The 56,168-nt window shown below is 70.7% G+C and carries 54 protein-coding genes and 1 pseudogene (2 of these 55 running past the window's edge); 15 read left to right on the top strand and 40 right to left on the bottom strand.

Annotated features, from left to right (window positions below; genetic code table 11):
- Positions 1-2,148, top strand: the 3' portion of a protein-coding gene (gcvP, locus tag AB0M76_RS18935) for an aminomethyl-transferring glycine dehydrogenase (RefSeq protein WP_365953906.1). 738 nt of this gene lie to the left of the window's left edge; 2,148 of the gene's 2,886 nt are visible here — the last part of the coding sequence; its start codon lies beyond the left edge, outside the window; the stop codon is at positions 2,146-2,148.
- Between the two features lie 151 nt (positions 2,149-2,299).
- Here gcvP and AB0M76_RS18930 read toward each other — a convergent pair whose 3' ends face one another.
- Together AB0M76_RS18930 and AB0M76_RS18925 are read right to left on the bottom strand one after the other, a co-directional pair.
- Positions 2,300-2,506: a DUF5999 family protein gene (locus AB0M76_RS18930; RefSeq protein WP_030303831.1), complete on the bottom strand. Its 207-nt coding sequence runs from the start codon at positions 2,504-2,506 to the stop codon at positions 2,300-2,302.
- 380 nt (positions 2,507-2,886) lie between these two features.
- Positions 2,887-3,507: a hypothetical protein gene (locus tag AB0M76_RS18925; protein ID WP_365953905.1), complete on the bottom strand. Its 621-nt coding sequence runs from the start codon at positions 3,505-3,507 to the stop codon at positions 2,887-2,889.
- A gap of 494 nt (positions 3,508-4,001) precedes the next feature.
- On the opposite strand from AB0M76_RS18925, the gene AB0M76_RS18920 reads away from it, so the two are divergent.
- The gene (locus tag AB0M76_RS18920) at positions 4,002-5,537 is read left to right on the top strand and encodes a glutamate-cysteine ligase family protein (protein WP_365953904.1); all 1,536 of its coding nucleotides are present in this window, start codon (positions 4,002-4,004) and stop codon (positions 5,535-5,537) included.
- Positions 5,538-5,638: 101 nt separating this feature from the next.
- Positions 5,639-6,439 carry a type II CAAX endopeptidase family protein gene (locus tag AB0M76_RS18915; RefSeq protein ID WP_267000690.1) on the top strand — a complete coding sequence of 267 codons (801 nt, stop codon included), beginning with the start codon at positions 5,639-5,641 and terminating at the stop codon, positions 6,437-6,439.
- 16 nt (positions 6,440-6,455) lie between these two features.
- On the opposite strand, the gene AB0M76_RS18910 is transcribed toward AB0M76_RS18915, so the two are convergent.
- Positions 6,456-7,274, bottom strand: a complete 819-nt coding sequence (locus AB0M76_RS18910; RefSeq protein WP_365953903.1) for a PhzF family phenazine biosynthesis isomerase — start codon at positions 7,272-7,274, stop codon at positions 6,456-6,458.
- 329 nt (positions 7,275-7,603) lie between these two features.
- Between AB0M76_RS18910 and AB0M76_RS18905 the strand changes: the two genes are divergently transcribed.
- Positions 7,604-8,212, top strand: a complete 609-nt coding sequence (locus AB0M76_RS18905; RefSeq protein WP_078987822.1) for a PadR family transcriptional regulator — start codon at positions 7,604-7,606, stop codon at positions 8,210-8,212.
- A gap of 86 nt (positions 8,213-8,298) precedes the next feature.
- On the opposite strand, the gene AB0M76_RS18900 is transcribed toward AB0M76_RS18905, so the two are convergent.
- Positions 8,299-8,727 (bottom strand): SRPBCC family protein, encoded by a 429-nt coding sequence (locus AB0M76_RS18900; protein WP_266669141.1) that lies wholly within the window; start codon positions 8,725-8,727, stop codon positions 8,299-8,301.
- Between the two features lie 171 nt (positions 8,728-8,898).
- Between AB0M76_RS18900 and AB0M76_RS18895 the strand changes: the two genes are divergently transcribed.
- Positions 8,899-9,867 (top strand): DMT family transporter, encoded by a 969-nt coding sequence (locus tag AB0M76_RS18895; protein ID WP_365953902.1) that lies wholly within the window; start codon positions 8,899-8,901, stop codon positions 9,865-9,867.
- Positions 9,868-10,031: 164 nt separating this feature from the next.
- Positions 10,032-11,039 carry an EamA family transporter gene (locus AB0M76_RS18890; RefSeq protein WP_365953901.1) on the top strand — a complete coding sequence of 336 codons (1,008 nt, stop codon included), beginning with the start codon at positions 10,032-10,034 and terminating at the stop codon, positions 11,037-11,039.
- On the opposite strand, the gene AB0M76_RS18885 is transcribed toward AB0M76_RS18890, so the two are convergent.
- Positions 11,021-11,695 carry a pyridoxamine 5'-phosphate oxidase family protein gene (locus tag AB0M76_RS18885; protein ID WP_365953933.1) on the bottom strand — a complete coding sequence of 225 codons (675 nt, stop codon included), beginning with the start codon at positions 11,693-11,695 and terminating at the stop codon, positions 11,021-11,023. The two genes, AB0M76_RS18890 and AB0M76_RS18885, sit on opposite strands and share 19 nt — an antisense overlap.
- A 64-nt stretch (positions 11,696-11,759) precedes the next feature.
- Between AB0M76_RS18885 and AB0M76_RS18880 the strand changes: the two genes are divergently transcribed.
- Positions 11,760-13,091 (top strand): aminotransferase class I/II-fold pyridoxal phosphate-dependent enzyme, encoded by a 1,332-nt coding sequence (locus AB0M76_RS18880; RefSeq protein ID WP_365953900.1) that lies wholly within the window; start codon positions 11,760-11,762, stop codon positions 13,089-13,091.
- A gap of 198 nt (positions 13,092-13,289) precedes the next feature.
- Here AB0M76_RS18880 and AB0M76_RS18875 read toward each other — a convergent pair whose 3' ends face one another.
- Complete coding sequence (locus AB0M76_RS18875; RefSeq protein WP_365953899.1) at positions 13,290-14,222, bottom strand: DMT family transporter; 933 nt, start codon at positions 14,220-14,222, stop codon at positions 13,290-13,292.
- A 74-nt stretch (positions 14,223-14,296) separates the two neighbouring features.
- On the opposite strand from AB0M76_RS18875, the gene AB0M76_RS18870 reads away from it, so the two are divergent.
- On the top strand, positions 14,297-15,199 hold the full coding sequence (locus tag AB0M76_RS18870; RefSeq protein ID WP_365953898.1) for a LysR substrate-binding domain-containing protein: 903 nt from the start codon (positions 14,297-14,299) through the stop codon (positions 15,197-15,199).
- 22 nt (positions 15,200-15,221) lie between these two features.
- On the opposite strand, the gene AB0M76_RS18865 is transcribed toward AB0M76_RS18870, so the two are convergent.
- A complete protein-coding gene (locus AB0M76_RS18865) occupies positions 15,222-15,680 on the bottom strand; it encodes a pyridoxamine 5'-phosphate oxidase family protein (protein WP_328622050.1) in 459 nt (152 codons plus the stop codon).
- Between the two features lie 76 nt (positions 15,681-15,756).
- On the opposite strand from AB0M76_RS18865, the gene AB0M76_RS18860 reads away from it, so the two are divergent.
- The 3 genes from AB0M76_RS18860 to AB0M76_RS18850 all read left to right on the top strand — a co-directional run bounded on the left by AB0M76_RS18860 (position 15,757) and on the right by AB0M76_RS18850 (position 17,929).
- Positions 15,757-16,371: a cysteine hydrolase gene (locus AB0M76_RS18860; RefSeq protein ID WP_365953897.1), complete on the top strand. Its 615-nt coding sequence runs from the start codon at positions 15,757-15,759 to the stop codon at positions 16,369-16,371.
- An 18-nt stretch (positions 16,372-16,389) separates the two neighbouring features.
- Positions 16,390-16,515 carry a hypothetical protein gene (locus AB0M76_RS18855; RefSeq protein ID WP_365953936.1) on the top strand — a complete coding sequence of 42 codons (126 nt, stop codon included), beginning with the start codon at positions 16,390-16,392 and terminating at the stop codon, positions 16,513-16,515.
- Between the two features lie 520 nt (positions 16,516-17,035).
- Positions 17,036-17,929, top strand: a complete 894-nt coding sequence (locus AB0M76_RS18850; protein WP_365953896.1) for a DUF5655 domain-containing protein — start codon at positions 17,036-17,038, stop codon at positions 17,927-17,929.
- Positions 17,930-18,161: 232 nt separating this feature from the next.
- Here AB0M76_RS18850 and AB0M76_RS18845 read toward each other — a convergent pair whose 3' ends face one another.
- The 9 genes and pseudogenes from AB0M76_RS18845 to AB0M76_RS18805 form a co-directional block, all read right to left on the bottom strand.
- Positions 18,162-18,875, bottom strand: a complete 714-nt coding sequence (locus AB0M76_RS18845) for a hypothetical protein (RefSeq protein WP_365953895.1) — start codon at positions 18,873-18,875, stop codon at positions 18,162-18,164.
- Positions 18,876-19,138: 263 nt separating this feature from the next.
- Positions 19,139-19,756, bottom strand: a pseudogene (locus tag AB0M76_RS18840) (class I SAM-dependent methyltransferase); the annotation flags it as partial.
- Positions 19,757-21,659: 1,903 nt separating this feature from the next.
- A complete protein-coding gene (cas6e, locus tag AB0M76_RS18835) occupies positions 21,660-22,457 on the bottom strand; it encodes a type I-E CRISPR-associated protein Cas6/Cse3/CasE (RefSeq protein WP_365953894.1) in 798 nt (265 codons plus the stop codon).
- A 5-nt stretch (positions 22,458-22,462) separates the two neighbouring features.
- On the bottom strand, positions 22,463-23,257 hold the full coding sequence (gene cas5e / locus AB0M76_RS18830; RefSeq protein WP_365953893.1) for a type I-E CRISPR-associated protein Cas5/CasD: 795 nt from the start codon (positions 23,255-23,257) through the stop codon (positions 22,463-22,465).
- On the bottom strand, positions 23,254-24,393 hold the full coding sequence (gene cas7e, locus AB0M76_RS18825; RefSeq protein WP_365953892.1) for a type I-E CRISPR-associated protein Cas7/Cse4/CasC: 1,140 nt from the start codon (positions 24,391-24,393) through the stop codon (positions 23,254-23,256). Before cas7e ends, cas5e begins: the two co-directional genes overlap by 4 nt.
- A gap of 55 nt (positions 24,394-24,448) precedes the next feature.
- Positions 24,449-25,045, bottom strand: a complete 597-nt coding sequence (casB, locus tag AB0M76_RS18820) for a type I-E CRISPR-associated protein Cse2/CasB (protein WP_365953891.1) — start codon at positions 25,043-25,045, stop codon at positions 24,449-24,451.
- A complete protein-coding gene (gene casA / locus AB0M76_RS18815; protein ID WP_365953890.1) occupies positions 25,042-26,679 on the bottom strand; it encodes a type I-E CRISPR-associated protein Cse1/CasA in 1,638 nt (545 codons plus the stop codon). Before casA ends, casB begins: the two co-directional genes overlap by 4 nt.
- 763 nt (positions 26,680-27,442) lie before the next feature.
- Positions 27,443-30,259, bottom strand: a complete 2,817-nt coding sequence (gene cas3, locus AB0M76_RS18810; protein ID WP_365953889.1) for a CRISPR-associated helicase Cas3' — start codon at positions 30,257-30,259, stop codon at positions 27,443-27,445.
- A gap of 916 nt (positions 30,260-31,175) precedes the next feature.
- Positions 31,176-32,192, bottom strand: a complete 1,017-nt coding sequence (locus tag AB0M76_RS18805) for a DUF317 domain-containing protein (RefSeq protein WP_365953888.1) — start codon at positions 32,190-32,192, stop codon at positions 31,176-31,178.
- Positions 32,193-32,510: 318 nt separating this feature from the next.
- Between AB0M76_RS18805 and AB0M76_RS18800 the strand changes: the two genes are divergently transcribed.
- A complete protein-coding gene (locus tag AB0M76_RS18800) occupies positions 32,511-34,427 on the top strand; it encodes a pentapeptide repeat-containing protein (protein WP_365953887.1) in 1,917 nt (638 codons plus the stop codon).
- 127 nt (positions 34,428-34,554) lie between these two features.
- On the opposite strand, the gene AB0M76_RS18795 is transcribed toward AB0M76_RS18800, so the two are convergent.
- The 24 genes from AB0M76_RS18795 to AB0M76_RS18680 form a co-directional block, all read right to left on the bottom strand.
- Positions 34,555-34,983, bottom strand: coding sequence for a hypothetical protein (locus AB0M76_RS18795; protein WP_365953886.1), 429 nt, complete (start codon positions 34,981-34,983; stop codon positions 34,555-34,557).
- Between the two features lie 58 nt (positions 34,984-35,041).
- Positions 35,042-36,175, bottom strand: coding sequence for a DnaB-like helicase N-terminal domain-containing protein (locus tag AB0M76_RS18790; protein WP_365953884.1), 1,134 nt, complete (start codon positions 36,173-36,175; stop codon positions 35,042-35,044).
- Positions 36,175-37,422 (bottom strand): DNA cytosine methyltransferase, encoded by a 1,248-nt coding sequence (locus AB0M76_RS18785; protein ID WP_365953932.1) that lies wholly within the window; start codon positions 37,420-37,422, stop codon positions 36,175-36,177. Before AB0M76_RS18785 ends, AB0M76_RS18790 begins: the two co-directional genes overlap by 1 nt.
- Positions 37,422-38,267, bottom strand: coding sequence for a hypothetical protein (locus tag AB0M76_RS18780; protein ID WP_365953931.1), 846 nt, complete (start codon positions 38,265-38,267; stop codon positions 37,422-37,424). The genes AB0M76_RS18785 and AB0M76_RS18780 overlap by 1 nt, the downstream gene beginning before the upstream one ends.
- 239 nt (positions 38,268-38,506) lie before the next feature.
- Positions 38,507-39,439 (bottom strand): hypothetical protein, encoded by a 933-nt coding sequence (locus AB0M76_RS18775; RefSeq protein WP_365953883.1) that lies wholly within the window; start codon positions 39,437-39,439, stop codon positions 38,507-38,509.
- Positions 39,440-39,502: 63 nt separating this feature from the next.
- A complete protein-coding gene (locus tag AB0M76_RS18770) occupies positions 39,503-40,336 on the bottom strand; it encodes a hypothetical protein (RefSeq protein WP_365953882.1) in 834 nt (277 codons plus the stop codon).
- Between the two features lie 74 nt (positions 40,337-40,410).
- Complete coding sequence (locus AB0M76_RS18765; RefSeq protein ID WP_365953881.1) at positions 40,411-40,995, bottom strand: hypothetical protein; 585 nt, start codon at positions 40,993-40,995, stop codon at positions 40,411-40,413.
- Positions 40,992-41,576, bottom strand: coding sequence for a hypothetical protein (locus AB0M76_RS18760; protein ID WP_365953880.1), 585 nt, complete (start codon positions 41,574-41,576; stop codon positions 40,992-40,994). The genes AB0M76_RS18765 and AB0M76_RS18760 overlap by 4 nt, the downstream gene beginning before the upstream one ends.
- Positions 41,577-41,603: 27 nt before the next feature.
- The gene (locus AB0M76_RS18755; protein WP_365953879.1) at positions 41,604-42,242 is read right to left on the bottom strand and encodes a hypothetical protein; all 639 of its coding nucleotides are present in this window, start codon (positions 42,240-42,242) and stop codon (positions 41,604-41,606) included.
- A gap of 52 nt (positions 42,243-42,294) precedes the next feature.
- Entirely contained in the window at positions 42,295-44,088 is a 1,794-nt protein-coding gene (locus AB0M76_RS18750; protein WP_365953877.1) for a TraM recognition domain-containing protein, read from the bottom strand.
- Between the two features lie 46 nt (positions 44,089-44,134).
- Positions 44,135-44,719 carry a hypothetical protein gene (locus tag AB0M76_RS18745; protein ID WP_365953876.1) on the bottom strand — a complete coding sequence of 195 codons (585 nt, stop codon included), beginning with the start codon at positions 44,717-44,719 and terminating at the stop codon, positions 44,135-44,137.
- 33 nt (positions 44,720-44,752) lie between these two features.
- Positions 44,753-45,718, bottom strand: coding sequence for a DUF317 domain-containing protein (locus AB0M76_RS18740; RefSeq protein ID WP_365953875.1), 966 nt, complete (start codon positions 45,716-45,718; stop codon positions 44,753-44,755).
- Entirely contained in the window at positions 45,621-46,280 is a 660-nt protein-coding gene (locus AB0M76_RS18735; RefSeq protein ID WP_365953874.1) for a DUF317 domain-containing protein, read from the bottom strand. The genes AB0M76_RS18740 and AB0M76_RS18735 overlap by 98 nt, the downstream gene beginning before the upstream one ends.
- A gap of 161 nt (positions 46,281-46,441) precedes the next feature.
- A complete protein-coding gene (locus tag AB0M76_RS18730; protein WP_365953873.1) occupies positions 46,442-46,789 on the bottom strand; it encodes a hypothetical protein in 348 nt (115 codons plus the stop codon).
- A 35-nt stretch (positions 46,790-46,824) separates the two neighbouring features.
- Positions 46,825-47,637, bottom strand: coding sequence for a DUF317 domain-containing protein (locus AB0M76_RS18725; RefSeq protein WP_365953872.1), 813 nt, complete (start codon positions 47,635-47,637; stop codon positions 46,825-46,827).
- On the bottom strand, positions 47,634-48,008 hold the full coding sequence (locus AB0M76_RS18720) for a hypothetical protein (RefSeq protein ID WP_365953871.1): 375 nt from the start codon (positions 48,006-48,008) through the stop codon (positions 47,634-47,636). The genes AB0M76_RS18725 and AB0M76_RS18720 overlap by 4 nt, the downstream gene beginning before the upstream one ends.
- A gap of 263 nt (positions 48,009-48,271) precedes the next feature.
- Positions 48,272-48,682 carry a hypothetical protein gene (locus AB0M76_RS18715; RefSeq protein WP_365953870.1) on the bottom strand — a complete coding sequence of 137 codons (411 nt, stop codon included), beginning with the start codon at positions 48,680-48,682 and terminating at the stop codon, positions 48,272-48,274.
- A gap of 28 nt (positions 48,683-48,710) precedes the next feature.
- Positions 48,711-49,469 (bottom strand): hypothetical protein, encoded by a 759-nt coding sequence (locus AB0M76_RS18710; protein ID WP_365953869.1) that lies wholly within the window; start codon positions 49,467-49,469, stop codon positions 48,711-48,713.
- Positions 49,470-49,498: 29 nt separating this feature from the next.
- Positions 49,499-50,140 (bottom strand): hypothetical protein, encoded by a 642-nt coding sequence (locus tag AB0M76_RS18705; protein WP_365953868.1) that lies wholly within the window; start codon positions 50,138-50,140, stop codon positions 49,499-49,501.
- Complete coding sequence (locus tag AB0M76_RS18700; RefSeq protein WP_365953867.1) at positions 50,137-50,886, bottom strand: hypothetical protein; 750 nt, start codon at positions 50,884-50,886, stop codon at positions 50,137-50,139. The genes AB0M76_RS18705 and AB0M76_RS18700 overlap by 4 nt, the downstream gene beginning before the upstream one ends.
- A 26-nt stretch (positions 50,887-50,912) precedes the next feature.
- Positions 50,913-51,623: a hypothetical protein gene (locus AB0M76_RS18695; RefSeq protein WP_365953866.1), complete on the bottom strand. Its 711-nt coding sequence runs from the start codon at positions 51,621-51,623 to the stop codon at positions 50,913-50,915.
- A 32-nt stretch (positions 51,624-51,655) separates the two neighbouring features.
- Positions 51,656-52,402 carry a hypothetical protein gene (locus AB0M76_RS18690; RefSeq protein WP_365953865.1) on the bottom strand — a complete coding sequence of 249 codons (747 nt, stop codon included), beginning with the start codon at positions 52,400-52,402 and terminating at the stop codon, positions 51,656-51,658.
- An 8-nt stretch (positions 52,403-52,410) separates the two neighbouring features.
- Complete coding sequence (locus AB0M76_RS18685; RefSeq protein WP_365953863.1) at positions 52,411-52,830, bottom strand: hypothetical protein; 420 nt, start codon at positions 52,828-52,830, stop codon at positions 52,411-52,413.
- Positions 52,831-52,948: 118 nt separating this feature from the next.
- A complete protein-coding gene (locus tag AB0M76_RS18680; protein ID WP_365953930.1) occupies positions 52,949-53,398 on the bottom strand; it encodes a hypothetical protein in 450 nt (149 codons plus the stop codon).
- 205 nt (positions 53,399-53,603) lie between these two features.
- Between AB0M76_RS18680 and AB0M76_RS18675 the strand changes: the two genes are divergently transcribed.
- The 3 genes in view from AB0M76_RS18675 to AB0M76_RS18665 are tightly spaced (at most 26 nt apart) and all read left to right on the top strand, a layout consistent with a single transcriptional unit that may run on beyond the window.
- On the top strand, positions 53,604-54,710 hold the full coding sequence (locus AB0M76_RS18675) for a tyrosine-type recombinase/integrase (protein ID WP_365953862.1): 1,107 nt from the start codon (positions 53,604-53,606) through the stop codon (positions 54,708-54,710).
- Between the two features lie 26 nt (positions 54,711-54,736).
- Positions 54,737-55,099, top strand: a complete 363-nt coding sequence (locus tag AB0M76_RS18670; RefSeq protein ID WP_365953861.1) for a helix-turn-helix transcriptional regulator — start codon at positions 54,737-54,739, stop codon at positions 55,097-55,099.
- Positions 55,100-56,168: the beginning of a hypothetical protein gene (locus AB0M76_RS18665; RefSeq protein WP_365953860.1), read on the top strand. Its footprint extends 1,460 nt past the window's final position; 1,069 of the gene's 2,529 nt are visible here — the first part of the coding sequence; the start codon lies at positions 55,100-55,102; the stop codon falls past the right edge of the window. It abuts the gene before it with no gap.

The raw sequence follows: 56,168 nt of genomic DNA, 5'->3' as shown, positions 1-56,168 counted from the left end.
GCGATCGTCGCCGTCGCCGCCGACCTGCTCGCCCTGACCCTGCTGACCTCCCCGGGCGCGCTCGGCGCGGACATCGCCGTCGGCACCACCCAGCGTTTCGGCGTCCCGATGGGCTTCGGCGGCCCGCACGCCGGCTACATGGCCGTCCAGGACAAGCACGCCCGCTCGCTGCCGGGCCGCCTCGTCGGCGTCTCTGTGGACGCGGACGGCAACAAGGCGTACCGCCTGGCGCTGCAGACCCGTGAGCAGCACATCCGCCGCGAGAAGGCGACCAGCAACATCTGCACCGCGCAGGTGCTGCTCGCCGTCATGGCCGGCATGTACGCCGTCTACCACGGTCCGGACGGCCTGCGGACGATCGCCCGCCGTACGCACCGCTACGCGGCCCTGCTCGCGGCCGGTCTGACGGCCGGCGGGGTCGAGCTCGTACACGGCTCGTACTTCGACACCCTCACCGCCCGGGTGCCCGGCAAGGCCGCCGAGGTCGCCGCCGCCGCCCGTGAGGGCGGGGTCAACCTGTTCCAGGTCGACGCCGACCACGTCTCCGTCTCCTGCGACGAGACCACCCTGCGCGCCGGCGTCGAGGCCGTCTGGGCCGCCTTCGGCGTGAGCGCCGACATCGAGGCCCTCGACGAGACCACCGCCGACGCCCTGCCCGAGGGCCTGCTGCGCTCGGACGACTACCTGGCGCACCCGGTCTTCCACCAGCACCGCAGCGAGACCGCGATGCTGCGCTACCTGCGCAAGCTGGCGGACAAGGACTACGCGCTGGACCGCGGCATGATCCCGCTGGGCTCCTGCACCATGAAGCTCAACGCGACCACCGAGATGGAGTCGGTCACCTGGCCGGAATTCGGCCAGCTGCACCCGTTCGCCCCGGTCGAGCAGGCCGAGGGGTACCTCACGCTCATCTCCGAGCTGGAGGAACGTCTCTGCGAGGTCACCGGCTACGACAAGGTCTCCATCCAGCCGAACGCCGGCTCCCAGGGTGAGTTCGCCGGCCTGCTGGCCGTCCGGGCCTACCACCGGGCGAACGGCGACGAGCAGCGCACCGTCTGCCTCATCCCGTCCTCCGCGCACGGCACCAACGCCGCCAGCGCCGTGATGGCCGGCATGAAGGTCGTCGTCGTCAAGACCGCCGACGACGGCGAGGTGGACGCGGCCGACCTGCGCGCCAAGATCGAGCAGTACCGCGACGAGCTCGCCGTGCTGATGATCACGTACCCCTCCACGCACGGTGTGTTCGAGGAGCACGTCGCCGACATCTGCGCCCAGGTGCACGAGGCCGGCGGCCAGGTCTATGTGGACGGCGCCAACCTGAACGCCCTGGTGGGCCTCGCCAAGCCGGGTCACTTCGGCGGCGACGTCTCGCACCTGAACCTGCACAAGACCTTCTGCATCCCGCACGGCGGCGGCGGTCCGGGCGTCGGCCCGGTCGGTGTCCGGGCGCACCTGGCCCCGTACCTGCCGAACCACCCGCTCCAGCCGACCGCGGGCCCGGAGACGGGCGTCGGCCCGATCTCGGCGGCGCCGTGGGGCTCGGCTGGCATCCTGCCGATCTCGTGGTCGTACGTGCGCCTCATGGGCGGCGAGGGCCTCAAGCGCGCCACCCAGGTGGCGGTGCTCGGCGCGAACTACATCGCGAAGCGCCTGGAGCCGCACTACCCGGTGCTCTACACCGGCCCGGGCAACCTGGTCGCGCACGAGTGCATCATCGACCTGCGCCCGCTGTCGAAGGCGACGGGCGTCAGCGTGGACGACATCGCCAAGCGCCTGATCGACTACGGCTTCCACGCGCCGACCATGTCCTTCCCGGTCGCCGGCACGCTGATGATCGAGCCGACGGAGTCCGAGGACCTCGCCGAGATCGACCGCTTCTGCGACGCGATGATCGCCATCCGCGCCGAGATCGAGCGGGTCGCGGGCGGCGAGTGGCCGGTGGAGGACAACCCGCTGGCCAACTCCCCGCACACGGCGGCGGCGCTGGGCGGCGAGTGGAACCACCCGTACAGCCGCGACGAGGCCGTCTTCCCCGGCGGGGTCACGGCGGCCGAGAAGTACTGGCCGCCGGTACGCCGTATCGACGGTGCCTTCGGCGACCGCAACCTGGTGTGCTCCTGCCCGCCGCTGGACGAGTACGACAACTGAGCCGTACGGCACTACGACACCGTGTCCGTTCGGTGACATGACATATTCGTATGACATGACGGCATGACGAAGGGGCCGGTCCGGGAGAATGATTCCCGGGCCGGCCCCTCTGCGCTCTGTTCCGTTGCGTTCACTCCGTGCTGTCGTCGGACTAGGCCGCTTTCATCACCTGCGCCGCCGCGAGCGGGCGGTGCGGGGCGATGATCTGGCCGTCCGGCAGCAGCTCACCGGTGTCCTCGAAGAGCAGGACGCCGTTGCACAGCAGGCTCCAGCCCTGTTCCGGGTGGTTGGCCACGGGCTTGGCGGCCTCCCGGTCGGCGGAGTCGGCTGACGGGCACGCTGGCTGGTGCTGGCACATGGATGCGTTCTTTCGCTGCGATGTGGTCTGTGTGCTGCGGCTCGATGCGTTGTTCATGGCCGCCCCCCGTATCAACGTCTTGGTTTGGTCAGGGTCCCAGTGTTGCCCCCCGGACTAGAGTCCGCAGGGATTTCCCGGCAGCTGTCCTCATAGATTGATGACGCATCACTCGTGCGGGCGGTTCAGCTCAACTCCCCTGTCATTTCGGGTGGTTCGCAGGTGACCCGAGTGGGCTAGACCGAATGGGTCGTACGGGTCACCGGCCCCGCATCGGGCCAGCTCAGGCCATGTCCGGACGCCGCTCGGATCATGCCCGGAACCGGCTCGGGCTCCGCTCGGGCTCCGCTCGGGGCCTGCTCGGGGCCTGCTCGGGCCCCGGGTCAGGCGGCCGGCGCGGCCAGCGACGGCGGGAGCGGCGGACTCGGCGGAGCGAGCCGGTGGGTCATCACGGGCAGCAGCTCGGACACCGGATGCGGCCGGTACGCGGCGATGCCGGGCGGGGCCGGCGCCAGCGGCACCAGCAGATCCGCCGCGGCCGGCAGCCCGGAGGAGGCGTCGGCGCCGACCGCCCCGTGCAGCCACAGCGTCAGCATGTACAGCTCCGGTACGGAGAGCAGCCGCGGCTGGTAGCTCTTGCCGAGGGATTCCGCCTGGCGCAGGGCGCGTTCGGTGGCCGCGACGTAGGGGCCCTCGAAGAAGTGGGAGAAGGCCCAGCCGTCCGGCGTCAGCCGGGTGTCCGCGGCGGCGACGTAGCGGTCGCCGCTGCGGATCAGGAACCGCCAGGCGGTCAGCCGGGTACGGGGCGGACGGCCACCCGCAGCCAGCTCCGAGATGTTCAACCGGTCGAGGACGTGGACCGGAAGCGGCAGTTCGGCGGTCATCGGACCCTGCAGCGCGCGCAGGGCCGGAGTGTGCGCCTCGTGGACGGCGGTGGGGGAACCGAGTGCCGCGAGGACGCTGCGCAGGGCGGGCGCGGGAGCCGGAGGGACATGCAGCGGCATGGTGGGTCGCCTCTCACTTGGGAGACCTGTGGATCGGGGCAGGTGCGGACGGCGCTGTCGCATTCTGGGGCCAGAGGGGGGCTGAGGGGCAATGGCCGCGCGCCAACTCTCTGCCTCGTTTGCGGAGTTTATACGACATGTGTTCACGCAGTGTTTCGGCTAGCTGTCCCGCCTATTGCCGACAAGGCGCTTACCGGTCCCGCTGACATGGCATTCATGCCGGTTGCGCGCGAACATGTCGCGCTGACCTCGGAGGTTACCGGACGGGGGCTCGGCTGGAAAGCGCCCATTATGCGGAACCGGCAAAACGCATGCGGAATTTGCATACGGTGTCTTGCCAAGTGAATGTGCCATAGCGCCCTTCGGCCAAACCGGCGCGCGCTCCCCGCCACGCACGCCCCCTCGGCGTTATCGATCACGCCGCCGGGGCATCATCGACCGTACACACGCGCCTGGGTGGCACATGCCAGGCACACTCGAGGAGGGACGCTTCGATGGGGGAGAAGGTCGTGGCGGGCGGATTCGACCTGTCCGATCGGCAGAAGTATCGGAGGAAGCTTCACGAGTGTCTGGAGGGGCTGGAGCGGCTTCTGGCGGAGAAGAGGTTCGATCGGCCCAAGAACATGATGGGGCTGGAGATCGAGCTGAATCTCGCAGGTTCCGACGGGTTGCCGAGAATGGTGAATGCCCAGGTTCTGGAGCGGATTGCGAGCCCTGATTTCCAGACCGAACTCGGAATGTTCAACCTGGAGGTGAACGTCCTTCCGCACCGGCTCGGCGGCCGGGTATTCGACCAGCTCGCCGAGGAACTGAGTGCGGGGCTCGGCTATGCCCACCGGCAGGCCGCGGAGATCGACGCCGGGGTGGTGATGATCGGCATCCTGCCGACGATCACCCGCTCCGACCTGGTCACCGCGAACCTCTCGGCGGTGGACCGCTACTCGCTGCTGAACGAGCAGATCCTGATGATGCGCGGCGAGGACTTCATGCTCGACATCGACGGGGTCGAGCGGCTCACGTGGAGCACCGGCTCGATCGTCCCGGAGGCCGCCTGCACTTCCGTACAGCTGCACCTGCAGGTGACGCCGGCCCGGTTCGCCGACGTGTGGAACGCGGCGCAGGCGGTGACCGCCGTGCAGATAGCCGTCGGCGCCAACTCCCCGTTCCTGTTCGGGCGTGAGCTGTGGCGGGAGTCGCGGCCGCCGCTGTTCACCCAGGCCACCGACACCCGGCCGCCCGAGCTCCAGGCCCAGGGGGTGCGGCCGCGGACCTGGTTCGGGGAGCGCTGGGTGGAGTCGGCGTACGAGCTCTTCGCGGAGAACGTCCGCTACTTTCCGGCCCTGCTGCCCATCTGCGACGAGGAGGAGCCGCTGCGCGTGCTCGCCGAGGGCGGGGTGCCGAGCCTGCAGGAACTGGTCCTGCACAACGGCACGGTCTACCGGTGGAACCGGCCGGTGTACGGGGTCGCCGACGGGATGCCGCACCTGCGGGTGGAGAACCGGGTGCTGCCGGCCGGGCCGACGGTCGCCGACGTCGTGGCGAACGCCGCCTTCTACTACGGGCTCGTCCGCACACTCGCCGACGAGCAGCGGCCGGTGTGGACCCGGCTGCCGTTCGCCGAGGCGGAGGCCAACTTCGACGCGGCCTGCCGGTACGGGATCGACGCGCGGCTGCGCTGGCCGCGCCGGGGCCGCGGCGGCGGCCTGGCCGGCGTGTCCGCCGTACGGCTGGTCCTGGACGAGCTGCTGCCGATGGCGGCGGCCGGGCTGGACGCCTGGGGCATCGAGCCCGCCGACCGCGACCACTACCTCGGCATCATCGAGGAGCGCTGCCAGCGGCGGGCCAACGGGGCGACCTGGCAGGTGGACACCTACCACCGGGCGCTCGCATCAGGGATGGAAAGGGACGCGGCGCTGGCCGCGATCACCCGGCGCTACAGCGAGCTGATGCACAAGGGCGATCCCGTGCACACCTGGCCCGTCGGCCTGGCGGACGAGGAGGTGAGCGCCCCGGTGCCGGTCCGGCGCTGAACCGGCCCGTCCTGCGCACGTTCCGGGTCCGGTGATCCCCTTGCCCTGCCGACGAGGCAGTATGGGGTGGACGGAAGCGGAACGGCGGGACGGAGTCGGACGTGCGGGCGGAGCCGGAGCCGGTGGTCAAGGCGTTGCACGAGGACGGGCGGCGGGGGGTCCTGCGCACCGAGACGCTGCTCGTGCTGGCGCTGTCGCTGGGGGCGAGCGCCTTCTCCTCGCTGATCAGCTTCATCGGCTCGCTGACCAAGCCGGGCGGCCTCAAGGACCAGGCCGCCACGCTCAACGGCTCGTACGCCCCCGGCCGGCCCTGGCTGGACCTGGCCTGGCAGCTGTTCGGCATCGGCACCGCGCTGGTGCCGGTGCTGCTGGTCGCCCACCTGCTGACCCGGGAGGGCGCGCCGGGGCTGCGCGTACTGGGCTTCGACCGCACCCGGCCCGGCTGGGACCTGGGGCGCGGAGCTCTGGTCGCTGCCGGGATCGGGAGCGCGGGGCTGGCCTTCTACCTGGCGGCGCGGGCGAGCGGATTCAACCTCACGGTGGTGCCGGAGGCGCTGCCGGACGTGTGGTGGAAGTTCCCCGTGCTGATCCTCTCCGCGGTGCAGAACTCCGTGGTGGAGGAGGTCATCGTGCTGGCCTACCTGCTGCGCCGGCTCGATCAGCTGGGCTGGTCGCCGACGGCCGCGCTGCTGGCCAGCGCGGTGCTGCGCGGCTCGTACCACCTCTACCAGGGCATCGGCGGCTTCCTCGGCAACATGGTGATGGGCGTCGTCTTCGTCCTGGCCTACCGGCGCTGGGGCCGGGTGGGTCCGCTCGTCGTCGCGCACGCACTGCTCGACATCGTGGCCTTCGGCGGGTACGCACTGCTCGCGGGCAAGGTGGGCTGGCTGCCGACGCCGTAGCCCACGACGGCGCGCGTCACGGGTGGGCGAGCAGTTCGCCGTCGACGACCGTGACCGCGTTGCCGGTGAGGAGCGTACGGTCGCCCGCCAGGCGGACCCGGACGAGGCCGGTGCGCGCGCCGCCCTGGAGCCCGACGAGCGAGGTGCGGCCCAGGCGGGCGGCCCAGAACGGGGCGAGCGCGGTGTGGGCGCTGCCGGTGACCGGGTCCTCGTCGATCCCGAACGCCGGGAAGAAGCCGCGGGAGACGAAGTCGTACCCGCGGGACGGGTCCTCGGCGGCCGCGGTGACGATCACCCCACGGCGGGAGTAGCCGCGCAGGGCGGCGATGTCGGGGGTGAGCTCGCGTACGGCCCGTTCGTCCGCCAGCTCGACGACCAGGTCGCCGATGTGCTCGGACGTGTCGTGGACGGACCTGATCTCGGCGCCCAGAGCGCTGCGTACGGCGGGGTCCGCGTCCACCGGTGTCAGCGAGGACGTCGGGAAGTCCATCGTGATCGTGCCGTCCTCGGCGGTCTCGGCCGTGAGGATGCCGCACCGGGCGGTGAACCGGATCAGCCCCGTGGCCAGGCCGCTCGTCGCGATCACGTGCGCCGTGGCCAGTGTGGCGTGGCCGCACATGTCGACTTCCGCGGACGGGGTGAACCAGCGCAGGGCCCAGTCGGCGTCCCCGCCGGGCGGCAGCGGGCGGGCGAACGCCGTCTCGGAGAGGTTGACCTCGGTGGCGACCTGCTGGAGCCAGGTGTCAGGGGGGAACTCCCCGTCGAGGAGCAGGACCCCGGCGGGGTTGCCGCGGAAGGGACGGTCGGTGAAGGCATCGACGATTCGCAGGCGCATGCAGCGACCGTAGGGCCGGTTCTTGATCGTCGGCAAAGGCCAATCCGGGATGACTGGCCCCGTCTCAGCCGAAGTGGACGCCGTCGCCGGCCGTTCCCGTGCCGTCCCCCGCCGGCGCTGCTCGCCCTGCCTGTTGCACGCGCCACAGACCCGAAGCTCACGAGAGTGGAGGCCACACTCACCGCCGAAGACTGAGGCGCGACCGGCCTGGTCAGAGGCATGTTCGTTATGAGTTTCCGATATATCGTTGACGCATCGCGATGGGTCAACGATAGTTGGCGTATCGCAAGAGCGATAGCGAGAAACCGGAAGACGAAAGGAGCGCAGTCATGCGTTCACACGGACAGCACGAACACGAGCACGGACGGGGCCACGGCCACTGCGGGCCCGATCGTCGGGAGGAGTTCCAGGGACGGCGCGGAGCCTTCGGCCCGTTCGGACCGCCCTTCGGCGGCGGCCCCTTCGGTGGGCGCGGCGGACGTGGCGGACCGCGCGGCCGGGCTCGGCGGGGAGACGTGCGCGCCTCGATCCTGGCGCTGCTCAAGGACCGGCCGATGCACGGCTACGAGATGATCCAGGAGATCGGCGAGCGCAGCGGCGGGGCCTGGAAGCCCAGCCCGGGCTCGGTCTACCCGACCCTCCAGCTGCTCGAGGACGAGGGGCTCATCACCAGCGAGAGCGAGGGCGGCAAGAAGCTGTTCACGCTCACCGACGCCGGCCGCACCGAGGCCGAGTCGGCCCCGGAGGCCCCCTGGGCCGAGGCCGGGCGCGGGTTCGACTTCGAGGCGATGCACGAGGTCCGGACGGCCGGAATCGGCCTGTTCGAGGCCTTCGGCCAGGTCTTCAAGACCGGCTCGGCCGAGCAGCGCGAGAAGGCCCTCGCGGTCATCAACGACGCCCGCAAGAAGCTCTACCTGATCCTGGCCGACGAGCACTGAGCCGGCCGGCCGGCAAAACGGCGCGCCCCGCGAGTCCTCTCGCGGGGCGCGCCGTCGTACCTGCGTACCGGCCGGGGGAGACGGGGTCAGGCGACCAGGCCGGCGAGCTTGCGGAGCGACTCGTTCAGGGCGGCGGTGGCCGAGTCCTTGAGCTTGCCCGCCATCAGGGAGACGGCGGCCCCGTTGAACTCCCCGTCGATGCGGACCGTGGTGGCCCCGCCGTCCGGGATCAGGGTGTACCGGGTGAGGATGGCCACGCCCATCGGGCCCTTGCCCGTGATGGCGAAGACGCGCTCGGTCTCCAGCTCCGAGACCGTCCATGCAACCTCGGCCGGGAAGCCCATCATCTTCATGTTCTCCTCGAAGGTGGCGCCGACCGCGAGGGTCTCGGGGCCGCCCTTCGGGAAATTCGTGTGGGTCATGCTCCACTGGCCGTACGCCGCCCAGTCCGTCAGCTGGGCCCAGAGCTTCGCGGCGGGCGCCTCGATGCGTGATTCCGCGGTGACTTCGGCCATGCGACCACCCCTTCTCGTCGGGTACGTGCGGCGGAACGTAGCCCCGGCGGGCGGAACATTCAATACTGACGACCTGTCAGAAATGGCCGGCCCGGTCACGGTGGGTCTCGGATGCGTCTCAACAGGTGTCACACCTGTGACGGTGCTGACCGGCCCTGCCATGATGGCCGGATGCAAGCGTCAGGGAGAAACGCCGGACTGGGCCTCGCGCTCGTCTCGGCGTTCGCGTTCGGTGGTTCGGGTGTGGCGGCGAAGCCGCTGATCGAGGCGGGTCTGGCCCCGCTGCACGTGGTCTGGCTCAGGGTGGCCGGGGCGGCGCTGGTGCTGTCCCCGCTGGCCTGGCGGCACCGCGGCCTCCTGCTGCGCAAACCCCTGCTGCTCGCGGGCTTCGGCCTCGTCGGCGTCGCGGGCGTGCAGGCCTTCTACTTCGCCTCGCTGTCCCGGATCCCGGTCGGCGTGGCCCTGCTCCTGGAGTACCTCGGCCCGGCGCTGCTGCTCGGCTGGATCCGCTTCGTGCAGCGCAAGCCGGTGACCCGGGCCGCCGCGGCCGGCGCCGCCGTGGCCGTCGTGGGGCTGGCCTGTGTCGTCGAGATCTGGTCCGGGCTGAACCTGGACCTGCTTGGGGTGCTGCTCGGCCTCGCCGCCGCCTGCTGCCAGGCCTTCTACTTCGTGTTCGCGGACCACGGTGCCGACGGCGCCGGGGACGAGGTGCCCGACCCCCTCGGGGTGATCGCGTACGGCATGCTCGTGGGCGCGCTGGTGATGACGGTGATCGCGCGGCCGTGGCAGATGGACTGGCAGGTGCTGGGCGGGTACGCGGCGATGGGGGACCTGAGGGTGCCCGCGTGGGTCCTGCTCGGCTGGGTGGTGCTGATCGCGACGGTCTTCGCGTACCTGACCGGCGTGGTCTCGGTGCGCAAGCTCTCGCCGCAGGTGGCCGGGGTCGTGGCCTGCCTGGAGGCGGTCGTGGCCACCGTCCTCGCCTGGATCCTGCTGGGCGAGCACCTCTCGACCCCGCAGATCGTCGGCGGTGCGCTGGTGCTCGGCGGGGCCTTCATCGCACAGTCCTCGAGGCCCACTCCGCCGGGAGCGGCGGATCCGCAATCGGCTGTTCTGGACCGCGAGACGACGACGGCCTAAGGTGGCGATCATGCATTCGACCGTGCTTCCGCCTCCCGCCGCGTAGCCGCGGGCAGCTGTCCCTTGTGCGAAGACCCGGCCCGGGGAGTTCCCGGGCGGGTCCGCGCTGCCCGCGAAGCGATGACCTTCCTCTTTCATCCTTCACGCATGCGCGGAGCACACTCGTGTCGAATCTTTCGCCCGCTTCTGGGCGCAGTCTGCTGTATCTCGTCGTCGCCGGAGCCGCCTGGGGCACCGCCGGGGCGGCCGCCTCCCTCCTCTTCCTGGCCAGTGACCTCGGCCCGCTCGCCCTGTCGTTCTGGCGGTGCGCCGGCGGGCTGGTGGTGCTGCTGGGGGTGCTCGCCGTACGCCGGCCCCGGGGCCCGCGGCGGGCAGCGCGGCCCTCGGTGGCCTCGCTGATCGGGACGGGGCTGATGTTCACCCTGTTCCAGGCCGCGTACTTCGCCGCCGTACGGGAGACCGGCCTCGCGGTCGGGACGGTGGTGACCCTGGGCGCCGGGCCGGTGCTGATCGCGCTCGGGGCGCGGCACTGGATGGGCGAGCGGCTCGGCCGGGGCGGGGTGGCCGCCGTCGTCGGGGCGCTCGCCGGGCTCGCCGTGCTGGTCCTGGGCGGCGGGGGCGGCGAGGTGCGGCCGGCCGGCGTGGGCTGGGCCCTGCTGTCGGCCGCCGGGTACGCCGCGATGACCCTGCGGGCCCGCTCGCTGGGGCGGCGCGGGGCGGGCGGCGACCCGCTGGTCACCACCGCCTGGTCGGTCGCGGTGGGCACGGTGTGCCTGCTGCCGCTCGCCGCGGCGGAGGGGCTGATGCCGCACACCGCCGAACTCGGGCGGGTGCTCTGGCTGCTGGTGTACGTGGCCACCGTGCCGACGGCCCTGGCGTACGCGCTGTACTTCACCGGGGCCGCCGCGGTGCGGGCCGCGACGGTGTCCGTGATCATGCTGATCGAGCCGGTCAGTGCGGCGGTGATCGCCGTGCTGGTGCTCGGTGAGCGGCTGACCGGCGCCGTGGTGCTGGGCACCGTACTGCTGCTGACCGCGGTGGGTGCGCTGATCGCGGCCGAGGCGCGCAGGCCGTCGGGCGGGCCGGTGGTCCGGCCCGCCCGTGAGACCCATCAGACCCATGAGACCCGCGAGCCCGAGGAGCCCCTCGAGGCTCAGAGCGCGGCGAGGTAGTCCGGGGTGGCGATCCCGGGGGCCAGGTCGTCGGCCGGGATCGGGGTCCCGTGCACCGGCGCGACCGGGACCACGCCCGACCAGTAGGGCAGGTCCATGTCCTCTGGCTCGTCGTTGGGGCCGCCGGTGCGCAGCTTCGCCGACACCTCGTTCAGGTCCAGGCGGATCACCGCGGTGGCGGCGAGCTCCTTCGCGTTGGCGGGCCGGGAGTCGGCCGAGCGGCCCGGCACCACGTGGTCGACGAGGGCGTCCAGTGCCATCCGGCGCTCGTCCTCGTCGGTCACCTGGTACGCGGTGCCGTGCACGATCACAGAGCGGTAGTTGATCGAGTGGTGGAAGGCCGACCGGGCCAGCACCAGGCCGTCCACGTGCGTCACGGTCAAGCAGACGGGCAGGCCCGGGTCGGTCTGGCCGGCGGCGAGCAGCGGGCGCGAACCGGTCGAGCCGTGGACGTACAGGGTCTCGCCGACCCGGCCGTAGAGCGTCGGCAGGACCACCGGCGCGCCGTCGCGGACGAAGCCGAGGTGGCAGACGTAGGCCTGGTCGAGTATCGAGTGGACCGTCTCGCGGTCGTAGCGCGCCCGCTCGCGGGAGCGGCTCGGGACGGTGCGGTCGGTGGGCTCGTAGCCGCCGGTCGTCCCGTTCGTCTCGGGCATCTCTTGCGTGTCGGTCGTGGCGGTCATGATGCGCGCTCCGTTGTACTAGTGCATACTGGGGTTTGTGCTAGGAGAGTATCGGATTGCAGGACGTCGCGCATCGGATATCGCGGCCAGTGTCGAAGCGGGCGTCGGATCGGGCGCGCTCGCGCCCGGGACGCTGCTGCCGCCGATGCGGGAGCTCGCGGGGGTGCTCGGGGTCAACCCGAACACCGTGGCGGCCGCGTACCGGACGCTGCGCGAGCGCGGGGTCATCGAGACCGACGGGCGGCGCGGCAGCCGGGTACGGGGGCGGCCGGCGAGTGCGCCGCGCGACGAACTGCGGATGGCGGTGCCGCCCGGGGCGCGGGACGTCGCCTCGGGGAATCCGGACGTACGGCTGCTGCCCTCGTTGGACGGGGCCCTGGCCGAGGCCGCGCGCCGGTACGCACAGGCGCCGACGCTGTACGGGGACGACCCGGTGGTACCCGAGCTGCAGCGGCTGGCCCGGGCCGACCTCGACGCGGACGGGGTGCCCGCCGGGCCGGTGGGGGTGACCTCGGGCGCGCTGGACGGGATCGAGCGGGTCCTGGCCGCGCATCTGCGGCCGGGGGACGCGGTGGCCGTCGAGGACCCGGGGTGGGGGAGCGTGCTGGACCTGGCGGCGGCGTTGGGTCTGCGCGTGGTGCCGGTGGCGGTGGACGACGACGGGCCGGTCGTCTCGGCAGCGGAACGGGTGCTCGCGGAGGGCGCGCGGGCGCTGCTGGTGACGGCGCGGGCGCAGAACCCGACCGGGGCGGCGGTCGGCGCGGACCGGGCGGCGGAGCTGCGCGGCGTGCTGGCGCGGTACCCGGAGGTGCTGGTGGTCGACGACGACCACGGGCACGCCATCGTGGACCTGCCGCTGCACTCGCTGGGCGGGGTGACCCGGCACTGGGCGCTGGTGCGGTCCACGGCGAAGGCGTACGGGCCCGACCTGCGGCTGGCGGTGCTGACCGGCGACGCCGTGACCCTGGACCGGGTACGCGGGCGGCAGCGGCTCGGCCCGGGGTGGGTGAGCCGGCTGCTCCAGTACGCGGTGGTCGAGCTGTGGACCTCGGGCGCGGTGGACCGGGCGGCGGTCGCGCGCTCCTACGGGGAGCGGCGGGACGGGCTGGTCGCGGCCCTGCGGGAGCGGGGCGTACGGGCCCACGGGCGCAGCGGGATGAACGTGTGGGTGCCCGTCGCCGACGAGACGGGGGCGGTGACGCGGCTGCTGGCCGCGGGCTGGGCGGTGGCCCCGGGCAGCCGGTTTCGGGTGGAGTCGGGGCCGGGCGTACGGATCACGGTGTCCGGCGTGCGGCCGGGCGAGGTGCCTGGGCTCGCGGCCGCGGTGGCCGCGTCGGTCCGGCCTGCGACGGGCGGCCGCTTCGACTGACGGCCCCCGGAGCTCGGGGGCCGGCAGTGGGACGGCCTAAGCGGTCTGGGGGAAGTGGGGCACGCCCCCGCGCCGCCCGGCACGGCACCTCGCCGCGTTGTCTCGGCACCCGAGTACGCCCGGTACGGGGGCGCCGCTCCGCCGTGCGATCCACCGCACCGCACGACGCGGAAACGCACCCCACTTCCCCGAGACCGCTCAGCGGCGGCGGGTCTGGGTCAGGGCTGCTCCGGCCAGGACGATCGCCGCGCCCACCGGGGTGTTCCAGTGGAGCTGTTCGCCGAGGAGCAGGACGCCCGCCGTGGTGGCGATGACCGGGATGAAGTACGTGACCATCTGGGCCGTGGTCGGGCCGACCTCCGCCACCAGGCCGTACTGCATCTGCAGGGCCATCCCCGTGCCCAGGGCGCCCAGCGCGATCACCGACAGGGTCGGCCAGAGCGGGAACGAGGCGGGGGCCGGGGTGAACGCGGCGCTGACCACCAGCAGTTGGAGCGTGGAGAGCATCAGCTGGGCGCCGGTCAGCGCCACCGGCGAGCCCGGGACCGAGGCCAGCGTGCGCCGGACGTAGATCCAGCCGATGGGGTAGCAGAGCGAGGCGAGCAGGGCGAGCGCGGTGCCCTTGGCGTCGATGCCCGAGAAGCCCTGCCAGGCGCCGAGGACCGTCAGGACGCCGAGGAAGCCCAGGCCCAGGCCGGCGAAGCGGCGGCGCGTCGGGCGGTCCTCGGACAGGGCCACCATCGACAGTGCCATGCCCCACAGCGGCGAGGTGGCGTTGCAGATCCCGGCCAGGCTCGACGGGATGCTCAGCTCGGAGTACGAGAAGAGCGAGAACGGTGCGGTGTTGAGCAGGAGCGCCGCCACGGCCAGGTGCGCCCAGGTGCGGCGGCCACGGGGGAGCGGCTCGCGGCGGACCACGAGCACGGCCAGCAGCGCCAGTGCCCCGAACAGCACCCGGCCGAGCGCGACCTGGAACGGCGCGTACGCCTCCGTGCCCACCTTGATCAGCAGGAAGCTGAAGCCCCAGACCACCGAGAGGACCGCGAAGCGGAGCCGCCAGTCCACCCGCCTGGCCCGGGTGGGGGCGACCGGCGGGGAGAGAGTGGGGCGAGGGGTGGCGGGTGCGCTCATGCGGAGTACTCTGCTCCGCTCGACTGCGTAGGACAAGCGAGACTTCTTCGCAGTGACGGCGTAGCATCGCTTACATGTTGAACCTGGAGCGCCTGCGTACCCTCGACGCCCTCGCCCGCCACGGCTCGGTCAGCGGCGCGGCCGACGGGCTCCACGTCACCACCTCCGCCGTCTCCCAGCAGATGGCCAAGCTGGAGCGGGAGGTCGGCCAGCCGCTGCTGGCCAAGAACGGCCGCGGGGTGCGGCTCACGGACGCGGGCCGACTGCTCGCCGATCACGCGGCCCGGATCATCTCCCAGGTGGAGCTCGCCCAGGCCGATGTGGAGGCCCGGCGGGGCTGCGCCGTCGGCGAGCTGCGGATCGGCGCCTTCCCGACCGCCATGCGCGGGCTGCTGCCCCAGGCGCTGACCGCCCTGCGCGCCGGGCACCCCGAACTGCGGCCCCTGGTGCGGGAGCAGGAGCCCGAGGACAGCATGGCGGCCGTCGTACGCGGCGACCTCGACCTGGCGCTGGCCATCGACTGGCACAACAAGCGGATGCCGGTGCCCGCCGAGCTCACCCGGGCGCACTTGCTCGACGACTCCTGCGACATCGCCGTGCCGGCCGGGCACCGGCTGGCCGACCGCGACCGGATCTCCCTCTCCGAGTTCGCCGACGACGACTGGATCTCCTGGAACGAGGGCCAGTTCTGCCACGAGTGGCTCGTGTACACCCTGCGCGGCACCGGCATCGAGCCGCGCATCGCGCACATCGCCGAGGAGCACCACACCCAGCTGGCCTTCGTGGAGGCCGGGCTCGGGGTGTGCGTGGCGCCCCGGCTCGGGCGCGGCCCGGTGCCGCCCGGGGTCCGGCTGCTGCCCGTGAGCGACGCCGTCCGCCGCCACGTGTACGTCGTCTGGCGGGCGGACGCCGACCGGCGGCCCTCGATCCGGGCCGCCGTCGAGGCCCTGCGGCAGGCCGGCGCCGCGGTGCTCTAGGGCATCGGGGCGCCGAGGGGCATCAGAGCTTGCGGAAGTCCCAGGAGACGATCGACTCCGGGGTGAGGCGGATCCACGCGTGGCGGCCGTCGTGCGGCATCTCCTCGATGCCGAAGTTCTTGGCCGGAAACAGCCGTTCAGCCTCGGCCAGCTCCGGGCAGGGCTCGCCCGTACGCGGGGCCTCGCCCACGAAGACGGCGCTGCCGGAGAGTTCGACCCCGTGCAGTTCGTCGTACGTCTCGCCCGCGTCCACGACCACGGAGATCCGCGGGTCCTTGCGCAGGTCGGACCAGCGGCGGCTGCGCGTGATCGAGTACAGCCACAGGGAGCTGCCGTCCCACGCGAACCACAGGGCGCCCACGTGCGGGCGGCCGTCCGGGGAGACGGTCGCCACCCGGCAGGTGCGCTGCTCGCGCAGGAAGGCGTCCACCTCCGCGTCGGTCATCATGATGCGGCGGCCCCGCCGCTGTGATCCGTCCATCCGTCCCGCACCCCTTCACATCTGACTGACTGTCAGGAATCATGCGGGATCGATGGTCGTCACGCCAGGGGGAGCCATGCCGGAACTCGATCCCGCCACCACCGCGCTGCTCACCGTCGAGTGCCAGAACGGCGTCGTCGGCGAGGAGAGCGCCCTGCCCGAGCTGGCGAAGGAGGCCCGGGACTCCGGGATGCTGGGGCGGGTGGCCGCGCTGGTCGACGCCGCGCACGGGGCCGGCGTACAGGTGCTGCACGCGATCGCCGAGCGGCGGCCGGACGGGCTGGCGGCCAACGCCAATGCGCGGCTGTTCCGGGCCGCCGGGAAGCTGCCCGTCCGGCAGCTGTCGGGGAGCCGGGCGGTGGAGGTGGCGGCCCCGATCGAGGTGGCCGAGAACGACCTGGTGGTCCGCCGGCTGCACGGGCTCTCGCCGATCGCCGGCACCGACGTGGACGCCCTCCTGCGCAACCTCGGCATCCGCACCCTCGTCGTCGCGGGGGTCTCCTCGAACATTGCGATCCCGAACACCGTCTTCGACGCCGTCAACCTCGGCTACCGGGTGGTGGTGCCGTCCGACGCCATCGCGGGGGTGCCCGCCGCGTACACCGCCGAGGTGATCCGCAACTGCCTGGCGCTCGTCGCGACCGTCACCACGGCCGAAGCCCTCCTTACGCAGTGGGCTCCCGCGCACTGACCCCCGTAACCTGGGCGGATGCTGTCCGAAGTGATCGCGACCCGTTACGTCACGCCTCTGCGTGAGGGCGGCTCGCTCCCGGGGATCGTCGAGGCCGACGACCTCGGTACCTACGTCATGAAGTCCCCGAGTCTAGGGCCCTGAGCTGGGCTTTCGCCCTCTCGTGTGCCGCTGACCTGCGGTGCGGCTTCTTTCTGGGTCTTTCAGGGGCTTTCCGCTTTACGTGGCTGGAACTCCCCAAGAACTCCCCGAACGGCCTCGGAACTCCCCAGCCACTCCCCAGCAGGGCGGCTCGGGCCTGGCCCCGGCGATCGACACAGGCTGGACGATACGCGGGCCGGAATCGCACTGAGCGTGAGGTGGAGTTGGAGGGCTGCGGGCGAGCGGTACACCTCAGCCAGCGGCTGCACCCAACGGGGGATCGCGAGGTCCTTCTGATAGGGCGCCAACATGAAAGAGCCGGCTTCCACACCAGGGTGAGACCCTGGTGCGGAAGCCGGCTCTTTTGCGCCTGCTGCACTCGGTGAAGTCCGACTCGGCCCCGGGCACAGCCTTCGGGTTGGCCGCTTACGGTGATGATCGGGAGTGGGCTCCGGGACATCCCGCCTGCCGGAAATAGATCTGGCTGACTGCGCGTTGCTGGTAGGTCAATGCGGAGGGGGAGGTGTCGGGCCTGAAGTTGTTCAACACGAAGAGCGGCGCGACCGAGGTCGCGCCGCGTCTGGCTGAGGTCGAGGCCGATGTGCAGGACCTCGTCGAGGCGCACATGCAGACCATGCTCGGAGTCCGGTTCCTGGCGAGCGAGTACAGCACCGGACCGGTCCACGGCGGCCGGATCGACTCGCTGGGCATCGACGAGAACGGTGGCCCGGTGATCGTCGAGTACAAGCGGGGCACTGACGCGGGCGTGATCAACCAGGGCCTCTTCTACATGGCTTGGCTGCTCGACCACCGGGACACGTTCCGGCACCTGGTCCGCGACCGGCTCGGGGCTCACGCCGCGGCCCAGGTGCTCTGGAGCGCACCGAGGCTGATATGCGTGGCCGGCGACTTCACCCGCTACGACATCCACGCCGTCCGCGAGCACCGGCACGCCATCGACCTGGTCCGCTACCGGTACTTCGGCAGCGAGCACGTCGGCCTCGAGACGGTGGCTTCTTTCGCCGGCCGTGCCGCGGCGCCGAAGGCTGGCAGCCGGAGCCGGGACACGGCGAAGGTGCAGCGGACCGCGACGGAGGCCGGGGCCATGGCGGAGCTGGCCGCAGCCGTCGACGAGGTGCTGCTCGGGCTCGGCGAGGACCTCACGAAGGTCTCGAACCAGACCTACACCGCCTACCGGCGTATGCAGAACTATGCGTGCCTGGTCCCGCCGAAGAAGGCCAAGCTGTTGGTCTACCTGAAGGCTGACCCGGCGACGGTCGACCTCGTGCCCGGCTTCGCTCGCGATGTGACGGGGCTGGGCCACCACGGCACCGGCGACCTGGAACTCACGCTTCAGTCCGAGCGCGATTTGGAGCGCGCGGTCGAGTACTTCCGCCAGAGCTACGCGGTGGCATAGCCAGGCGGGGCTGGGCCGTCGGCTGCTTGATGGTGAGGGGGAAGTTGCGCGGTGCGGCGTAGTAGTGCCTTCCGATGGCTGGGGCAGGGGTGGCGGTGGATCTCTAATGATCCCGCCAATCCCCGGTTTGGCTGACCGGGGTTACGGTGCTATGTTCCGCGCCGCACTGCGGGGGCTGGTCACCTGGGCTGAGGTCTTTGGATCAGCGGGGGCGGCGTCCCGTCCTCTTCTCTCACCGGTCGCGGGCGGCTTCCAGGTCAGCTTGGGCTGTCTCCACGCGGGTGTCTTCGCCATGTTTGGTGGCTATGGTGTCCACTTCCTGGCGGGCGGAATCCACTGCGGCCGTGTCTGCTCGTACTGTCTCCAGAGCTTCCTCTGCCTTCTCGATCGCGCGGGAGCGTTGCTTGCGGAGTTTGCTGCCAGCGGCGATGGCATTTTGGAGGCGGACGCTGAACTGTCGGACAGCCTCCTCGGGGTCGTCGGTATCCACCGGGTGGAGCTCGGATTGGCCGTCAGGGTGAGTGACATATAGGTATGCCTTCTTGCCCGGCCGGGCGGGCTCGCAGTGCGCGGCGATTCCCGCGAGGGGCAGTTGCTCCGTTCCGATGTGCAGTTCGTACTCGTACAGGGAGAGCGGCCCCAGCGCGGCGAGTTGCTCGCCTCGGTCGGGGGTAAGCAACGCGTTCAGCTCGCGGTGCGCGCGGTCGACGCGCTGACGGTGAGTCTGCTCGGCCCAGGCCAGGCGGGCGCGGGCGGCGGCGAGATCAGTGCCGGCCTTCACCTTCAGAGAGCGCAGGGCACTGCGGGCGGCGTACAAGTCCTGACGGTCTTCGTGGTGAACCTCGGAAAATGCGAACTTCCATCCGCCCGGGTAGCGGTACATCTGCCATCCCACGATGCCCGCCAGCACGGTGAGCAGCCCGGCGAACAGTTGGATCAACGACATGCGAACCCCCTTTCGCTGGCGCGGGCTTCTGCCGCCACCGTGGCCGGTGCTCCTCGCGAGCCGGTCTGGTACACCAGTACACGTGGGAGGCCCTGGCCGCACTGTGTTCATCCGGGAGCGGAAGAGCTTGCCTTCCCGACGTCTGCGGCTTGCATCGCCCAGGCGGTCGGGCCCATTGGAGGAACACAGGCTCGGCCGCCTGCCGGCGGATGCACAGGATCCATCCGCGGGCGCCTCCTGTTTGGTCGTGCTGACATGGGAGTTCAGGGCCGGGTGATGGCAAGGATGTGGGCAGAGGCATCGGTGAGCGCAGCGTGCGGTTCCGCGAGCCGAGCTGCGGCGAGGGCAGCGTCGTACATCGCCGTGTCCAAGAGGTTGGTGGCGGTGTACTTCTCGATGGCCTTGACCGCCACCCAGCCGGGTCCCTCGACGCCATACAGGGTGGGGTCGGCGAGTCCCGCTTCGGTGATCTCCTCGCGGAGCTCGTCTGAGGTCTGGAAGTAGGCGACGGTGAAGCCGCGCTGTCCGGCGTAGCGGCCCTGGTCGAGGGTGTCGCGTACTCCGTCCTGGATGGCGGGCTCGGTGATGCCGGTAGTGGCGATGTAGTCGAGCAGGGGGGAGTAACGGGAGATCGCAGCTGCAGCGACGACACCTCCCGGCCGTGCTACACGGGCAGCTTCGGCCAGCGCGGAGAACCGGTCGGCCTTGTCGTGGAGGTGGTACAGCGGACCGAGGAGCAGCACCACGTCGTACGAATCGGCTGCGGCGGTGAGGGCGCGGGCGTCGCCCAGCTCGGCTGTCACGCCATCAAGGGCGCCGGCCTGGGTGACGTGCTTGGGTACGGGGTCCACGACGTGCACGGTGTAGCCGTCTTCGGCAAGCCAGCGGGCGTGGGTTCCAGGGCCGCCACCGACATCGAGTACGCGGCCGGAGCGGGTGGGAGGTGGCGGCGGAGTAACTCGCGGGTGCGTGCGAGTTCCAGGGTGCCCGTGGCAGTCGCGTGCAGTCGTGCGGCTTCGTCGGAGCGGGTGTAGAAGTCGATGATCTCCGGGCGTACAGCGGGGGTTCTCGTCATCGGGGAGTCCTCATCCTGCGGGGCTGGTGGTGTCCGGCAGGGTAGGGGACATGACGAAGTGATCACTGCGATTTTCGGCGGCTCAACACGGCGGATCCTGCCCGCTCGCACGAACGCGGCTGACTGACTGCGGCTCACGCCCGTCGTGATGAAAGGCCCGCCCGTGCCCCATTTCCCGCCGACGAGTTCGCTGAAACTGGCCGTTGGCCTGCTCCTGCCGTCCTCGTCTCCGTCTTCATGGGTGTCTGCGGTACGCGAGGCGGCAACGATCCTCGCCGTCTTGGGCCGCCCCCGCAGGGACATGGAAGTGGGCGCTTGCCCTGCTGTTCTACGCACGCTCTTGGGACGGGCCCGTGCCCCGGCAGACGTGGTGATGGACGAACTTCGGGAGGCCGTCGACGTGACCGGCACGCCGATGTCCTATGGGGTCATGGTGAAGGAGCCGTCGGTGGCCGCCGAGATCAAAGAGGCGGTACGCGCAGCTGGGCAAGAGCCGACATTCTCCGGGCCACAGACCACGCCGACCGTGACATCAGCCAGATCTGGCTACTGTCCAACGACCTATGCAACCAATACTCGGGCAGCGACGCCCTCGACGGCGAGCGCGGCCCCGGGCCAACGCCCGGCGCCGCGCACATGCTGCCGTGGGCCGTCCGCCTCGTGACGACAGGGCCGATCGAGGGATCCCCTGCGTGGCCGGGGCCGAGATCACCTAAATGGGGCTGCGTCGGCGTACCAACGAGTCATCCCCTGTTCAGGGGCCGAGCATGTCAGACCGACGTTCACCAGCGGGGCGTCGGAGCCATCTCCGCAAGGTGGAGCCGAAAGGCCGTGAGACCCGGATCTGGTCGACTCGATCGAGGCATCCCCCAAGTGGGGGCCGAAAGCACTCTGGAGTGCGCAGCGCTCGACTGGGGCGAGGCATCGCTGCAGGAGCGGCGCCGAGGTGATGACCACGAGGGTGGAGCGCCTCTGGCCTGGAGGCAGCCCCGTGGGCGGGGCCCAACTTGATCTGAGCCTAAGGCACCCCGTACTACCAGGAGCGGCGAGGACAAGTGCAACGAGTGATCCCCGGTGGCCGGGGCCGAGATCGCCTCGAAGGTTCCATTGCCGTCGTGGTGAGAGGCAACCTCGCATGTGCGAGGACGACCTGTAGGTACCGCGGCGAGCGGACTACAGCTACGAGTGATCCCTGCACAGCAGGGCCGACATCCACGTCCCGCGGGGCGCAGACTACTCCTATGAGTCATCCCCGGGCGACGGGGGCGATCCGGGCAAGCCCAGTCAGTGGGGCGTGCAGTGGGAGTCATCCCTGTTCATGGGGCCGACGATGGACGCGAGGACCTGGCTTGCCAGATCGGAGAGTGTTCCCCGCAGGCGAGGCCGAGCCGAACTCGGTCAACCCGACGGGAAACTACCCGGAGTGATCTCCGCGAGCGGAGCCGAAGTACTACCGACCCAGGGCGTGGCCAACGGGTTGGTGACGCCGTACTCCACGCGAGCGTAGGAGCGATCCCCGGTACGGGGCCTGGAGTCCGAGGCCAGATCATGAGCCGCGGGCCCTGGTCGTCCATCTCAACCGCTTCGGGCCTCATCTGTGGTCGAGGGTACTCGACCCCTTCCCGATGGTGCGGCTAGGGCGGTGGATGGCCACGGCCCCCACGATGTTCTGCGTAGGGGCCGTTCGTGTGGGTGCGCTTGTGGCGCTGCTACTTTGTTCCGGGCTGGGCGAGGGTGAGCAGTCCGCAGCCGTACGCCTTACCGGGGCCGATGCCGGTGATGAGGGCGCGGGCGAGGGCGACGGGGTCGGTGACGCGGAGGGTGCCGGCGTACGTGGCCATCGTGATGGTGACTTGGTTCCGGGTGCCGTTGGGTTCGGTCTTGTTGAAGACCCGTCGGTCGCGGCCGGTGACCGTCACGTCGAGGACGGGCGCCGGGGTGAGGTCCGGGTTGTCGAACAGGGGCAGGATGCCGGGCGCGGGGTCGGCGCTGGCCGGCACTTCGCAGAGTTCGAACCCGTACTTGTTGACGCGCTCGGTGAGCCAGTCGAGCTGGTGGCGGGCCGTGCGGTGGCCAAGGCGGTGCGGGCGGGTTCGGCGTCCGGCTGCTTCGTCTGCCGTGCGCCGTGCGGCCTGTGGGGCGGTGAGCTTGTCGGGGGTGTCTGTGTTCTGGACCGGGGAGGCGCTGAGGCGGAAGCCGTAGGTCTGCCCGGTGTCGAGCTGGGCCAGGAGCGGCTTGTACGGGGCGACGACGGGCTTGGCGTGTTGGTTGTCGACGGCCCAGCCGGCCTGTTCCACGAGGGCCGTCCAGTCGGGTTCGGTCTGAGTGACGGCCCACAGGTGGGGTCGGTGGGGGTTGTCGGTGTCGACGCGCCACAGGGTACGGCCGGGGTCGGGGTGGTAGGCGACGGCGCCGAGGACGGCGGCGTGCATGGCCTCGGGGTTGCCGAGGAGCTTGCGGGAGCCTTCGCGGAGGGGGGCGAGTGGGATGCGGGAGAGGTAGCTCATGGTGGTCACCATCCGAGGAGCGCGAGGGGGTCGTGCTCGCCGGGTGCGGTCGTGTCGGGGTCGGGGGTGAAGCCGGTGCCGACGGTGATCAGGTGGTTGCTGACGCGGCGGGTGGTGTGCCGCTGCTGGTTCAGGTCGAACGTAACCGGCTGATCGTGCAGGACGGTGTCGCCGGTCGGATCGTCCAGCACCGCTGGCAGTTCGATCGTGGCCGGGCAGGCCCCGCGGTGCTGGCGCTGCCACACGCTGCGGGCGTGCGGGGATGCGATCCATTCCTGCGCAGCGAGCGCTTCGGCAAGGGGCTGCTCGCTGAGGCCGAGGACGAGGGGAAAGGTCGGCGGGCAGTCTCTACGGCCGAGGCCGAGGAGGCAGGCGGGGGTCCTCGCGCCACCGGAAACGGTCTCGACGACCGGGGCGGGGCCGCTGATGCCGACGAGGAACGCCGCGTCCTGGAGGTAGAAGCGTTCGCTGGTCATCGTGTGCCGGGCCGGCCCGGTGCGCTTCTGCTCGCCCTTGGCGTTGAGGTTCGCGGAGAGCAGCGGCACGCCGCGGTAGTCGCTGGCGGTGTGGTAGTCGCGCAGGAGCGTGCCGGGGATGTCGATGCGGACGCCCATGGTCAGGCTGGCCAGCGGTCCGAGGGGCTGCTCGCGCTTGTGCCCGAGGGCTGCGGCGAGGAGTCCGACCACGCCGGACTTCGTCGGAATGGGGCTGGTGTGCCGGGTGTCGATGACGGCCCGGTGGTCGCCCCATGCCTGCAGCGGCGCGGCCAGGCGCAGCAGCAGGGTGGCGGTGTCGGTCACCGGGTCAGCTCCGCGGTGAGGTTGTCGAGGAGGTCGGGGAAGGTGAGGGCCTGGCCGAAGGCGTCGTCGAGGGCCTTGGCGGTGGTGTCGGTGAAGGCGTGGGTTGCGCCGGTCCACAGGGCGGGGGCGCCCCACTGGCGGGTGATGGTGGTCTGCTCGGCGGCGAGGGCGGTCGCGGAGGGGGCGGCGTAGCCGGTGGCTCCGTAGGCGGTGACGGGCTTCTCGAAGGCGGTGACGAGGTTGATGGGCTGGTCGTCGCGGACGGAGATGGCGAGGAGCTGGGGCATGGTGCGGTGGCCGAAGCTGTTGCCGTAGCCGGTGGGCATGGAGCGGGTGAACGCGGACACGAACGAGGAGACGGCGGCGATGGCGGCGTCGGGGTCGGAGAGGTTGGTGTCGAGCTGGTGGAGGGCGACGGAGGCGTACCGGTAGAAGGTGGCGGAGTTGAAGCCGATCCGGCCGATCATTCCGGCGCCCTTGTTGTCCCGGCCGTGCCGGTCGTCCACGGCGGTGTAGTAGTCCCATTCGAGTTCGGCGCCGTGGGTGGCGATGGCGTGTGCGACCTGGCAGGCGGCGTCGACGTTGATGTCCGGGATCTTGGCGACCATCCGGCCGAAGAGGGCGACATCAAGGGGGTGCCCGGTCATGAGGGCCTTGCGGATGTCAGTGCTGTCGAACGCTTCGGCGAGCTTCTTGTCGTCGGCCGCGGCGAGGTCGTCGGCCTGGCCGGCGACCAGGTTGACGAGGTTTTCGATCTGCTCGTTGCCATAGAACAGGAGGTAGGCGGTCTCGTCGTCCTTCTTGGTGCTGGTCTTGATCCCGAGGGGTGCGATCACTGCTGCGGCGAGCCGCGCGGCGGGTTCGATGTCGAGGCCGGTGCGGGCTGCGATGCGCTGGGCGAGGTGGTCGGCGAGCTGCTTGGTGCGGGTGCCCAGCTTGTCCTCGGGGATGCCGAGCGAGGCGAAGGCGATGCGGGTCGCGCGCTTCCAGGCCTGCGAGGAGGCACGCGGCCGGCGCACGCCGCCGTAGGTGGCTTCCTTGGGCGCTCCGGCGTCGTCGCGGTTCAAGTTGGCCGGGGGGACGGTCTGCAGGATGTGGATGTCGATGAACCGGTGGCGGGTCGGGGTCGTGGTCATGCTGATGTCCTCGTCTGTGCTGGTCGTTGCAGTGGATCGCGGGTCTACCGCGGGGCTACGCGGTGGCGTCGGCCTGGCTGTTGCCGGCCCACGCGTAGTAGTCGGAGCCCCAGATGCGGACCGCGCGGGCCCGGGAGTCGGGGAATGTCCAGGACTGCAGATCGCGCAGCAGTCGGGTGTAGTCCAGGGGCTGGCCGATCGAGGCGAGTTGGCTGACCAGGCCCCGCACGTTGAAGAAGACCGCGTTCAGGCTTCGGGCTTGCGCTGCCGCTGACATCCGCCCGTCAACGCCGTCCTTGCTGAACGACTCGTGCAGCGCTCGGGCGGCCTTCCCGAGCCGGACGCCAGGGGCGTGCATGAGACGGCCCTGGCCCTGCTGGTGCGCGCCGAACAGGGCGAGCGCCATGTGTTCGGCGATCAGCCGGTCGGAGATCAGGCCGCGGGCGGCAAGGTCGTCGTCGAGGCGGGTGCGGTAGAACCGCCACATGCCAGGCGCTTCACCGGCCCCGATCGTCAGGCCGAGGCGGAGCGCGGCCAGGTCGCTGCCGTCGGGGATCTTCCCGGCCTTGGGGGCTCCGGGCTCGAACTGGGTCCAGAACCAGCGGGGCCCGGTCGCGGCCGGTGCGCCGGCGTTTTCCTGGGTGGTGGTCATGCTGCGGACTCCTGACCGGTCGGGGTGTGCGGGTACAGGTGGGGCAGGGTCCGGCGTACGGAGGCGTAGAAGAACCGTTCGGCGCTGGCCTGCTGATACGTGCGACTGACCGTCTTGCTGCCGCGCTGCTCTTCTTTGGTCCGGCCGGTAAACGCCTGGCCGGGCAGCCGGTGCAGGAGCTCGTCGGCTGCGGCCCGTGCGGCCCGCTCGGCGATCTCCTCGAACGCATGGTGTGCGCGGTCGAGTTCTTCGTCGGAGGGGTTGCGCTGGCAGCCAGTGAGGAAGCGGAGCACCAGGGGATCGAGGACGTGCAGGAGCTTGGTGCCGGGCTGCTGCCCCCTGTCGGCCGGTACCGGGTCGCCTCCGATGGAGCGGGCCAGGTTCGCGGCGAGCTCGTCGACTGCGCGGGCCAGCGCCTCGGCCTGCGCGCAGGCCTGCATCACGGAGCCGCGGACGGCGTAGTCGGCGCGCAGTGCGGCGACCGGCAGCGGGACGGCGTCGGCGAGGACGTCGTAGACGATCGCGTACTTGGTGTCGTAGACCATCCCGCATGTCCTGGCGCGGAGGGGGTAGTCGGGGTCGAGGTCGCCGTCCAGCGCTGCGGTGGCGACCTGAACGAGGAGCCGCGAGGTCTCGTAGCCGCGGCCGTCCCGGTCGATCGCCAGAAGCGCTTCCAGGCCCCGCCATCCGGTCCGGCCGGGGAAGAACCGGCGTGGGTAGCGTGTGCTGCCCTTGGCCTTGTCGTCCTTGATCGACCAGCAGGTGTGGGGCTCCCACTCCGGTGTCCCGCCGTCCAGACGGTCTCCAGCAGCGATCACCACCCACTTCACCCGCGTGCCCTCCGGGCCCGGTTCGGGGATGAGCCGCATGCGCCGTCCCTGCCACGTGAACAGGTCCAGCAAGCCGATTGGGGCGCGGACCGACCAGGCCGGGCTCTGGGGGTCGCGTGCCCAGTGCGGTCGGTCGCCTGTCGTCCGGGCCTCCTGCTGAGGCGTGTTCAGGATGATCGTCTCGAACAGGGTCCGGCCGGTGAGGGTGACGACGCCCAGCCGACCCAGCGGCCCCGCCTGGTTGCCGGTCGTCTTCCCGGCCTTGACCGCTGGGTCCCCTTCTGCGGCGGTCTTGATCGCGCCTGTATCCCAGCACTGGGCGTGCAGCATCCACCGGACGGCGGCGCCCAGGGGCAGCGGCATCGGATCCACCGCGCTGCGGCTGTCGCGCAGCGGAGTGTTGTTGCCGCTGGCGACGTGCGGCATGAGCTCGGTTACCGGCTTGACGCCCTTGGGGTGCGCGAGACCGGAGGCCTGTCCGAATGGGTGGGTCGCGTCGAAGATCCGGAACCGGTCGGCGTGCTCGTCGAGGTAGTGGTTGATCACGGTGACCTGGTCCTCGGTGAACCGGCCGGCGTCGAGCATGTCCGCCCACATGCCCGCGTCCACGGGGCCGAGCGCGTCCATGACGACCGGCACGAGTACCTGCCGGAGCAGCACGGGCGCCATCGTGGGCAGTTCGCCTACGAGGTCACCGAAGTCGTGTGCATCGAGTAGCGCTTGGCGCAGCGGTACCTCTCGGACACCTCCGGCGCTCTCGACCGGGATCCACCCGATGTCGTCAATCAGGCATGACTCGGCCACAACAAAGCCGCCTCTCCCAAACCAGTTTGAAGGTTCGTCAGATATTTCGACCGCAACGCTAGACAACACGGAAGGTAGATAGCAACCCGTGCTGGGAGCGTCACCCACAGAAACAGAAAGACCCGCCCGGCATGTGTACCGGACGGGTCTGACAATCCCCGCTGAGCAGGGCCAACATCAGCTCGGGACGGTTCGCGCTACCTTCCGTGGAGCCATCCCCGCGCATGCGGGGCCAAGCCGAACCACCACGGCGTTCTGCCACGCCACGATCGAGAGAACCCCGCCACGGGGCCGAACCGCACTCGACGATCACGGGGCCGAAGCCGTGTGAGTCATCCCCTACAGGCAGGGCCGAACCGCAGTCCACCATCACCGGACCCAGGCCGTTCGAGGCATCCCCGGAGGCTCCATGCTCCCGGGGCCGACGACGCGCCCGCATTGATCGGCACGACGTCCATCGAGCTACCCCCGGACACGGGGACCGCACCATCGGCTACGACATCGGTGCGCCGTCGATCGAGGCATCCCCGCAAGCGGGGGCGACGCGTAGTCCAGGATCAAGAACGCGTTGCAGTGCGAGTCATCCCCGCAGGAGCGGGGTCGACGGGGCGTCAAATCCTTCGGTGGGCACCATGCAGGAGCCATCCCCCTTTGGGGCCGACGGGATCCTCTGGTCCCAGATCAGCATGGACGGTGAGCCATCCCCTGCGACGTGGGGCCGACGCTTCGTGATCCGTCGATTGCTCGGCAGACCGGGTGGCGTTCAGGTGGTGCGAGTGTAGCTGAGCCCGGTTTCGGCGTCGTAGGTCACGAGGTGATCGCCGAGGACCGTGGTGAGGTCGGGGTCGAGGACGAGGGCCCGGGTGCGGCGGAGCCAGGCGTGCGAGGTCCAGCCGGGCAGTGGGGCGAGGTTGTCGATGGCATCCGGGGTGAGGCGTTGCGGGAGGCGGAGCATGTCGCCGGCGAGGGTTTCGAGGAGGGCCGGGGTCGGGGTTCCGTTGTCGGCGAGGCGTTGGCCGTCGAGCGTGCGGTAGCCGGCGTGGTCGCGTACGACGATGACCGCCTCGACCGACATGCCACCGTCGCGGACGGTCGCGGCGAGCTGGTCGTCCGTGGCGGCTTCGGTGCCTGCGTAGTGGAGGCCGTCGAGGTTGGAGGATGTGTGCTCGCCGGTGCGAGTCAGGAGGAACGCGGATGCGGCTGTGCGCCGGGCGGCCTGGTCCTGCTCCCAGTCGGTGCGGGCCTGGTCCGCGACGGCCGTCCAGGGGGCCGGGACGATCGGGTCCTCGCCGTAGACGGCGGCGACCAACTCGGGGACCTGCGAGGGGATGGACCAGACCGCGCCGGCCGTGGCGTCCATGACGACCGCTGAGGTGCGCAGCAGGAGGTGGCGGCCGTAGATGTACTCGGCGCCTCGTTCGAGTCGGGGTGCGGTGCCGTCGGCGGTCGGGCGGAGTCCGGTGACGAACACGGTGGGCTGCCGCAGGTGCGCGGGCCGGGCGGTACCGGTGTGGCGGTGGACACGGCCGATGCGCTGGAGGAGGAGGTCGATGGGGGCGAGGTCGGTGACGATCAGGTCCGCGTCGATGTCGAATGACTGCTCGGCGACCTGGGTGGCGACGAGGATGAGCCGCTCGGGCCGGGGCGTTGCGCTGGGGCCGAGCTGATCGAGGAGGCGTTCTGTTCGGTCGGCGCGGGCGCTGGTGGTGAGCTGGCCGTGGAGGATGACCCGCTCGTCTGGGAAGGCGGCGGCGAGCTCGCGGTAGGTGCGCTGGGCGCGGCGGACGGTGTTGCGGATGACGAGGGCTACGCCGGCCTCGGCGAGTTCGCGGCGCAGGAGGTCGACGACAGGCTGTTCGAGGTCGGTGTCCGTACGGCCGCCGCCCGGGGTGGGTTCGGGGAGGAGGCGGACGGTGACCTTGAGGTCCGGGCGCCAGGTCGGGGCGTGGTCGGTGACAGCTGCTGGCATGCCGGGCCAGACGGCGGTGACGTTGGGGTAGCCCCCCGGCGCGGGCAGCTCGGTGGTGTGGTCGGGGCTGCTGGTGGCGCCGGCCATGTAGGCGTTGGACAGTGCGGCCCTCTGGGCGGGCGGCAGCGTCGCGGAGAGCAGCAGCACGGGCACCTTGGCCTGGCCGAGCCAGAAAAGCGCCTCGTGGAGGAACTGGCTCATGTAGACGTCGCAGGCGTGGACCTCGTCGAGGATGATGACCTTCCCGGCGAGGCCGGCGCTACGGAGCATGACGTGCCGGGTGCGGGTGGCGGCGTACAGGAGTTGGTCGATGGTGCCGACGGTGAGGTGCGCGAGGAGTCCGCGCTTGGGTCCGAGGTACCAGTCGGCCGGGCCCTGTCGCTCGCAGCCGCAGTCGTCGTCTTCCTGGACGGTTCGGAAGCGGGCGTCGGCGGTCGACCAGTCCTCCGTGATCATGGCCTTCCACTCGGGGTTGAAGGCCCTTTTACCGTGGAGGAGGACGGCACCGTCCTCGATGCCGGGCTCGGCCTCGGCGGCCCAGGCCCGGACGGTGGTGAACATCGGGTCGGACGTGGCCTGCGTGGGCATGCCGACGAACACCCCGGACAGACCGAACTTCTCTGCCATGACCTCGGCGGCGGCGAGCGCCGTCTTCGTCTTCCCCTCGCCCATGGGTGCTTCGATGATGACGAGGCCCGGAGCGGTCATCGCGCGGACGACGTCCACGGCGAGGGTCTGGGAAGCGCGGGCGTCGTGCCCGAACCGGAGCTTGATCAAGTCCGTGCCGGTGGTGGGCTGCAGGTGGCGCAGGCCGCCACCGAGGCGTCGCTCCTTCCAGGCGTTGGAGGCGCGACGGCGGGCGCGGGAAAGGCTGACCCGGGCCAGTTCGGGGATGCCCGGGAAGTGGGCCGCGTCGGAAGCGATCCAGTCGGCCATGATCACGAACCCGAGGAGCGCGAGCTGTTCGGCGCGCGTCGGCACCGCGACCGGCTGGACGTCGGCGAGGGAGTCGTAGCCCAGGGCGCGCGTGAACACCTCGACGATGTGGCCCTGGACCGCTGCCCACTGGGGGGTCTTGCCGTGGGCGTCACCGCGGGCATGCGCGACGTCCTGCATGGTCGCGCCGCGCAGGGTGCCGTGGTGTCCGGAGACCATGGGGCACACCCAGTCGACCTGGCGACGGTCCCATCGGCCGGACCGCTTGAGGACCTGGCGCAGGAGGAAGCCACCGGCCTTGTCGTGGAGCCACTCGCGGGAGGTGTCTGCGGTCACCATCCCTGCCCGCCAGGTGAGTCCGACCGCCGGCAGGGCTGCGGCCTCCACGGTGCTCTTCCGTTGGAAGGAGGGGGTGGCCTTGCCGCAGTCGTGGATTCCGCACAGCCAGGCGAAGAACCGACGCCCCTGACCCCCGGACGCCCTGTCGATCATCGCCTGTGTGGCGGGGGCCAGGTAGTGGTCCCATATGTGCTCGGCGACGGCGGCGGTGTCGAGCATGTGGGAGACCAGCAGGTTCATGGTGCCGCCGCCCTTGCCTGCGGACTTACCCCACACGGCACTGAGTCGGTCGATCTCCTCGGCACTCATGCCGAGTTGGGTGCAGATGGTCAGCATTCCGCGAGAGTACGGCCCTGCACTGACACCACCGGCACCGGCAATCCCCGTCCTCGGGGCTGAGTTCAGGCAGTCGGCGAGGGGGTCGCGCTTGCCCGAGCCATCCCCGCCAGGCGGGGCCTGCATAGCCCTTGGGACTGCCGCAAGGGCTCATCAGCAGGCATCCCCGCAGCGGCGGGGCCGAATCGAAGTGGCCGTAGTCGTCTGGATACTCCCAGGAGCCATCCCCAGGCACGGGGCCGATGGAACAAGCGCCTTCGCCATGTCGCCACCGTAGGAGCGGTCCCCGCACGGCGGGGCCGACTGGTGGATCGTGCCGCCCAGCAACATCACGAACGAGCCATCCCCTCACGGGGCCGAGCTGGCGTCACCGGTCAGCAGGGTGTTCGTGCCGGAGCCACCCCCGCAGTGCGGGGCCGATATCTCGACGAACTCCTACCGCGGCATGAACGGGGAGCCATCCCCGCGTGTGCGGGGCCGAAAACTACTGGCTGGGCTACTCGGTTCCCGCGCAGGAGCCATCCCCGCGTGCGTGGGCCGATAACATCCTCAGCGATGAGCCCCGCCTGAAGACGGAGCCATCCCCGCGTGCGCGGGGCCGATGCCGATACACCGATAGACGCCCAGGTCTCAGCAGAGCCATCCCCGCGTGCGCGGGGCCGATACGCGGGCTTGATGCCGTTCGTCCACAGCCACAGAGCCATCCCCGCGTGCGCGGGGCCGATACTTCGCGACCTGCATGTTCTCTGGCGCGTAGGCCCGATTTCATTCAGGTCAGCCGAGTGTACGCGAGGGGCGGTGCCAACTGTCCCTGTTCCCGGGGCGGTCAACCTGGGTGCCAGATGCCGGTGCTGCCCGGCACACTGCGGATATGACGGGCTGCTCCTCCGGCTTGGTAGGTCGCCTGGCGGTGAGTTCAGTGTCTGGGTGCGGTCCGGGGCGCCGATACCGGGGGACTGGCCACGGAGGCCTGTGTCTGCAGGCGTGGGGCGGTTGCGACACTCCGGGCCTGTCGATGACCGTGGCCGTGTGCGAGCTCGAAGGTGATGTCCTGGATGAGCGCCGTGCGTGCGTGCGGGGAGAGGCGGATGGCCCAGGTAGGGCTGTCGGCTGTGTTGCCACCCCAGACGGTCCAGGCCAGAAGGACGCTTCCCTGCTTGACGAGGGTGTCGAAGCGCAGGCCTGCCGCGCTGTCGGGGGTGGGGGCGGTCCAGTCGATCAATCGGGCTCCGACCTTCAGGGGCCAGCCGGCGCCGTCCAGGGGGCGGGATGCTTCGGCGAGGTCTTCTTCCTTGACCGGGGTGTGGTTGCCCTGCCCACAGCTGTCTTCGGTGCTGAGGCTGTCGAGCAGGACGCGCATGATCTCGACGGGGGTGGTGGGGGTGGCGGTGGCGTGCCAGAGGCGCTCGCCTACGGGGGACTCGTAGGCGGCGATCGTCCAGGCGTCGTCGCCGTGCAGCGCTTCGTGGAGGAACTCGACGCGTAGGGTCAGGGATTCGTGGCTGGCGACGGTGGTCTCGTCGTGAGGCCGCCACTTCTCCCATTCCTCGTGCCTGGAGAAGAAGTCAACCAGGAGGGCTTCGTGGTCGCCGGGGTCGGTGGCGTACCCGGGCACCATTTCCGGCGCCGGCTGGCTGAGTGCGACGCTCTGCGCCGGGGTGGGGGCAGGGCCCGTAGAGAGAGGCGTGGTGAGGACTTCGGCGGCGGCGCGCTCGCTGTCGGTGAGGGGTGCCGGTCCGGGGCGCACGGCGACGGAGTGCTGCCTCTGGAAGTCCGCCACGGCCTCCGCTTCGGATTCGTAGTCCGTGACCTCCTGGCGGAGGTAGTCCTCGCCGTGGAAGTAGACGCTCTTGCCGTCCCGGTAGGTGCCGACGGCGACGGTGGTCCATCCGTCGTGGGCATGCAGGTGTTCTTCGCGGTTCGCATGTCGCACGAGACGTGGCCTGCCGACCGTGAGGCGGTGATGGGGTTCACCCTGACGAGGGTGATGAGAAGAGTGACGAATGCGCGTGAAGGCTTGCCGCCCAGTCGTCCCGGGCCCTGAGGCTGCCAGATGGGTGAACCCCGAAGCCCGGGCCGCGTGGGCAACCGCCCAGGACCGGGTCGATCGACCCAGGATGAGAGGCATGGCGCAGTCGATCCCGTGTGGTCCGTGAGCACAGCCCCGGCCTCGCATGCGCCTCCTCCCTGGGAGCACTGCGGGCACGACGCCGCCCCCGCGACCGACCCAGTCGGCTGCCGCGGAATCCTTGTGCCTGGCCGGACCGCCTGCCTGGCGCACATCGGCGCCCGGGAACGTGAGTCCTTCCTCGCCAGCCTGGTCCCCGGCGCTGACATTGACCACCGGGGAACCCCCGTCACCAAAATCCTCCTCGACGCCCTCTTGCAGGCCCTCCGCCACCCTGCCACCGGACCCGTCAGGATCGGCTGTGCCCAATTCGACGGGGCGAGGTTCACCGGCAAGGCCGACTTCGGCGGGGCAAGATTCGGCGGCGAAGCCTCGTTCGACGGGGCCACGTTCACCGGCGAAACTCGATTCACCGGGGCCAAATTCACCGGCGCTGCCCGATTTCGCGGCACGATGTTCAACGGCGACGCCCGATTCAACGGCGATTCCCGGTTTAGCGGGGCGAGATTCGCTGATATCGCCTTCTTTCAGGAGGCGAGGTTCGGCGGCGAAGCCCAGTTCAATGACGTGGCGTTCACCGGTACCGCTGGGTTCGGCGAGGCGACGTTCGCCGGCAAGGTTGGGTTCATGCGGGCGAGATTCAACGGCGACGCTTGGTTCGGCAGTGCGACGTTCAACGGCGGCGCCGCTTTCTCCGCGACGTTCAACGGCGACGCACGATTCCCCAGCGTGACGTTCAACGGCGACGCTTGGTTCGGCGGTGCGACGTTCGCCCACAAGGCCGTATTCGACAAGGTGACGTTCAACGGCGACGCTCGGTTCGGCAGAGCTACGTTCCACAGCGACGCCAGGTTCGGCAGGGCGACGTTCCACAGCGACGCCCAGTTCGGTGACGCTAAATGCAACGGCGACGCTGAATTTGGCGAGGCGACGTTTGCCGTACTGTCTGACCTGGGGCCTCTGTTGTGCACGGGGCGCGTAGATCTCGAAGGTGCGGTCTTCAAGGTCCCAGTGACCGTTGAGATCGCAGCCCCCCAAGTTAACTGTCGCAGGACTTGGTGGATGTCGACGGCAGCCCTGCGCCTGCGCTATGCGACCGTTGATCTCGCTGACGCCGTGCTTTCCTCACCCGTCGCCGTCAGTGCCCACCCCACTGCCTTCACCAACCCCGGGGGCCTCGCGATACACGAGGATCTGCTGGCCGGCGCCGACCGTGGGGTTCGCGTGACATCCGTACGCGGGGTGGATGCCGCCCACCTGGTCCTGACCGACACCGACCTGAGCGCGTGCCGCTTCTCGGGAGCCTTCCACCTCGACCAACTCCGCCTGGAAGGCGACTGCACCTTCGCACCCGTTCCGACCGGTCACCACATCCGCCCGCCCTTCCGATGGACCCGCCGTCGGACCCTCGCCGAAGAACACCACTGGCGCGCCGACCAGACGGCCAGTGATCCCGGACCGCCTCGTGGTTGGAGCCCCGGCTCGCCGAGCGACCACGTTCCACAACCGGCGGGTGTTGCCGCGACCTACCGGCAGCTACGTAAGGCGCTTGAGGACAGCAAGAACGAGCCCGGCGCGGCTGACTTCTACTACGGCGAGATGGAAATGCGGCGCCGCGACCGGACCGGAACGACGACGGTGGAGCGAGGCCTGATCCGGGCCTACTGGCTTCTCTCCGGCTACGGCCTGCGCGCCTCGCGCGCTCTGTACTGGCTAGGGCTGACTATGTCCGGCACGGTTCTGACTCTAATGTTGTGGGGCCTGCCCACGACCGTTCCGCTGCCCAGTGCCACCGGAACCATCACAGGCGACACCATCAGCCTGAACACGAATAGGCCCGATCTCTCCCTCGCCGGCGACCGATGGACCCTCCAGCGTGCCGACCGGGCTGTCCGGGTGTCCGTCAACGCTGTGGTCTTCCGGACCTCCGGTCAAAACCTCACCCACGCTGGGATCTACATCGAGATGCTGTCGAGGATCATCGAGCCCATCCTCCTGGCCCTCGCCGTTCTCGCCGTACGAGAACGTGTCAAGCGGTAGTCAGCACCCCGGCGCGCGACAGGTGGGTGGGGAGATCACCCGAGCAGGCTTGGTCCGCCCTGAGCATCGGGTGGGGAGATTCAGGAAGCAGTTCTCCAGGAGCAAGTTCATCAGCCCGAGTGACACCTCATGAGACAGATCTGAACTGCCCCAAGAAGAGGTGGATGGTGAGGCGTCCGGAGGCGATGTCGTCGTGGATCCTCTGGGCTTCGGCGCTGACCGCCCGGATCTCGTCCCGGTCCAGGTACGTCATCGGGTAGTTAACGTAGGTCCACTCGGTGTCGATCTCTTCCTGGAGTGACGGGGTGATCTCCACGGTCGCACCCACGTCGCGCAGAGTGCGTGCGGCCTGGTCAGCGTAGTAGGGCTCTTCGTGGTCGACGCGGACCAGGACGAGGGTTTTGAGGTCGATCCAGCGGAAGCCGCGGTTGGACAGCGCGGTGCGCGCGGCGTTCCGGCTGGTCTCGGGGCCGGCGAGGGTGGCGGTCACGGCGCTGCTGTGGTCAGGGTGGCGGGCGACGACGATGTGGGCTTCGCCGAGGCCGGGCTGGGGCATGGGGCTCGATTCTGGGGCCCGGCCGGTGTGCTGCCGGCCGGGCTCGCTCGGGGGCGGGCTATCGGGAGGCCCGGGTGGGTACCGCGGGCGGGGTGACGCGTGGGGTGGCCGGCCCGGCGCGCGCTGCAGGGGCGGGCTTGGCGCGCGGGGGTCCGGCTGTCGGCGGGCGGGTGGCATGCTGCCAGCGGGCCCGGACGGTGCCGAGGTCGGCGAGTGCGCGGCGGCTGCCGGTGATCAGCTGGTGCGGGGTGTTTGCGGGGTCGTCGGTGAAGGCGTGGATGTGCAGGCCGGTGGTGTGGGCGTGGTGGAGGAGGGAGCGCTGCAGGATCTGCTCGCCCCAGTGCTCCGGCGAGCCGGCCGGGGCGGCGAGCATGTCCAGCACCTCCGTGGCGGTCGTCCCGGAGGCGAGGAGGCCGTGGTGCTGGGCTTCCCAGAGCACCGTTACCGCGTCGATCGGATCGCCCCGGTAGGCGAGGGAGGTCATGCACCGGTACAGGACCCCGTGAAGGGGGACGGCGAAGTCCTCGGGCCGCAGCCACCCCATCTCGGGCAGGTAGACGGGGCGCGCGGCCGCCGTCGACAGCAGTAGCTGTTCCTCGCCGGCGGTATCGGTCTCGGTTCCGGTGCCCCGGGTCGGTGGGGGCGGCAGCACAGTGCGGGGGAGAGAGCCAGGGTGTGAGGGGAAGAGCCCCGCGAGGCCGTCGAGGACGGCGGCGACCGCGTCGGCACGGTCCAGGACGTGCGCGGCCGGGTTCGGCAGCGTCGGGTCGCTGGCTGCCTGGACGAGACGCTCCGCGGCGGCCCGGATGGTGAGGCGGGCCCTGTTGGCCACGATCATCTGCGCGTAGGCGGGTGCGTGGCTGGGGTTGGGGCAGGCGTCGGTCAGGGTGTGGAGGTAGGAGGCTGTCAGTCCGCGGGCATGGGGCCGGGCGCGGTCGAGGAGGGCGGTGATCCATACCGGTTCCCGGGCGTGGACCTCCGGGGCTGGCGGGGTGAGCGCGCTCATTGCCGCGAAGAGGGCGCCGTGCATCGCGACGCTGAAGTGCTCGGGGCTGAGCGGGCCGAGAGTCTTGATCCGAAGGGGCTCGAGGATGATCGCGCCGAGGAGGGCCTGTTCGGCGAACCGGACGGGCGGGTCCGCAGGTATGTCGTCCAGGGCCAGATCTTCTTGCTGGGAGGCGGGGTTGGGCATCAGGCGGCCAGGGTGAAGTCGGAGCGGGTGAGGGTCTTGCCGAGGTGTGGGGCCAGCAGATGGGCGGCCAGCAGGGGTGGGACGGCGTTGCCGATCTGGGAGAAGGCCTGCCCCTTGTTGCCGGCCCAGGGGTAGTCCGCGGGGAAGGTCTGCAGGACGCCCGCTTCGGTGGCGGTGATCCGGATCGACTCCGGCGCCGGACTCTCCTGGTCGGCTTCGAAGGAGTGCGGTTGGGCGACCCACACGCATTCGTTCGCGCGGTGTCCGAAGAACAGCGTCCCCGCGGGCTCATTCGCACCCCGGACGGTGGCGTTGGCCTGGTTACTGCTGCGCAGCGACCAGGACCAGCGGTGCTTCCCACAGGTGCAGACGGGGGCATCGGCGTCCGGCGGGCGCAGTCGGCCGGGACGTGCCCTGCGGCTGGTGCGCTGCCCGGGGGCGGGCGGCTTCCAGGTTCCGCGGTCGCGGGCGTCGGCGAGGGTCTTGCGGGCCCCGGAGGGGAACGGTTCGGGCCCGCCACCCGGTCCGCCGCCGGCGCAGACGGTCGGGGTGGGCCGGTCGGTGGCGCCCCAGCCGAGGGCCTCGGCCATGGACACCCACCGCTCGCGGCCCGGCCCGAACAGGCTCTCCGGTTCGGCGGCCTGGGCGTGGGTCGGCGGCGGAGGCTCGGCGGTACGGGTACGGGAGGCGAGCAGGATCGCCCGCTTCCTCGTCTGCGGCACGCCGTAGTCGGCGGCGTTGAGGGTCCCGGTCCAGACGGAGAAGCCCCAGCCCCGCAGGATCACGGCGTACTGCCGCCACAGCGGCAGGACGTCCGGCACCTCCTCCATGGCGATCCACTTAGGCTCGCCGACCGAGTGCAGGGCGTGGAGGTAGCGCATCGGCTCTGCAGCCAGCAGGCTCCGGGGGTCTTTGCAGGCGGTCAGCAGCTTCGCCCGGGTGTCCCGCCCGGCGGCGAGGTCGGCGACGGCCTGGTGGACGAGCGGCTGGTCGACCAGGCCGAGCCGCTTGCCGGCCATGCTCCACGCCTGGCAGGGCGGGCTCGCTATGAACCCGCGGGTGCGGCCGACCAGCGGCCACACCGGGTACATCGCCACATCGGTACGGATCGTCAACTGGCCTGCACGGGCACGGGTTTTGCACGCCCACTCGTCCCACTCCAGACCGACGTCGCGCACGCCGAGGACGTGCAGGGCGTGGCTCCAGCCCCCGGGGCCGGCGAAGAGGTCCACCACGAGCCTGTCCATCACGAGGCAAGCCCGAAGTCGTCCTGCTCCGGCTCGTCGCCCCGGCAGGCCCAGGGCGAGCACCCGTTGACCACACCGATTTCCAGCTCGTCGAGTTCGGCGGCGTCGCGTTCCGAACGGGTGACGTGGTCGATGGGAGCCACACCGAGCGGGACGCGGGAGCGGTGCAGAAAGGCCTCGCCGAGCAGTGGATTACCCGACGCGTTGGCCCTCGCGTTTCCCTTCCGGATGGCTGCGTCGAAGGCGACAACGTCATCCCATTCCGTCGGGGAAGTGTCCCTCAGGATTCTCCACTGCGCGTTTCCGTGGAACGGGCACCCAAGGCAGCTCGACTTGGGCGTATCTGCCAGGCCGACGCTGGAGAGGTAGCGTATGCAGTCGGCGCGCGACCAGTCGAGATCATTGATCAGCGGATGTCGGTTGCGCATGTACTTCACGTCGGAATCCTTGGCCCGATGGAACTCGTCCGTGGATATCCCGACCCACTGCTCGACGTAAAGCCCCTTGGGTACCCGCTGGGGATAGGGAAATCCCAGAAGTTCACGGACCTGTCGTTTGATAGGCTTAATTTTGTATTCGCCCGTGCATTGGCGCCTGGTCATTCCCGGGCGGCCGTCTCGGTTGAGAATGTAGAGCGGCATAGAGGCGAATCTGTGTTCCGGATTCAGGGCGTCGTCTCTAATGTTCCCGGAAGAAACTCGAAGTACGGGTATGCCGGCCGGTTTGGCTACCTCGCGTTCCAGTCGGTCGAGGTGGTCATAAACGGCCTGGGGTTCCCAGCCGGTGTCGGCGAAGACCGCGTAGTCGATGCGCGGGAGTATTCCTTCGGCGGAAAGTGCGAGCAGGCATGACGATTGCACTCCGGCGCCCAAAGAAAGGATGCGGTAGCGGGGGTTTTCCAAGAGAGGGGATCCAGGGGTTGGTGCGGGCGCCGGAGGCGATCACGGCGCGAGGGGGGATGGGGGAGTGGTGTCAGCGGATGCGGGGGAGACCGCGACGGGGTGGGCGCGGCGGTGATGCCGGTGAACCGAGGCGGTGAAGGGTGCGCTGGTTGGCGGTGGTGGTGTGGAGGCGTCGGCTGACGTCAGCGGGTCCGTGCCGGCGGTGCGGCGGTATGGGCACCGAGAGCGCGGGGGACTGACGGTTCTGGGGTGCGGGGGCCACGTCCGAGGAAGGCCGTCACGGCCGTTGCTCCGCTGAGGGTGAGGCGGACCCGGTCGTGCGGGGGGCCTCCGCCGAAGGCCGGTGGCGCGGACCCGGGCTCGATTGCGATGAGCCCGGCGTGTTCCAGCGCGCGCAGGGTGTCGATGCGTACGGAGCTGCCGCGGCTGTGAACGAACTCGCGCCCCTCGCGCCGGCCGATCACGACGTGCCCTCGGGCGGTGGCGTGAAGCGCAGTTTGCTCGGCGGGGGTCAGCGCATCGTTCCTGGTAGTCGTCGCGGGCCGTCGGCGGTGGATCTCGGAAGCTACGGCGCTCGCGGACTCCAGGGCCATGGCGGGAGCCAGAGCCGTCAGTTCTCGTGCGAGCTGTATCTGGTGTGCGACTTCTCCGCTCCTGGTTGGCTGGTCCGGGGGCGAGGCCGGGGCGCCAAGCTGTGCCTTGGCCTGGGCGAGATGTCGGACCGCCTGTCCGGTGAGAACGGCCAGTTGCTTGATCCGGACCGTGGCCTCGGTCAAGGTCACACCCGCGTACATCGGCTGGTCGACGATGGCCTGTACGGCCTCCAGACATGCGCTCACCAGGACTTGCGCCGAGGTGTGACCCCAAGTGGCGCCGTAGGCCGGCTGGAGCCGGGCGAGCTGATCGTTGTGCTGGGTGAAGCTGTCGGCGAGCGCGAGCAGGCGTACCACGGGGGAAGGCCGGTCGTGGTTGGACGGCGGTCGGGCGGTCTGCGTGGACCGCGGGGGCGGAGCGGGTGCGGGCCGCGACGGAGAGGCGGGTGCGGCCTTCGAGGGGCTGCCGGGCACCGGGGACGTGGGTGGGGCGGGTAGGGAGAAGAGGGCGTCATCGGTCATGAGCGGGTGGACCTTCGTAGGGGCAACGCCAGGCGGGACTATCCGCCACCGGGGCGGGTTTGGTCAGCGGGCTCGCCCCGGTGCAGACGCGGTGGGTGCGTGGGGGATGGCTGGAGCAGTCGGCCCCGCAGCGGGAGTAAGCGCGAGGACGCTGACGGTGACGGTCACTCCGTCGGAGGTGAGGCGGATGCGGTCCTGGGGCGGGCCGCCGTCGAAGGCCGGTGGCGCGGTGGCGGGGTCGCGTGTAATGAGGCCTTTGGCCTCCAGAGAGCGCAGGGTGCCGATGCGGACGACGCCGCTGCGACTGTGGACGTACTCCCGTGCCTGGCTCTGGGAAACCACGACCTGGCCGAGGGCGGTTGCGTGGAGCGCCGTGAGTTCGTCGGTGGTGAGGCCGGCGGTGGCCGTTTGTGCGGTCGGTTGGCGGCGCTGCCTCTCACGGGCGATACCGGTGGCGGAGGCGAGCGCGGCTTCCGGCGCGAGCGCGGTCAGCTCCCGCGCGAGCTGTATCTGCAGGTTCACAGAGTCGGGCAGGCTGGTGCCGTCGGGGTCTGCGAGGGCGGCACCAGTGACTGCTGCTTGGGCTTCGCTCAGGTGGTGGGCTGCTCCACCGCTGAGATAGGCGAGCTGTTTGATGCGGACGGTGGCCTCGACCATTGCGGGGTTCAGGTAGGGCCACTGGTCGTGGACGGCTTGGGCGGACGCCAGGGCTGCACGTGTCAGCCGCGCCACCGAGGCGGCGTGCGCGCCCAAGGCGGGGCCGGATGCGGCAGTGGGCCGGAAGAGTCCGAGCGCGTCGTTGTAACGGGTGTAGTCGGCGGCCAGATCGAGAAGTTGCTCGGACGGGGGGCGCGAGGCGGGTACGTCGAACAGGAGGGCATCGGTGGGTGAGCTCATGGGCAGGGAGGGCCTTCGGAGTGGGGCGGGGCGCGGGGGATGGCCGTGTCGGACGTGCTGGTCCCGGTCACCGCTCAGCGCCGGGGGTGGGCAGTGGCCACGGGCGCGGGGACGGCAGGAGCCGGGGTGGGAGCGGAGTGCGTGCTGGCCTGGGTGAAGGCGGGAGCCAGGCGGCTCAGGCCGGCAGCCAGTTGGGTGGTGAGGGCCTGACTGGCGGCGAGCTGGGCCGACAGGGCCTCCGGCAGCTGCCTCCATTGGGCGGCGTGCCGGGCTCGCTCGATGAGGACGGCGGCGACTTCCATCTGCGCGGCGACCTGGGAAAGAACGGCCGCTTGGTCGCCGTCGTACCCGGTTGCCTGGAGCAGCTCGTCCAACGCAGCCGGGAGCGCAGGCTCCTCGACCGGAAGCCCGTACAGCTCGGCGTGCAGTGCGTTAGCGACGCCGAGTGCGGATCCATCGGAGGAACGGAACTGGTACCGCGACTCGGCACCACGCACGAGTCCGAAGCTGATGGTCCACGAGGTGGGGCGTGGCGGCGGGTTCGTGGAGATCCGGCTCGCGAGCGCCCTCGCGATATCGACGGGCGAGGGCGTATCGGACAGGTTGACCAGCTGCTGGTCGGCGGTGTGAGAGCGCCTCGGGTGAGCTGCTGCCGTCATCGCCTGGTCCTGGCCGGCGCCGCGAGATCCACAGCGGCCGGGATGAGGCTGGCCGTCATGGTGTTGGCGACGGCATGGGCCTTGGTCCGATCCGGGGCGGGGAAGGCGTTGGTGAGGTGATTGGCGACGCCCCGGCAGCCTTCGGCGCAGATGGCCAGGCTGGCGGTGGCATCGTTGAAGTGGGCGGCGATGGCCTTGCGGGCGTCCATGTGTCGAAGCCCGCGGCCGATGACGTCGGTGTCCTTGGCCGGATCCCAGGACGTGGCCTCGTAGGCGTTGTCGCCGATGGACAGGGTCAGGCTGTCGCTGACGTGGCCGCTGTGCTGGACGGTCTGGGCCAGGCAGTCCAGCGCGGCGAGCGCGCCGGTCATCTGGGTGACCTGGCTGCCGTCGATCGCCGTGAGGCGGGTGAGCGCCTCGATGGTGAGTTCGTGGGAGGTGCGCAGATGCTGGGTGAGGTGGCGCAGTCCCTCGGTACCGGTCAGCGGCGCGGTGTTGGCCAGTTCGCTGCGGAAGTGGTCGAACCGGTCGGCGAGAGACCGAAGGCGGTCGACGTGGATCGGAACGGAGATGTTCCGCATAGGGCAGGGATCCTTCGGCGATGAGGGTCAGCGGGTGGGAGTGGTGGCGGGCTTGGCCGGTGCCGTGGGTGTTGTGTTGATGGGGTGCGGGGTCCCTGCGACGACCGCGGACGGACCGGCATCCTCGAGTCCTGCCGCGTGCTCCTTCGGCGGGGTCGGTACGCCGGGGCTGTCGACTGCCTGGGCTATGAGTTGGTGGTCCTCGCGCCGTGCGGCGAACGAGGCCAGGCGGTACGACAGCCGCTGCGCCTGCTGGCGGTACGTCATCGCCGCTCGATCCAGCTCCTCGGTGGCCTCGGCAAGCGTGCTGCGGCTGGCAGTCGGGGTCTCATCAACGTCCTCGTACAACAGGACTTCGGTGCGGTGGTGGATGGCGAAGGTGCACAGGGTGGCCGCGAGGGATATGTGGGTGGTGGCTTCGACGAGTTCGGCGAGGTTCTCGTGCCCGTCCTTCATGGCGGCGTACTGGCTGGTCGACAGGAGGGTGACCTGCTGGGTGCACTGCATGGTGAGTTCTTGGGCGCGGAGGGCGATCGGTCCGATCTCGCGCAGGGGTTTCGCTATCTCTCCGGCCCGCACGCTCTCCACCTCCTGGCGCAGGGACTTCAGGGTGGGGGCCACTTGGCCGAGGATGCGGGTTTGCTCGGCAAGGTCGATGATCTGCAATCCGAAACTCCAGACAGGAGGGAGCGCCAGGTGGGGCGCGCAGGGGAGGTGATTACGCGGCGGGGCCGTAGTTGTCCTGCTGGGGCGCCTGCTTGGCGACGGCGCGTGCGGTGATGCCCCGTGACGCGGCGGCGGAAGCAGCGGACAGGGCTTCGGCGCCGGGCTCCAGGTACCAGGGGCGCAGGTCGAGCATGGCTGCGCGCATGCCGGTGGCGAAGCACAGTGCGGTTCCCTTGGGGAGGGCGCGGATCGCGTCTGCGGGCAGGATCCGCTCCTGGCGCATGCTGATGCTGGTGGACTTCCCCGAGTCGGAGATGGAGGTGGACTTGGTCTCGACGTCGTGGTCACCGATCAGCCTGCTGAGCTTGTCGGCGAAGTCCGGGTCGTCGATGCCGGAGCCGATCACCTTCACGGTGGACGCGGACCACATGGCGTCCATGCCCGCGTCGCCCCATACCTTCTGCCCCTGGCGGTAGGACTGCAGGATGGTGATCGGGATGATCCCGCGGGACCCGAGGTGGGAGTACAGGTCGGGGAGGTCGCTGATCTTGCACACGTTGGCGGCCTCGTCGAGGATCGCGAGCATGGGAGGGTCCAGGCGTCCGCCAGCCCGCTCTGCCTGGGCGGTCGCGGCCCGCATCACGGAGTCCGCGCACGCCGCGATCAGCGCGCTGGCTCCGCCGCCTCCGTCCTTCGACAGGAGGTACAGCGTGTCCTTGCTGGTCACGAAGTCGGCGGGCTTGAACTCAGGGACGCCCTTCTGCGGGGTGACCCACGCGGCGATCTCTGAGTTCAGGAGGGCCGACGCGTACTGGCGCGCGGTCTCGTAGATACCGTCACGGGTCTCAGGGGGGCCCTCGACGGTTCCCTTGAGCTGGGCGGCGACGGCCGAAAATCCATGATCACGCAGGATGTCCAGGGGCCGGCGGTCGGCGGGGAAGGCAAGCCACTGCATGACGTCGGTGATAGGCCTCTCGTCGAGAGCGGCGGCCAGGAGTAGTTGGCTCAGGATGTTGGATCCGGCCTTGGACCAGAAGTCGCCCTGCTGGGAGGCATCCACGCTCGCAGCGAGGAAGTGACCGGCCAACCGGCCTGCTCCGTCAAGCGACTTGGCGGATGCGAGCGGGTTCCACCACATTTCGCGGGCCGCGTGAGCGATCTGCTGCGGATCCATGCTCCAGGTCCGGCCGTCCACTCCGCGGGCGTCGATCGTGGTGGTGTAGGCGTCGCCTGCGGCCTTATTCGAGGTGAGGAGCACGGGGCCGGGCGCGGCGAGGATCGCGGGGATGGCCAGGCAGGTCGTCTTGCCGGATCGGGGAGCCATGATCGCGACCGCGACGTCCTCGTATCCCATCCGGACTTCGTGACGGCTGCCCTGCAGGTTTCCGAGGAGGACACCGGTGTCCCTGGCTGCGATGGCCTTGGCGTCCTTCAGGCTCGGCCGAAGGGATCGCGCCTTGGCCGTGATGGCCTTGGCGAGCAGTGGCTCGATGTCCTTCTGCTTGGCCATCCCGGCGATCCGCTTCTTCTTGCCGATCGTGCCCTTGTGTCGGGACCACCACAGGAAGCCGCACACAGTGAGGGCGAGGAGGCCCGCGGCGGGCAGGATCCGGGTACCGATCAGCAGGGACGTTTCTTCTGTCGCAGGCCAGAGGCGTTCGGGGTGGAGAAGAGCTTCGGCCGGCTGGTACGGGACCCAGGGGCCACTGCTGGTGACCCAGGCGGTCGCGTTGCCGCCCAGCCAGGCCAGGGTGGACAGGGGCAGGGCGATTGCGAAGGCGCCGAGGAGGGCCTTGAAGGCTATGTCGTAGCCGTCGGAGTTGGAGTTCGGGGAAGGGCTGGACAAGAGGGCGGTTCCATGGGGAGGTGGTGGACTCGGCGGTGGGGAACGGCTACCGGCGGGGCTTTGCTGGGTTGGAGTCCCGGCCGGGGAGCGCGGCGACGGGGGCAGTGGTCGGCCGGGACTGGCTGCGCCGCAGAGCGCTGTGGATGTCGAGGACGGCTTGGCCGTGGAGGGACCACTCGTCCAGGTAGTGCCAGGCCTCGGCGTTCCGCGAGGCGAGCGGCCCGTCGTACTCCTCGACCCCGGGCCGTACGGACTCCGGCAGCGTGGCGCGCAATGCGAGCCACTCGCTCTGCAGGGTGCCGATCCGTTCCTGGGCGGTGCGCAGAGCGCCGATCTGCCAGACCCAGCGGTAGTGGACGCTCCGCTCCGGAAGCCTCTGCAGCTGGGCCCCGGCTGTGGCGACCAGGTCGCCGGCTCCGGAGCGGATCCGGTTGAAGGACCGCCAGGTGTCGGCGTCGCGCTGGGCCTGGCGAAACCCGTAGGCCCTCTCGTCGTGCGGCCAGCCGTTGGGGTCGGTGTGCTCGTCGGAGTAGGTGTCCCAGGCGGCGAGGATCTGCTCCGACTCGCGGAGGTAGAGGGCGAGTTGGTGCAGGAGGTGCTGGTGCCTGGAGTGGAGGTCGAGGTTGGTCACGGGTCCTTCGGGGGTCAGGGAGGTGGCCGGCGGCTACCGGGCGGGCCTGGCCGGTGAGGCGGTGCGCGGAACTGCGGGCGTGGCCACGGTGGTGGTGAGGTGCGGCTTGGGCCGGTGGCGGCGGGCCTCGGCCAGGCGTTGCTTGTGTGCGCCGACGACCTCGGAGCCGATCGCGAACTCCGGTCCCTGCGTGAGATGGGCACTGTCGTTGATCTTGAATCGGGCGCGCAGGACCGGCGTGGGGTTGGAGAGCGCTTCGGCGACGGCGGCTAGCAGATGGGCGGGGGTCGCCGCGTCGAGGTGGGCCCGCCAAATGCGTTGCTCCGGGCCGTGCTCACCGTGGTGGTGGGCGGCCTCGATCTCCCAGCCCATGACGCCCAGGGAAGGCGAGACGTACAGCTCCACCTCGACGATGGCGTCGGGTGAGGTCAGCCTCTGTGAGCCGGTCTCGGACGTGGTGTGCTCCCAGCCGCGGCCGGTGAGGACCTCGATCACCGAGGGTGCTGGTTCTTCGGGCTCGGGGCGGATGAGTGCGTCGGTCAGGCCGGCCACGATCTCGGCGGGGGTGTCGCCGTTGAACGTGGCGGACCAGAAGCCGGGGCCGTAGTTGTTGTCGATGCGCCACCAGCGGTGAAAGCTGCTGGGCGTCGGCGTGAGGTCGAGACGGAAGGCATGGTCGGGGCTGGTCATACGGATCGCCGGGTGCAGGGGGTCGGAGTCCAGACTCCATCCGCGGGCCCGCAGCGCGTGGGTGACGTGGCGGGGGTCTCCGGCGTCGGCGAGGTAGCGCGGGGTGATGGCCGAGCCGAGGGCGTTCTCGTGGTCGTAGGCGAAGGCGGCGAGCTGCCGGTCGGTGATGGACAGAGGGGACGGCTCCTTGAAGACCGATCGGGCGGCGGGGTCAGGGCCGGGGCCCGGCGACGGCTGGCGCCGCCGACGCCGAGCTGGGGACGGGCTGGGTGGTGAGGGCGGTACGCCGGTTGCGTACGGCGGTGGCACGGGCTTGGGCCAGGCGCGCGGCGTGCTCCTTCGCGAGGTCGTTGCCCTGGCGGCCACCGGGTTTCTGGGTGACGAGGCCGCTGTGCGGGACGTCGAACTCGGCCCGTGCGACGGGCGCGGGATCGACCAGCGCGGTGGCGAACGCGGCGGCAAGGTGCGGGGCGTTGCCGAGGTGGGCCTCCCACACCGATTCCTGCCCGCCGAGGCCGTCGGGGGGCAGGGCGCAGGCGATGAAGCCGGTGTTCCAGCTGGTCGTCCTGTTCCACCGGCGGACTTGCATGATCCCGTCGGGGTGCTCGGCGAGCTCGTGTCCACGCTCGTCCCTCGTGTAGCTCCAGTCCGCCGCTGTGAGGATGGACCACACGTCGGGGGCGGACTCGGGTACGGGTGCGAGGAGGGCGTCGGTGAATCCGGCGAGGATCTCCACGGGGGTGTTCCCGCCGAACTCGGCGTACCAGTTCTCGGTGTCGCTGGTGCAGCTGATCCGCCACCACTTGGAGTACGACTCGTTTTCCGGCTCCAGGGCCAGGGCGTAGTGCTGGTCGGGGCTGGCCAGGATCACGTGTGGGTAGTCCGGGTCGGAGTGGTTGGACCATCCGGCTGCCCGAAGGGCTTGGGTGATGTGGCGGGGGTCGCCGCGGCCGGCGAGGTGACGGGGGGTGGTTTCGAACCAGATCCGGTTGTGCGGTTCGTCGGCGCGGGTGTGGATGAACGGCCGCTGGCTCAGGACGTCGCTCCCGGCGTGTCGGCGATGGCACGGGCCAGGCGGCGGACCTCCCAGTGCAGGGAGTACCACTGCATCATCTCGGCGGCCGCTTCGCGGAGGGTGGCGACCACCGAGCTGACGTCGCTGCTGTACGGCTCGGCGTCGGTGGCGATGGCTCGGGCGGATGCGCGAAGGACGTCGGACAGCAGCATCGGGATGCCGAGGTCTTCGTCGAGGAGCGGTGTCAGCAGCGGCAGGACATCGTCGGCGGGGGGCTCGGTCCGCAGGTAGTCCCTGAGCTCGAGGAGGATGTCGACAGCCTGGTCGATCTTCTCCGGGCTGGGGTCTGTGGAGAGTGCGGTCATGGGGCTCCTCGGTGCTCGTGGTGTGGGCTGGGCGGTCAGCGGCGGGACTTGCTTGCGCCGGCTGCCGTGTAGGGGCTGGCGGGAGTGCGCTGGCGGGGGCGGGCGGCGCTCCAGGAGTTGCGGGCCCAGGTGGCGGCGCGGGCGGCGGTGATCCGGGCCTGCTGCCAGCCCCCGAGTTCGGAGGGACGTACGGACACCGAGGTGGTGCGGATCCACTTACTGGCCGGGACACTGCCGCGTGGGCGCATGACCGGCGTCGGGTCGGCGAGCGCGGCCGAGAACCCCTGGATGAGGTGCATCGGCGTCGTGGGCGTGAAGACGGCGTCCCAGGCGCGACCGTGCTCGGTGCGGGCTCCGGCCCACCAGTGCGCCTGGCTGGGTTCGGTCTGGTTCTGGTGGTATTGCAGCCAGGCGTTACGGTCCGGGGAGACGGCGGTGAAGTGCTGGCCTCGTTCGGTCTCCCACCCGTTCTCCTCCAGAGGAGCCCACACGTTCGGGGCGTGGGCGGAGCGCGGCTTGGTCAGGGTGTCGGTGAACCCGGCGACGATCTCGATCGGTACGGCTGTGGTGAACGTGGCGTGCCAGGCCGGCTGCTGGCCGACAGCCTGTCCGGAGACGGTCCAGCCGCCGGGCATCGCCGTGGGGTCGAAGCCGACCCGTACGGAGTGGTCGGGGCTGTCGAAGACGATCGGGCCGCCTGTGTGGGAGATGTCCTTCCAGCCGGAGGCGCGCATGTACTCGGCGACGAAGCGGAGGTCGCCTCCGCCGCCGAGGTGGCGGGGCTCGACCAGGTAGTGCTGCTGGGGCTGGTCGGCGGTCGGTCCCCAGCCTGTCCAGGTCTTCTTCACCGGTGCCTCCGGGCGACGAGCGGCGACGGGGCCGGCGGGAGCGCGGCGCTCGGCGGGCTCTGGGTGAGCCTGCGGATGTCCTCTGCGTGCTCGTCGAGGTCGAGGGTGATGTCGTGCAGTTCGTTCGCGGCGCGGCCGAGGGCGAGCCACACTGCGGGCGGCAGAGCCCCGTTGAGCGCCCGGCCCTGCGCGAAGTGTGATCCGGTGGCCACCAGTGTGGTCAGTGATCCGAGGACGCCTTCTTCGGGTTCGAGAACCTGGCCCAGGATGCGGGCGGCTTGCTGGGGCGAGGCCACGATCAGGCACTCGTTGAGCTCCGCGATCTGCTGCGCGATCTGGCGGGCCAGGGCCTCGGGGCCATAGACGGTCACGCTCCTCCTGGGGTGGTCGGGGCCAGCTGCTCTGCCTCGGGATGCGCCGGTGTGGCTGGATGGGCCGGGACGGTCGGGGGTGTGCCGGCCAGGGGTCCCCGCGGTGACGGCGCGCAGGTAGCGGCGCAGGAGGAAGACGGCCAGGCGCGGGCGCCGGGCGGGGGAGATCGGCGGCAGTCGGTTGGGGGTCTGCTGGATCGTGATGCTCCAGGCGGGTCGGGCTGGAGCCGTCCCCGGCCCGGGAAGGGCCGGGGACGGCGTGGTCAGCGAGAACGAGGTGGGGAGCCGGGTGCCCCCTGCGGTGGCACTGCGGTGGCCAGTCCGGTCTGGGCTTTGGCCTGTCGCGTGCGGTGCGCGGCCATCGCCTGGGCCCAGGCGGTCACGTCGTACACGTCCGGGTCGATGTTGACCTTGTAATCGGCGATGAGTAGAGGCAGAACCGCGCGGGTGGCGAGCTGCTTCTGGGCCTGTTCGCTCAGGCCGTCGGGAGTTTCGTGCCAGACGTAGACGGGGCCAGAGGTCGCCTCGGTGTGGCGTTCAAGGCCGGCACTGTCGAGGAGGGCCAGGAGTTCTTCGGGTGCGTTGCTGCGGCTGACGATGTGGACGCTGCCGGGGGTGCGGGCCCGTCGGTAGATCTCGACGTCGGTGCCGGCTTCATCGGCCAGATTTCCCACGGGGGATCTCCTCACGGTGGTGGGTGGATCAGCGGGTCGCAGAAGCGACCGCCGGGGAGGGCGGGCGAGTGGGCAGTGCCGTGGGCGCGGGGGCCGGTCGGGCCGGGCGCATGGTGACGCCGACGCCGATACGGGCCAGCTGCTGGGAGACAGCCTGTACGCGTGCGATCTGCTCGCGGTCGCCGTACGACGCCGGAAGCAGGAACTGCCGGTGGTAGGGGTGGTACTGGAATCCGGCGCCGTACAGGACCACGGTTGCCTCGCGCACTCCGGTCACAGCGCCGACGGCTCCGTCCGGGTGCCAGGCCATGCTCACCGCTCCGGTGATCAGCACCGGTTCGGGTCGGCGGGGCACGGGGTGGGCGGCGTTGTGCCGGACCTGGCGCAGCGCACTCTCGTAGCGGGGGAGCAGCCTGCGGGTGACCTGGGCGGCAGCGCGGGCGGGGTCGGCGGGGATGGTGATGCCGTTGGGTTCGTCCACCTGGTGGAAGGCGTCGTGATGGGCGTCTGGTTCCAGTGCGCCGATCATGAACTGGTGCCGGTACCGGGGGCGGTCGAAGAGCAGCAGGCGGCTTCCGTCGGCTCGGGCGAGCACGGCCTGGTGGCCGAGGACGAAGTTGGAGGCGGCGTAGCCGACGGCTCCCATGTCCCACACCGTCGACGTGGTGGCGATTTGGTCGTGGTAGGCGGCATGGCGGGTGTAGGTGCTGGTCCAGGTATTGGGCAGGCGGGCGGCGAGGCCGTCTGCGAAGGCCGCGAGATCGGTTCGATGGTGTCGTGGAGGCATGGTCGTTTCGGAGGTGGAGTGCGGCGGGTTCAGCGTCCCCGGGCGGGTGGCGACGCCGCTGGGCCTGGAGTTGCAGGTGGTTGCGGGGCGGCCGGTTTGGCGGCGGCGGCCTGATTGCGGATGTGCCGGATCTCGTCGCCGCCTCGCGAGAGCACGCTGGTGGTGTCCATCAGCCGCATCGCGAGGTCTTCCTTGGACAGTGCGCCCTCCGCGCGCTGGCTCCAGGTGGCCCAGGTCGTGATCAGGGTCTGCACTAGGTGGGACAGCAGGCCCTCGGTGGGCGCGGCCACTTCGGCGAGGATCTCGGCGACCTGCTTGTCGTCGGTGGCCTTGCTGGCCCGCTCGGCAAGCTGGTCCAGGTAGCGGTGGGCCGCTGCCCGGTCGCCGTCGGGGGTGGCGAGCGTGTTCAGGGAAGGATCCAGGAAGACGCTGAACCCTGCGAGCAGGAGGGCTTGGGCCGCGGCGGTCGCGTAGTGACGCTGCTGTTCGACGGGCAGGTCGTGCGGCTGGCGCAGGTACTGGACGCCGCCGTCGCGGAAGCGGCCGACGGTCTCCAGGATGCCCGCGGCTTCTGGTGTGCATCTGCTGGTCACCACCAGCTGAGTGCGCGGGTCGCGGGTGATGGTGACGTAGCCGAGGATGAGGAAGTCTGGCTCTCCGCCGTCCTTCACCGGGAGCGCACGGTGTTCGCTGCCGCCGGGCGTGGTGCGGGCAGCGGCCTCGTTGCCGGAGTGCCCCGGTGTGGCGCGTTGCGCAGGGTCACACCGATGTTCAGGGCGCCGAGCGCGGCGCCGGCCGCCCGTACGCACTGTGCCTGGTGGGCGGTGTCGTCGCCGGAGGCGACGTACGTCTGCTGGCCGGGGTCGTGGACGAACCCATGGGCGGTCAGGACCTCGGCCACCTCCGCCCGGTCGGTGCTGGCGGTCAGATCGCCGGATTCCGTCCAGTTCAGCACCAGGGTGTCGGGCTGGGCTGAGGCGCGGTTCAGTCCCAGGGCGTTGTCCTGGACCTGGGCCAGAGCAGTCTCGTAGCGGGGCAGGAGCTGGGTGGCGATGGCGTCGGCGGCCTGCTCGGGGTCGGCGGTGATCGTGATTCCGTCCGGCTCCGGCACCCCACGAAACGCCTCCGCGTGGGTGTCGGCGGGGGCCATGGCTGCGACGAGGAACTCGTCTTCGTAGCGGGGGTGGTCCATGAGGAACAGGCGCCGGCCGTTTTCGCTGGTGAGGATGGCGTCCTGCTTCAGGGGGTGCTGGGCGAGGGCGTCGGCGACGTGGTTCATGTCCCAGACGTCGGCGGTGAGGAAGAACTGGTCGTCGTGGGCGGTGTGCTGGCGCAGTTCCCGGGTCCAGGTACCGGGCAGGAGCTGGGTGAGGATGGCGGCGAAAGAGTCGAGCTCTTCGGGATCGTGGTCGGGCATGGGTTCCTCGGGCGGGATCGGGGCGGTCAGCGGCGGCGGCCGGCCGGGGCGGGCGAAGCGGCGGCCGGTGCGCTGGGCGTGGTGGGGATGCGGGCGGGCGCGGGACAGGGGCAGGAAGCCGACTTCTCGCGCTCGTCACCGGCGACTTCCTGCGGGCAGGGCGCGCGGTGGGGGTGTACGGCCTGCCGGTCGGCGAGATCATTTCGGACGTGCCGCAGATCGGAGGTGAGGACGTGGAGCCGCTCGTTGGCCAGGTAGCGCAGCCGGGCGGCCGTGTGCGGGTCCGCGGGATGTCCGAGGTCCTGCAGGAAGTCGGCTGTGGTGTGCAGGACTTTGGTGAGGGCCGCCAGGATCCCGTCGTGGGTGGCGGTCAGCTCTGTGAGGGTGTCGGCGACCTCTTCGGTGCTCTCGGCTTCCCGGATCCGGACCGCGAGGTGTCGGACCTGGTCGCCGAGGGTGAGGTAATGCGGTTCACGTCGCTCGGTGGCGAAGACGGGGTCGGTGTCGAGGTCGTAGCCGACGGTTTGCAGGCGGGCCACGGCCCGGGTGGCGAGGCGGATTTCCTCGTCCTGGTCGAGGCCGGTGGGCAGGCGGTGGTAGGTCTCGTGGCGGCGGACCACGGGGACGAACCCGGTGCGCTCAAGGAGGCTGTGGGCTTCCGGATCGCCTCCACGGGCGAGGACTTCACCGGAGTGCGGATCGCGCCGGATGGTCAGAATTCGGTGGGCAAGGGCCAAGAAGAGAATGCTTTCTGCAAGGGAGAGGCCGGTCAGAGGCCCCGGGGGGAACGGGGCGCCGGGAAGCCGGCGGGGAGAAGCGGGGAAGGGCTTGGGACCGGGGCGCCGAGGTGCTGACCTGCCCTCTCCATGAGGCGGCGCGCGATGGCCAGGTGCCGGTGTGCCTCGTCGGACAGGTGCGCCGCGGTGCCGGGGTCGAGGTGCTCGGTGGTGGGCTGCGTGGCGGCCAGCATGTTGGCTTTGAAGGGGCTGACGTGGTGCTCTCGGGGGGAGAGCAGGCCGAGGTCTGCTTCGATACGCCGGCATTCCGCGGCCAGGACGTGGTGAACCTGCCTGGGCGGGGCCGCGCGGTTGCCGTCCTCGCGGATCAGGCTGGCCAGCAGGTCGAGACGGTGGGACTGGTCTCGAACAGCGATCCACCTGCCGGGATTCGGGTCTCCGGGCGGTGCGATCCCTGCGACGCGCGCGAGCCGGTAGCCGACCTCGGACCATTCGGCGGGAGTGAGCTCCCGGTCCTTTGGGTGCAGGCGGACGCTGGCGTGGAAGATGACGCGGGGGTCGCCCCTGTAGGTGGCGGGGAACGGGTGGAGCCTGCGCGGATCGTCGAGGTGCTGGGCCCACTCGGCCGAGGTCCAGGTCCGGTCCCCGTCGGTGAAGTAGTCGAGGTAGTGCCAGTGGGCGACGATCGTGCCCTCGGTGGTCAACCCCTCCCTGTCGCTGACGGGCCGGCCCAGCGCTTCGGCGAGCCCGTCCACCGAGGACATGCTCGGCTCGTGCACCGTGGGGATCATCGGCTGCCGGCCCGGCCGTCGGCGACGTGGACGAGCTGGTTCAGCTCGGTGATCGAGTACCAGCCCACATCGACGGTTTCGCTCCCGGGGAACTTCGGCACCAGGTAGTCCTGAAGGGCCCGCTGGTAGATCAAGCAGTCGGGGCAGTGCGCGGAGAGGTGGACGAGGTAGCGGGGGTGTCCGGTGATGAAGCTGCGGGCACCTCCCTCCGGGTTCCGCAGGCGCCACCCGTCCTCGTTCGTCGGGGTGTGCCAAGAGGGGGTGACCACCGTCATCGCGTCTCCCCACAGAATGCCGTCGTCCACACCCTTGATGACCACGATCCGGTCTCCGGGGGCGAAGTGCTCGTGGGTGATGTCCCGCTCGGGGGTGATCGCATCGGCGGGTATGAACGCGGCGCGGCTGGCGTCGGGCACGGCAGAAGTCCTTCCACGAAGGTGCCGCGGGGAGCGGCTGGTGAACTTCTTCAATGGTCTGGAGAATCCCCGGTTTGGCTGACCGGGGATCGTCGGCTATACATGGCCCCCGCCCCGGCTACCGGAACGGGTTTTCCGTCCCCCGGTCGTCGGCCGTGGCCGCGTCCAGCAGCTCGGGAAGGTCCGTGCCCTCGGCATCGCGCTGGTCGATCCACCAGCCGGCCCGGGTGACCGTACGGATCTTCTCCTCCAGAGCCGACCAGTCCGCCTCGTCCCACGACCCTTCGGCGACGAGGGCGGTGTACGCAGTGGTCACCAGCTGGTAGCGGCTACGCTCGCCCCACGCCAGAGCCCGCTCCGGGCCCTCCAGCGGCGGCATGTCGAACTGCTCCGCCCAGGCGAGCGCGGCCTGCTGTTCCTCGGAGCGCTTGGCGGCGAGCCATTCCTCGCGGGCGACGGTGTCGGAATCGCGGGCGGCCTTCCAGCAGTCGGTGCACTCCCGCCCGCCGAGCCAGCGGGCGAACCCGGCCCGCTTGTCTGCGGGACGGTCCGACAGGTCGCGGGTGATCTCGTGTCCACAGCTGTGGACGATCTTCCATTCGGTTCGTACCCCCGGGGAATTCCGTTTGATGGGCGACACGTTCGAGGTCGGGCGGTTGTTCTGCGGCTTCAATTCGAGTCCCTTTCTTGGGCGGTTGGGGTGGTGGCCTGCGTCGTTGCGGGGGGTCGTGCATTGGATGCACGATTCGTGCGGCGGACGGAGGTGGTCTGGGGTGCTTGGCGGTGGTCTCGGGGACGCTTCCGCGCGGCTGGTGCTGTTGCAGGGGGTGTCCCTGCTGCGTCCGGAGGACGCGGTACTCGAGGCGATGCTGGAGGGATGGGCCCGGCAGCAACGCGGTGGGCGCCGCCTCCAGCCGAAGACGATCGAGGACCGGCGCAGGGTGGTGGAGCGGTTCGGGGAGTTCACGAACGCCTACCCGTGGCAGTGGACGGCGTCCGATCTCGACGACTGGATGACGCACCTGATCGGGGTGGCGCGGCGGGCGGAGTCGACGATCCGCAGCTACCAGGGCGCGATCCGGATGTTCTGCGACTACGTGACCTCGCCGCACTACCAGTGGCCCGCCGAGTGCGAGGAACGCTTCGGGACGCACCCTGTGCAGATCTGCCACGAGTGGAACACCGCGGCGCACCTGGTGGAGTGCGAGGGCCGGCCCGGGCGGCGGCCGATGACGCGTGCCGAGCTGCAGCTGTTCTTTGACTACGCCGACGACCAGGTCGAGCGGGCGGTCCGCCTCGGCCGTAAGGGCGCGTTGGCTGCGTACCGGAACGCGACGGTCTTCAAGGTCATGTACGGGTGGGGTTGCCGGTGCACGGAGACCTCTCGGCTGGACACGTTCGACTTCCACGCGGCGGCGCCGGAGCTGGGGGAGTTCGGGTCTTTGCACGTGCGGTACGGGAAGCGGACGAAGGGTTCACCGTGGCGGCGTCGGACGACGCTGTCGGTGATGCCATGGGCGGTGGAGGCGGTCGCCGACTACGTGATGAACGTCCGGCCCCGGTACGCGGGCGCGGAGTCCGGTGCGGCGTTGTGGCTGACGGAGCGGGGCGGGCGGCTGCAGCCTCGGGAGATCGAGGACCGGTTCGCCTCCTACCGCGACGCGCTGGGCCTGGACAAGGACCTGGTGCCGCACTGCCTGCGCCACAGCCACGTCACCCACCAGATCGAGGACGGAGCGGATCCGGCGTTCGTGCCGCGCCAGGTCGGTCACCGCTACGCCTCCACGACCGCCCTGTACACCGGGGTGAGCGGGGACTTCATGAACACGATGATGCGGCGGATGCTGGACCGGGCCTTGGGCCCGGACCCGGTCCGGTAGAGGACGACACGCGTGGGAGAGGGGACGTGGTGCGGAAGTTGGACTACCGGTGGCACCTGCGGGAGGTGATGGCGATGAGGGGGATGTTCTCCACCACCGGCCTGCGCCCGCTGCTGGCCGAGCGGGGGATCGACCTGTCGCCGTCGCAGGTCTACCGGCTGGTGACGGAGCGGCCCGAGCGGCTGAACCTGGCGGTCCTGATGGCCTTGATGGACATCCTGGGCTGCCGTATGGACGAGCTCATCGAGCCGGTAGCGGCACAGGCGCCGGCCGTGCGGCGGGCGGCCGGGCAGAGGCCGTCGGATCAGCCGGCTGGGCCGGGGGTAGGGGAGTTCCGACCCCGCCGGGCCCGGGTACTGCCGCCGCCCAAGGGCGGGCCGGCGAGTTAGGTGACGGAGGCGGAACGGCCGCGGTGGCAGTGGGAGCCGGAGACGGTCGTGGAAGAGGTCGTGCGTGCGGCCGATCCGTCGTGCGCGGTCATGGGCGTGGCCGCGGTGGTGGAGCGGGTGTTCCGACAGCGTCCGCAGCGCCGCGAACTCGCCCGGCTGCTGGTCGCCGACCCCTCCCTGCTGACCTCGGGCCGGCCGCAGGTGCCCCGACTCGCAGAACGGCTGATCCGGGCGCTGGTCGACGACGGGGCCGTGGGGCTGGTCCTCCCGTTCTGCGCCGGGTGCGGGCGGCAGCGCCGCCTGACGGCCGAATCCCCGCAGGGCCGTACTTGCGGTACGTGCTACAGCCGGGCCCGGATCGAGGAGCGGCGGTGCGTGGAGTGCGGCCGGCGTGACTTCCGCGGCCGAGACCGGGAGGGACGGCCGCGGTGTGCCCGCCACCTGCCCGACCAGGACGTCGACCCACTCGCCGAGATCGCCCGGCTGCTCTTCACCCTCACGGGCCTGGACCACGAGGTGCTCGAAGGACTGGTCCGGAAGACGGAGCGGACCCGCGCCGGACAACTGCGCCTGTGGTGGGCGCTCTCGGACCGCCCCGACCTTCTGACCGGCGCCGGCGCCCATGGCCCCCGGTCGATCTCGACCCTCGCGAAAGCCCTGGTCGAGTACGGCGCCACCGGGGTGGTGGTCCCGCTCTGCCCGTGGTGCGGCAAGAACACGAACCTGTTCAGTCTGCGCGAGGGCGTCAGGTGCTGCTCGTACTGCTGGACGAAGACCCGCCGATGCCGGTGTGCCCGTTGTGAACGGGACCGGCCCATCGGAGGGTACGACGCCGATGGCCGGCCAGTGTGCGGGCCCTGCCGCCAGCAGGACCCGCTCCACCACCAGCGCTGCGACGGCTGCGGCGAACTCCGCCTCCGCCGTCTGCGCACCGACGACGGCGGGTTGTGCCCGGCCTGCTGCACCAACCCCTACGCCCTGTGCGCGACCTGCGGGGCCTGGCGGCCGTGCTGGTTCGCCTCGACACCCACGCCCCGGTGCCAGCCGTGCACAGCGAGGGCCCGCCACC

Origin of the sequence: Streptomyces sp. NPDC051364, from assembly GCF_040682115.1 — a bacterium.
Classification (GTDB): domain Bacteria; phylum Actinomycetota; class Actinomycetes; order Streptomycetales; family Streptomycetaceae; genus Streptomyces.
Note: the sequence above shows the minus strand (reverse complement) of the source record. Positions and strands in the feature narration are given on the sequence as shown.

Excerpts from the sequence above, each read along its gene's own strand:
- AB0M76_RS18930 (WP_030303831.1), bottom strand. The coding sequence starts at position 2,506 with ATGTGCCAGCACCAGCCAGCGTGCCCGTCAGCCGACTCCGCCGACCGG.
- AB0M76_RS18925 (WP_365953905.1), bottom strand. The coding sequence starts at position 3,507 with ATGCCGCTGCATGTCCCTCCGGCTCCCGCGCCCGCCCTGCGCAGCGTC.
- AB0M76_RS18920 (WP_365953904.1), top strand. The coding sequence starts at position 4,002 with ATGGGGGAGAAGGTCGTGGCGGGCGGATTCGACCTGTCCGATCGGCAG.
- AB0M76_RS18910 (WP_365953903.1), bottom strand. The coding sequence starts at position 7,274 with ATGCGCCTGCGAATCGTCGATGCCTTCACCGACCGTCCCTTCCGCGGC.
- AB0M76_RS18905 (WP_078987822.1), top strand. The coding sequence starts at position 7,604 with ATGCGTTCACACGGACAGCACGAACACGAGCACGGACGGGGCCACGGC.
- AB0M76_RS18900 (WP_266669141.1), bottom strand. The coding sequence starts at position 8,727 with ATGGCCGAAGTCACCGCGGAATCACGCATCGAGGCGCCCGCCGCGAAG.
- AB0M76_RS18895 (WP_365953902.1), top strand. The coding sequence starts at position 8,899 with ATGCAAGCGTCAGGGAGAAACGCCGGACTGGGCCTCGCGCTCGTCTCG.
- AB0M76_RS18885 (WP_365953933.1), bottom strand. The coding sequence starts at position 11,695 with ATGCCCGAGACGAACGGGACGACCGGCGGCTACGAGCCCACCGACCGC.
- AB0M76_RS18875 (WP_365953899.1), bottom strand. The coding sequence starts at position 14,222 with ATGAGCGCACCCGCCACCCCTCGCCCCACTCTCTCCCCGCCGGTCGCC.
- AB0M76_RS18870 (WP_365953898.1), top strand. The coding sequence starts at position 14,297 with ATGTTGAACCTGGAGCGCCTGCGTACCCTCGACGCCCTCGCCCGCCAC.
- AB0M76_RS18865 (WP_328622050.1), bottom strand. The coding sequence starts at position 15,680 with ATGGACGGATCACAGCGGCGGGGCCGCCGCATCATGATGACCGACGCG.
- AB0M76_RS18860 (WP_365953897.1), top strand. The coding sequence starts at position 15,757 with ATGCCGGAACTCGATCCCGCCACCACCGCGCTGCTCACCGTCGAGTGC.
- AB0M76_RS18855 (WP_365953936.1), top strand. The coding sequence starts at position 16,390 with ATGCTGTCCGAAGTGATCGCGACCCGTTACGTCACGCCTCTGCGTGAG.
- AB0M76_RS18845 (WP_365953895.1), bottom strand. The coding sequence starts at position 18,875 with ATGTCGTTGATCCAACTGTTCGCCGGGCTGCTCACCGTGCTGGCGGGC.
- cas6e (WP_365953894.1), bottom strand. The coding sequence starts at position 22,457 with ATGAGCTACCTCTCCCGCATCCCACTCGCCCCCCTCCGCGAAGGCTCC.
- cas7e (WP_365953892.1), bottom strand. The coding sequence starts at position 24,393 with ATGACCACGACCCCGACCCGCCACCGGTTCATCGACATCCACATCCTG.
- casB (WP_365953891.1), bottom strand. The coding sequence starts at position 25,045 with ATGACCACCACCCAGGAAAACGCCGGCGCACCGGCCGCGACCGGGCCC.
- cas3 (WP_365953889.1), bottom strand. The coding sequence starts at position 30,259 with ATGCTGACCATCTGCACCCAACTCGGCATGAGTGCCGAGGAGATCGAC.
- AB0M76_RS18795 (WP_365953886.1), bottom strand. The coding sequence starts at position 34,983 with ATGCCCCAGCCCGGCCTCGGCGAAGCCCACATCGTCGTCGCCCGCCAC.
- AB0M76_RS18790 (WP_365953884.1), bottom strand. The coding sequence starts at position 36,175 with ATGCCCAACCCCGCCTCCCAGCAAGAAGATCTGGCCCTGGACGACATA.
- AB0M76_RS18785 (WP_365953932.1), bottom strand. The coding sequence starts at position 37,422 with ATGGACAGGCTCGTGGTGGACCTCTTCGCCGGCCCCGGGGGCTGGAGC.
- AB0M76_RS18775 (WP_365953883.1), bottom strand. The coding sequence starts at position 39,439 with ATGACCGATGACGCCCTCTTCTCCCTACCCGCCCCACCCACGTCCCCG.
- AB0M76_RS18770 (WP_365953882.1), bottom strand. The coding sequence starts at position 40,336 with ATGAGCTCACCCACCGATGCCCTCCTGTTCGACGTACCCGCCTCGCGC.
- AB0M76_RS18765 (WP_365953881.1), bottom strand. The coding sequence starts at position 40,995 with ATGACGGCAGCAGCTCACCCGAGGCGCTCTCACACCGCCGACCAGCAG.
- AB0M76_RS18760 (WP_365953880.1), bottom strand. The coding sequence starts at position 41,576 with ATGCGGAACATCTCCGTTCCGATCCACGTCGACCGCCTTCGGTCTCTC.
- AB0M76_RS18730 (WP_365953873.1), bottom strand. The coding sequence starts at position 46,789 with ATGACCGCACTCTCCACAGACCCCAGCCCGGAGAAGATCGACCAGGCT.
- AB0M76_RS18710 (WP_365953869.1), bottom strand. The coding sequence starts at position 49,469 with ATGCCTCCACGACACCATCGAACCGATCTCGCGGCCTTCGCAGACGGC.
- AB0M76_RS18700 (WP_365953867.1), bottom strand. The coding sequence starts at position 50,886 with ATGCCCGACCACGATCCCGAAGAGCTCGACTCTTTCGCCGCCATCCTC.